At 57.0% G+C, this 55,779-nt stretch carries 55 protein-coding genes and 4 pseudogenes (1 of these 59 cut by a window edge); 25 read left to right on the forward strand and 34 right to left on the reverse strand.

Going from position 1 to position 55,779, the window contains the following annotated elements; all coding sequences use genetic code 11:
- Positions 1 to 321: 321 nt before the first annotated feature.
- Positions 322 to 903: a DUF1003 domain-containing protein gene (locus FHW77_RS23620; protein WP_142187246.1), complete on the forward strand. Its 582-nt coding sequence runs from the start codon at positions 322 to 324 to the stop codon at positions 901 to 903.
- Positions 904 to 1,112: 209 nt separating this feature from the next.
- Here FHW77_RS23620 and FHW77_RS26800 read toward each other — a convergent pair whose 3' ends face one another.
- The 7 genes from FHW77_RS26800 to FHW77_RS23650 all read right to left on the reverse strand — a co-directional run bounded on the left by FHW77_RS26800 (position 1,113) and on the right by FHW77_RS23650 (position 5,853).
- Complete coding sequence (locus FHW77_RS26800; RefSeq protein WP_286086128.1) at positions 1,113 to 1,247, reverse strand: hypothetical protein; 135 nt, start codon at positions 1,245 to 1,247, stop codon at positions 1,113 to 1,115.
- 445 nt (positions 1,248 to 1,692) lie between these two features.
- Positions 1,693 to 2,082, reverse strand: coding sequence for a hypothetical protein (locus FHW77_RS23625; protein ID WP_182590788.1), 390 nt, complete (start codon positions 2,080 to 2,082; stop codon positions 1,693 to 1,695).
- A gap of 49 nt (positions 2,083 to 2,131) precedes the next feature.
- Complete coding sequence (groL, locus tag FHW77_RS23630) at positions 2,132 to 3,757, reverse strand: chaperonin GroEL (protein WP_182590789.1); 1,626 nt, start codon at positions 3,755 to 3,757, stop codon at positions 2,132 to 2,134.
- 66 nt (positions 3,758 to 3,823) lie between these two features.
- Positions 3,824 to 4,114, reverse strand: a complete 291-nt coding sequence (locus FHW77_RS23635; RefSeq protein WP_100911704.1) for a co-chaperone GroES — start codon at positions 4,112 to 4,114, stop codon at positions 3,824 to 3,826.
- Between the two features lie 485 nt (positions 4,115 to 4,599).
- Entirely contained in the window at positions 4,600 to 4,827 is a 228-nt protein-coding gene (locus FHW77_RS23640) for a hypothetical protein (protein ID WP_182590790.1), read from the reverse strand.
- Between the two features lie 499 nt (positions 4,828 to 5,326).
- Positions 5,327 to 5,593 (reverse strand): DUF1488 family protein, encoded by a 267-nt coding sequence (locus tag FHW77_RS23645; protein WP_142188065.1) that lies wholly within the window; start codon positions 5,591 to 5,593, stop codon positions 5,327 to 5,329.
- A complete protein-coding gene (locus tag FHW77_RS23650) occupies positions 5,593 to 5,853 on the reverse strand; it encodes a hypothetical protein (protein WP_142188064.1) in 261 nt (86 codons plus the stop codon). Before FHW77_RS23650 ends, FHW77_RS23645 begins: the two co-directional genes overlap by 1 nt.
- Before the next feature lie 343 nt (positions 5,854 to 6,196).
- Between FHW77_RS23650 and FHW77_RS27070 the strand changes: the two are divergent.
- A pseudogene (locus FHW77_RS27070) lies at positions 6,197 to 7,403 on the forward strand (ATP-binding protein).
- Between the two features lie 288 nt (positions 7,404 to 7,691).
- Here FHW77_RS27070 and FHW77_RS23660 read toward each other — a convergent pair.
- Complete coding sequence (locus FHW77_RS23660; protein ID WP_182590791.1) at positions 7,692 to 8,792, reverse strand: citrate synthase/methylcitrate synthase; 1,101 nt, start codon at positions 8,790 to 8,792, stop codon at positions 7,692 to 7,694.
- 94 nt (positions 8,793 to 8,886) lie between these two features.
- Between FHW77_RS23660 and FHW77_RS23665 the strand changes: the two genes are divergently transcribed.
- A complete protein-coding gene (locus tag FHW77_RS23665; RefSeq protein WP_286086131.1) occupies positions 8,887 to 10,068 on the forward strand; it encodes a citrate synthase family protein in 1,182 nt (393 codons plus the stop codon).
- Between the two features lie 481 nt (positions 10,069 to 10,549).
- Here the strand turns inward: FHW77_RS23665 and FHW77_RS23670 are convergent, their stop codons facing one another.
- Positions 10,550 to 11,269 carry a helix-turn-helix transcriptional regulator gene (locus FHW77_RS23670; RefSeq protein WP_182590793.1) on the reverse strand — a complete coding sequence of 240 codons (720 nt, stop codon included), beginning with the start codon at positions 11,267 to 11,269 and terminating at the stop codon, positions 10,550 to 10,552.
- Between the two features lie 94 nt (positions 11,270 to 11,363).
- Between FHW77_RS23670 and FHW77_RS23675 the strand changes: the two are divergent.
- Positions 11,364 to 11,974 (forward strand): annotated as a pseudogene (locus tag FHW77_RS23675) (glutathione S-transferase family protein).
- Between the two features lie 598 nt (positions 11,975 to 12,572).
- Here FHW77_RS23675 and FHW77_RS23680 read toward each other — a convergent pair.
- From FHW77_RS23680 to FHW77_RS23690, 3 genes are all read right to left on the reverse strand, one after another.
- Positions 12,573 to 12,959: a hypothetical protein gene (locus tag FHW77_RS23680; RefSeq protein ID WP_210277059.1), complete on the reverse strand. Its 387-nt coding sequence runs from the start codon at positions 12,957 to 12,959 to the stop codon at positions 12,573 to 12,575.
- A gap of 149 nt (positions 12,960 to 13,108) precedes the next feature.
- Positions 13,109 to 13,369, reverse strand: a complete 261-nt coding sequence (locus FHW77_RS23685) for a hypothetical protein (RefSeq protein WP_182590794.1) — start codon at positions 13,367 to 13,369, stop codon at positions 13,109 to 13,111.
- Between the two features lie 113 nt (positions 13,370 to 13,482).
- Positions 13,483 to 13,854 (reverse strand): hypothetical protein, encoded by a 372-nt coding sequence (locus FHW77_RS23690; protein ID WP_182590795.1) that lies wholly within the window; start codon positions 13,852 to 13,854, stop codon positions 13,483 to 13,485.
- A 601-nt stretch (positions 13,855 to 14,455) separates the two neighbouring features.
- On the opposite strand from FHW77_RS23690, the gene FHW77_RS23695 reads away from it, so the two are divergent.
- Positions 14,456 to 14,758, forward strand: coding sequence for a hypothetical protein (locus FHW77_RS23695; RefSeq protein WP_142188055.1), 303 nt, complete (start codon positions 14,456 to 14,458; stop codon positions 14,756 to 14,758).
- A 307-nt stretch (positions 14,759 to 15,065) separates the two neighbouring features.
- Here FHW77_RS23695 and FHW77_RS23700 read toward each other — a convergent pair whose 3' ends face one another.
- Positions 15,066 to 16,040, reverse strand: coding sequence for a GlxA family transcriptional regulator (locus FHW77_RS23700; protein ID WP_182590796.1), 975 nt, complete (start codon positions 16,038 to 16,040; stop codon positions 15,066 to 15,068).
- Positions 16,041 to 16,140: 100 nt separating this feature from the next.
- On the opposite strand from FHW77_RS23700, the gene FHW77_RS23705 reads away from it, so the two are divergent.
- Together FHW77_RS23705 and FHW77_RS23710 are read left to right on the forward strand one after the other, a co-directional pair.
- The gene (locus tag FHW77_RS23705; protein WP_142188053.1) at positions 16,141 to 17,382 is read left to right on the forward strand and encodes an MFS transporter; all 1,242 of its coding nucleotides are present in this window, start codon (positions 16,141 to 16,143) and stop codon (positions 17,380 to 17,382) included.
- 298 nt (positions 17,383 to 17,680) lie between these two features.
- The gene (locus tag FHW77_RS23710; RefSeq protein WP_142188069.1) at positions 17,681 to 17,917 is read left to right on the forward strand and encodes a DUF6894 family protein; all 237 of its coding nucleotides are present in this window, start codon (positions 17,681 to 17,683) and stop codon (positions 17,915 to 17,917) included.
- Between the two features lie 396 nt (positions 17,918 to 18,313).
- Here FHW77_RS23710 and FHW77_RS23715 read toward each other — a convergent pair whose 3' ends face one another.
- Entirely contained in the window at positions 18,314 to 19,153 is an 840-nt protein-coding gene (locus FHW77_RS23715; protein WP_182590797.1) for a type 1 glutamine amidotransferase domain-containing protein, read from the reverse strand.
- 74 nt (positions 19,154 to 19,227) lie between these two features.
- Positions 19,228 to 19,920, reverse strand: coding sequence for a type 1 glutamine amidotransferase domain-containing protein (locus tag FHW77_RS23720; RefSeq protein WP_142188052.1), 693 nt, complete (start codon positions 19,918 to 19,920; stop codon positions 19,228 to 19,230).
- A gap of 491 nt (positions 19,921 to 20,411) precedes the next feature.
- Between FHW77_RS23720 and FHW77_RS23725 the strand changes: the two genes are divergently transcribed.
- The 5 genes from FHW77_RS23725 (at position 20,412) to FHW77_RS23745 (ending at position 23,261) form a co-directional block, all read left to right on the forward strand.
- On the forward strand, positions 20,412 to 21,422 hold the full coding sequence (locus FHW77_RS23725) for a LysR family transcriptional regulator (protein WP_286086132.1): 1,011 nt from the start codon (positions 20,412 to 20,414) through the stop codon (positions 21,420 to 21,422).
- A 582-nt stretch (positions 21,423 to 22,004) separates the two neighbouring features.
- The gene (locus tag FHW77_RS23730) at positions 22,005 to 22,214 is read left to right on the forward strand and encodes a cold-shock protein (RefSeq protein WP_034806062.1); all 210 of its coding nucleotides are present in this window, start codon (positions 22,005 to 22,007) and stop codon (positions 22,212 to 22,214) included.
- Between the two features lie 119 nt (positions 22,215 to 22,333).
- Positions 22,334 to 22,579 carry a hypothetical protein gene (locus tag FHW77_RS23735; RefSeq protein WP_135856536.1) on the forward strand — a complete coding sequence of 82 codons (246 nt, stop codon included), beginning with the start codon at positions 22,334 to 22,336 and terminating at the stop codon, positions 22,577 to 22,579.
- A 96-nt stretch (positions 22,580 to 22,675) separates the two neighbouring features.
- Complete coding sequence (locus FHW77_RS23740) at positions 22,676 to 22,951, forward strand: hypothetical protein (RefSeq protein ID WP_077987681.1); 276 nt, start codon at positions 22,676 to 22,678, stop codon at positions 22,949 to 22,951.
- Positions 22,952 to 23,036: 85 nt separating this feature from the next.
- Complete coding sequence (locus FHW77_RS23745; RefSeq protein WP_182590798.1) at positions 23,037 to 23,261, forward strand: hypothetical protein; 225 nt, start codon at positions 23,037 to 23,039, stop codon at positions 23,259 to 23,261.
- 323 nt (positions 23,262 to 23,584) lie between these two features.
- Here the strand turns inward: FHW77_RS23745 and FHW77_RS23750 are convergent, their stop codons facing one another.
- Complete coding sequence (locus FHW77_RS23750; protein ID WP_168247159.1) at positions 23,585 to 23,749, reverse strand: hypothetical protein; 165 nt, start codon at positions 23,747 to 23,749, stop codon at positions 23,585 to 23,587.
- A 477-nt stretch (positions 23,750 to 24,226) separates the two neighbouring features.
- Here FHW77_RS23750 and FHW77_RS23755 point away from each other — a divergent pair, with 477 nt between their 5' ends.
- The 3 genes from FHW77_RS23755 to FHW77_RS23765 all read left to right on the forward strand — a co-directional run bounded on the left by FHW77_RS23755 (position 24,227) and on the right by FHW77_RS23765 (position 27,614).
- A complete protein-coding gene (locus tag FHW77_RS23755; RefSeq protein ID WP_182590799.1) occupies positions 24,227 to 25,669 on the forward strand; it encodes a DUF7125 family protein in 1,443 nt (480 codons plus the stop codon).
- Complete coding sequence (locus tag FHW77_RS23760) at positions 25,666 to 26,718, forward strand: sensor histidine kinase (protein ID WP_182590800.1); 1,053 nt, start codon at positions 25,666 to 25,668, stop codon at positions 26,716 to 26,718. The genes FHW77_RS23755 and FHW77_RS23760 overlap by 4 nt, the downstream gene beginning before the upstream one ends.
- A gap of 590 nt (positions 26,719 to 27,308) precedes the next feature.
- A complete protein-coding gene (locus FHW77_RS23765) occupies positions 27,309 to 27,614 on the forward strand; it encodes a hypothetical protein (protein ID WP_182590801.1) in 306 nt (101 codons plus the stop codon).
- Here FHW77_RS23765 and FHW77_RS23770 read toward each other — a convergent pair.
- Positions 27,608 to 28,051, reverse strand: a complete 444-nt coding sequence (locus FHW77_RS23770; RefSeq protein WP_286086133.1) for a response regulator — start codon at positions 28,049 to 28,051, stop codon at positions 27,608 to 27,610. The genes FHW77_RS23765 and FHW77_RS23770 overlap by 7 nt on opposite strands.
- 339 nt (positions 28,052 to 28,390) lie before the next feature.
- A complete protein-coding gene (rnk, locus tag FHW77_RS23775) occupies positions 28,391 to 28,804 on the reverse strand; it encodes a nucleoside diphosphate kinase regulator (protein WP_077987676.1) in 414 nt (137 codons plus the stop codon).
- Positions 28,805 to 29,423: 619 nt separating this feature from the next.
- On the opposite strand from rnk, the gene FHW77_RS23780 reads away from it, so the two are divergent.
- On the forward strand, positions 29,424 to 30,380 hold the full coding sequence (locus FHW77_RS23780) for a DMT family transporter (RefSeq protein WP_182590802.1): 957 nt from the start codon (positions 29,424 to 29,426) through the stop codon (positions 30,378 to 30,380).
- A 379-nt stretch (positions 30,381 to 30,759) separates the two neighbouring features.
- Here FHW77_RS23780 and FHW77_RS23785 read toward each other — a convergent pair whose 3' ends face one another.
- Positions 30,760 to 31,326, reverse strand: a complete 567-nt coding sequence (locus FHW77_RS23785) for a DUF1003 domain-containing protein (protein WP_182590803.1) — start codon at positions 31,324 to 31,326, stop codon at positions 30,760 to 30,762.
- A gap of 359 nt (positions 31,327 to 31,685) precedes the next feature.
- Here FHW77_RS23785 and FHW77_RS23790 point away from each other — a divergent pair, with 359 nt between their 5' ends.
- Positions 31,686 to 31,832: a hypothetical protein gene (locus FHW77_RS23790; RefSeq protein WP_182590804.1), complete on the forward strand. Its 147-nt coding sequence runs from the start codon at positions 31,686 to 31,688 to the stop codon at positions 31,830 to 31,832.
- A gap of 321 nt (positions 31,833 to 32,153) precedes the next feature.
- Here FHW77_RS23790 and FHW77_RS23795 read toward each other — a convergent pair whose 3' ends face one another.
- On the reverse strand, positions 32,154 to 32,444 hold the full coding sequence (locus tag FHW77_RS23795; RefSeq protein WP_077987673.1) for a hypothetical protein: 291 nt from the start codon (positions 32,442 to 32,444) through the stop codon (positions 32,154 to 32,156).
- Positions 32,445 to 33,492: 1,048 nt separating this feature from the next.
- Here FHW77_RS23795 and FHW77_RS26825 point away from each other — a divergent pair.
- A complete protein-coding gene (locus FHW77_RS26825; protein WP_286086145.1) occupies positions 33,493 to 34,059 on the forward strand; it encodes a VOC family protein in 567 nt (188 codons plus the stop codon).
- 379 nt (positions 34,060 to 34,438) lie between these two features.
- On the opposite strand, the gene FHW77_RS26830 is transcribed toward FHW77_RS26825, so the two are convergent.
- Together FHW77_RS26830 and FHW77_RS23810 are read right to left on the reverse strand one after the other, a co-directional pair.
- On the reverse strand, positions 34,439 to 34,564 hold the full coding sequence (locus tag FHW77_RS26830; protein ID WP_286086134.1) for a hypothetical protein: 126 nt from the start codon (positions 34,562 to 34,564) through the stop codon (positions 34,439 to 34,441).
- A 263-nt stretch (positions 34,565 to 34,827) separates the two neighbouring features.
- On the reverse strand, positions 34,828 to 35,337 hold the full coding sequence (locus FHW77_RS23810) for a ferritin-like domain-containing protein (RefSeq protein ID WP_182590805.1): 510 nt from the start codon (positions 35,335 to 35,337) through the stop codon (positions 34,828 to 34,830).
- Between the two features lie 169 nt (positions 35,338 to 35,506).
- Here FHW77_RS23810 and FHW77_RS23815 point away from each other — a divergent pair, with 169 nt between their 5' ends.
- Together FHW77_RS23815 and FHW77_RS23820 are read left to right on the forward strand one after the other, a co-directional pair.
- On the forward strand, positions 35,507 to 36,331 hold the full coding sequence (locus FHW77_RS23815) for a manganese catalase family protein (protein ID WP_182590806.1): 825 nt from the start codon (positions 35,507 to 35,509) through the stop codon (positions 36,329 to 36,331).
- Positions 36,328 to 36,612: a hypothetical protein gene (locus FHW77_RS23820; protein WP_286086135.1), complete on the forward strand. Its 285-nt coding sequence runs from the start codon at positions 36,328 to 36,330 to the stop codon at positions 36,610 to 36,612. Before FHW77_RS23815 ends, FHW77_RS23820 begins: the two co-directional genes overlap by 4 nt.
- A 562-nt stretch (positions 36,613 to 37,174) precedes the next feature.
- On the opposite strand, the gene FHW77_RS23825 is transcribed toward FHW77_RS23820, so the two are convergent.
- The 5 genes from FHW77_RS23825 to FHW77_RS23845 all read right to left on the reverse strand — a co-directional run bounded on the left by FHW77_RS23825 (position 37,175) and on the right by FHW77_RS23845 (position 41,894).
- Entirely contained in the window at positions 37,175 to 37,441 is a 267-nt protein-coding gene (locus FHW77_RS23825; RefSeq protein ID WP_182590807.1) for a SemiSWEET family sugar transporter, read from the reverse strand.
- A gap of 56 nt (positions 37,442 to 37,497) precedes the next feature.
- Positions 37,498 to 38,472 (reverse strand): TIGR03885 family FMN-dependent LLM class oxidoreductase, encoded by a 975-nt coding sequence (locus tag FHW77_RS23830; RefSeq protein ID WP_182590808.1) that lies wholly within the window; start codon positions 38,470 to 38,472, stop codon positions 37,498 to 37,500.
- 17 nt (positions 38,473 to 38,489) lie between these two features.
- Positions 38,490 to 38,786, reverse strand: coding sequence for a hypothetical protein (locus FHW77_RS23835; protein ID WP_182590809.1), 297 nt, complete (start codon positions 38,784 to 38,786; stop codon positions 38,490 to 38,492).
- A 187-nt stretch (positions 38,787 to 38,973) separates the two neighbouring features.
- Positions 38,974 to 39,336, reverse strand: coding sequence for a response regulator (locus tag FHW77_RS23840; RefSeq protein WP_182590810.1), 363 nt, complete (start codon positions 39,334 to 39,336; stop codon positions 38,974 to 38,976).
- Positions 39,336 to 41,894, reverse strand: a complete 2,559-nt coding sequence (locus FHW77_RS23845) for a PAS domain S-box protein (protein ID WP_182590811.1) — start codon at positions 41,892 to 41,894, stop codon at positions 39,336 to 39,338. Before FHW77_RS23845 ends, FHW77_RS23840 begins: the two co-directional genes overlap by 1 nt.
- A gap of 717 nt (positions 41,895 to 42,611) precedes the next feature.
- On the opposite strand from FHW77_RS23845, the gene FHW77_RS23850 reads away from it, so the two are divergent.
- The 3 genes and pseudogenes from FHW77_RS23850 (at position 42,612) to istB (ending at position 45,718) form a co-directional block, all read left to right on the forward strand.
- Positions 42,612 to 43,235, forward strand: coding sequence for a hypothetical protein (locus tag FHW77_RS23850; RefSeq protein WP_182590812.1), 624 nt, complete (start codon positions 42,612 to 42,614; stop codon positions 43,233 to 43,235).
- 185 nt (positions 43,236 to 43,420) lie between these two features.
- A pseudogene (istA, locus tag FHW77_RS23855) lies at positions 43,421 to 44,934 on the forward strand (IS21 family transposase).
- The gene (istB, locus tag FHW77_RS23860) at positions 44,924 to 45,718 is read left to right on the forward strand and encodes an IS21-like element helper ATPase IstB (RefSeq protein WP_182590867.1); all 795 of its coding nucleotides are present in this window, start codon (positions 44,924 to 44,926) and stop codon (positions 45,716 to 45,718) included. The pseudogene istA and the gene istB overlap by 11 nt, the downstream one beginning before the upstream one ends.
- Positions 45,719 to 45,788: 70 nt before the next feature.
- Here istB and FHW77_RS23865 read toward each other — a convergent pair.
- The 5 genes and pseudogenes from FHW77_RS23865 to FHW77_RS23885 all read right to left on the reverse strand — a co-directional run.
- A pseudogene (locus tag FHW77_RS23865) lies at positions 45,789 to 46,049 on the reverse strand (helix-turn-helix domain-containing protein); the annotation flags it as partial.
- A 188-nt stretch (positions 46,050 to 46,237) separates the two neighbouring features.
- Entirely contained in the window at positions 46,238 to 47,239 is a 1,002-nt protein-coding gene (locus FHW77_RS23870; RefSeq protein ID WP_182590813.1) for an IS30 family transposase, read from the reverse strand.
- A gap of 388 nt (positions 47,240 to 47,627) precedes the next feature.
- A complete protein-coding gene (locus FHW77_RS23875) occupies positions 47,628 to 48,083 on the reverse strand; it encodes a Rid family hydrolase (protein WP_112540347.1) in 456 nt (151 codons plus the stop codon).
- 262 nt (positions 48,084 to 48,345) lie between these two features.
- Positions 48,346 to 49,719, reverse strand: a complete 1,374-nt coding sequence (locus tag FHW77_RS23880) for an ISNCY family transposase (RefSeq protein ID WP_182590814.1) — start codon at positions 49,717 to 49,719, stop codon at positions 48,346 to 48,348.
- Between the two features lie 128 nt (positions 49,720 to 49,847).
- Positions 49,848 to 50,849 carry an IS30 family transposase gene (locus FHW77_RS23885; protein WP_182590813.1) on the reverse strand — a complete coding sequence of 334 codons (1,002 nt, stop codon included), beginning with the start codon at positions 50,847 to 50,849 and terminating at the stop codon, positions 49,848 to 49,850.
- A 707-nt stretch (positions 50,850 to 51,556) separates the two neighbouring features.
- Here FHW77_RS23885 and FHW77_RS23890 point away from each other — a divergent pair.
- A complete protein-coding gene (locus FHW77_RS23890) occupies positions 51,557 to 53,074 on the forward strand; it encodes an MFS transporter (protein WP_286084904.1) in 1,518 nt (505 codons plus the stop codon).
- Positions 53,075 to 53,168: 94 nt separating this feature from the next.
- On the forward strand, positions 53,169 to 53,732 hold the full coding sequence (locus FHW77_RS23895) for a response regulator transcription factor (RefSeq protein ID WP_034495485.1): 564 nt from the start codon (positions 53,169 to 53,171) through the stop codon (positions 53,730 to 53,732).
- Positions 53,733 to 53,981: 249 nt separating this feature from the next.
- On the opposite strand, the gene FHW77_RS23900 is transcribed toward FHW77_RS23895, so the two are convergent.
- Entirely contained in the window at positions 53,982 to 54,776 is a 795-nt protein-coding gene (locus FHW77_RS23900) for a hypothetical protein (protein ID WP_182590815.1), read from the reverse strand.
- 117 nt (positions 54,777 to 54,893) lie between these two features.
- Positions 54,894 to 55,779 carry the 3' portion of an SDR family oxidoreductase gene (locus FHW77_RS23905; protein WP_286086136.1) on the reverse strand. The gene runs 53 nt beyond the window's last position, so only the last 886 of its 939 coding nucleotides appear in the window; the start codon falls outside the window, past its right edge; the stop codon is at positions 54,894 to 54,896.

Raw genomic sequence — 55,779 nt, forward strand, 5'->3', positions numbered from 1 at the left:
CCTTTTGGTGGCTGAAATGAAAATGAGGCACTAATGAAGCGCGGGAAAATTGCGAGACTCTTTCTCCACTCTGCTTCATGCTACCCTGCGCAAACTTAGTTTGAGAAAGCATTGCGTTCTGCTGACGCCGTCCAGCAGATATCCTCATGAAACGGTCTCTAAATTGTCGCCGTTCCCGACAGGCTGCTCCTTGGCTCGTAAAGCGCCCGAAGGTCATTGAACGCAAAGCATGATAGCGTGACACACCCGAACATCCGACTATGCGTATGCTTCGGGTATTGATGTGGTCGCGATTTTGCGTCAGCCGAGGAGGAAATAACAATGGCGATCTATGTTGAAGACGACAGCGACAGTCTTATCTCGCAGGATCTTGCGGAGGTAGCGGGCCGCTATTTGGGAAAGCCTCTTGAAATGCTGTCTGAGAGGGAAAGGGCAATATTCCGTCGCCTTGCAGCGAGGCGCACCATCTCGAAAGACGCTAACGCGGTTTTCGATGAGAGACTGACGCCTGGCCAGCGCCTTGCTGATGCGGTCGCTAAATTTGGCGGCTCCTGGACCTTCATCCTAATCTTCGCTGCTTTACTTGCAGCATGGTTGGGCGCAAACATCGTAGCATCCTCGAACGCTTTCGATCCTTACCCGTTCATTTTCCTCAATCTCATCTTATCCATGCTTGCAGCTGTTCAGGCGCCGGTGATCATGATGAGCCAGAACCGACATGCGGCCAAGGATCGGATAGATGCCGCACATGACTACGAGGTTAACCTGAAAGCGGAGATCGAAATCATGGCGCTGCATGACAAATTCGATCAGATACGCTCGATCGAGCTGAAGGCGCTCGTCGATAAACAGCAACAACAGATCGATCTTTTGACAAAACTCGTGCTGAGACAAGCGGGCTAGAACATTCCTGGTAAAATTAGGAAAACCTGGGAATGCACGATGGCGGTATGTGAGAACGACGCGCTGTGCGTGCCAGCTGTGCATTGGCGGCTGGGGCATATCATGATGATTTTCCAGAAAACCCAGGCGCTTGTGCATCCCTCTTATTGAGCGCACAGTGGATCGATGAGGGCTTTTTTGAATCGGGCGCTGGGTGCATCTGCCTTTCCTCAACCAAAGGACGACTGCCTGATCGAAACGAACTGATCGAGGATACGCGATTTTTCCTCCCGCTTTCCCCTTGCATAGCGCTTTGCCAGAGCCGCAACCAATCCCTTCTTCGTCGTCACGTTGATCAGCCTCATCTGATTTGCTCCGCACCCACAAATGATGGGAGCAAAGCAGATGAGGCAACGGCCAACAATCAGGGAACATTTCTTGTGAGGCAATGCGGCGTCTCATCCTGATTGGCGCGCTATAGAAATCGACAATCGTTGTTATCGCGTGGCCAAAAAGCGGGGCGCCAGTTCTGATCCCTTCAAGAGCTGAGCGCAGGTCCAACTTAGACAGCCGAACTGTAAGGCGTAAAATCCGCCCTTCCTTCGACCCGCATTTTGGAAACGCCAGATAAATATGCCGGTGATGATGCCAGAAGATGTTGCGTCTTTACTCTGCCTATCGTCTATGGCGTGAGATTTTGGGTGCCATCCCGTAATGATCAGTTTTCATCGTTCTGGAATCGACAAGCGAGGCAGCCAAATGAGGCGCTCCCGCAGAAGCGCCTGAGCTTGCATAGCATCAAACACGACCCTAAACGGAGAGCGCCGCGCTGCAACTTTCGGCGATATTGCTGTCGACCGATGTCTGCCCCGGCATGGATGCCCATCCGCCAGCTTCGATGAACTGACGCTTTGCAAACCTATCTGAGAGAGCCTTAAACTCGATCATTTTTCCGGTCGCGTCAGGTGCAGCCTTGAAGCGTTCGACGCATATGGCTGATGCGAGCTCTCCACGGGCTATCTTGCCCGCAGCTGTCGCTGCCTGCACTGAAGATCCGCCGGTCACCCAGCCACCCCAGTTAAATCCGACAATGATGGTCGCGACCGCCGTCGCCACACATGCCCACCCAAGAATGGTCTTGGAGGGCTGATAGGTATCAAATCGCTGGAATATTGATGTTTTGCTGTTCTGCACGGCCATGACATTCTCCTCGTTGATCGGTTCACTGATCCAAGTTCCAGAGTAAGCGCTACATCATTCCGCCCATGTCAGGCATGCCGCCGCCGGCAGCAACCTTCCTGGGAAGGTCGGCAATCATGGCTTCTGTTGTCACCAAAAGACCTGCCACCGAAGCAGCATTCTGTAGGGCGGTGCGAACCACTTTGACCGGATCAACGATACCCATGGCGATCATGTCGCCGTACTCGGATGTCTGAGCATTGTAACCGAAATTGTCGGTGTCACTTTCCAGAATCCGGCCGACCACGATCGAGCCTTCGTCACCGGCATTTTCGGCAATCTGGCGAACCAGAGACTGCAGGGCCTTGCGGATGATGGCGATGCCGGCATTCTGATCGTCGTTCTCGCCCTTGATATCGAGGACGATCGAGGCGCGGAGCAGAGCCGTGCCACCGCCGGGAACGATACCTTCTTCGACAGCAGCGCGGGTTGCGTTGAGCGCGTCGTCGATGCGATCCTTCTTCTCCTTAACCTCGATTTCCGTCGAGCCGCCGACGCGAATTACGGCGACACCGCCGGAAAGCTTGGCGAGTCGCTCCTGCAGCTTTTCCTTATCGTAGTCCGACGAAGTTTCGTCGATTTGGGCCTTGATCTGGGCAACGCGACCGTCGATATCCGCCTTCGTGCCAGCGCCATCGACGACGGTGGTCGCTTCCTTGGTGATCGAGATCTTCTTGGCGCGGCCGAGCATTTCAAGAGTGACGGTTTCCAACTTGATGCCGAGGTCTTCGGAGATGACCGTGCCGCCGGTCAGGATGGCGAGATCTTCGAGCATCGCTTTGCGACGATCACCGAAACCCGGAGCCTTAACGGCAGCGATCTTCAGGCCGCCACGCAGTTTGTTGACAACAAGCGTTGCGAGAGCCTCGCCCTCGACATCCTCGGAGATAATCAGGAGCGGTTTGCCGCTCTGCACGACGGCTTCGAGGATCGGCAGCATCGCCTGGAGATTGGAAAGCTTCTTCTCGTGCAGCAGCACATAGGCATCTTCCAGTTCAGCGACCATCTTTTCGGCATTGGTGACGAAATAGGGTGACAGATAGCCGCGGTCGAACTGCATGCCTTCGACGACCTCGAGTTCGGTTTCAGCGGTTTTGGCTTCTTCGACGGTGATCACACCTTCATTGCCGACCTTTTGCATGGCATCGGCGATATATTGACCGATTTCCTTTTCTCCATTCGCCGAGATAGTGCCAACCTGAGCGACCTCCTCCGACGTATTGATCTTCTTGGCCTTGGCCAGCAGGTCCTTGACGACGGCTGCGACGGCAAGGTCGATACCACGCTTTAGGTCCATCGGGTTCATGCCGGCCGCAACTGCCTTGCCACCTTCGCGAACGATGGCTTGGGCAAGAACGGTTGCAGTGGTCGTACCGTCGCCTGCGACATCGTTGGTCTTTGATGCAACTTCGCGCACCATCTGGGCGCCCATATTCTCGAGCTTGTCGTCGAGTTCGATTTCCTTGGCGACGGTAACGCCGTCTTTTGTAATGCGCGGCGCACCGTAGGACTTATCGATCACCACGTTACGGCCCTTGGGTCCCAGTGTGACTTTCACAGCGTCGGCGAGAATGTCGACCCCGCGCAGCAGCTTTTCGCGCGCATCACGGCCGAATATGATTTGTTTGGCAGACATGGAAAAACTCCCGGCCCATTGGCCCCTAGGTCTTCATGGAAATGGAAATAACGACCAGGCCGAAAATCAGGCGATCACGCCCATGACATCGGCTTCCTTCACGATCAACAGGTCCTCGCCATTGAATTTGATCTCAGTGCCGGACCATTTGCCGAACAAGATGCGGTCGCCGACTTTCACGTCGGGCGGGTTGAGCTTGCCGCTTTCGTCGCGATCACCAGGGCCAACGGCAACGATTTCGCCTTCAGCTGGCTTTTCCTTGGCGGTGTCCGGAATGATGATCCCACTCTTGGTTTCGGCCTCAATACGACGCACGACAACACGGTCGTGCAACGGCCGGAAAACAGTAGTCAGCATTTTGGGGTTCCTCGACGGCAACGAAACCCAATGGCCGCTCCCGATAATGCATGTTAGCAGTCCAACGGTAAGAGTGCTAGAGAATTCGTAATGGCTGCCAACCGAAATGAATTAGTCGACCGGTGCGCGCAAATTCAACACGTATAGTGCGCCAATATTGCGCATAATATTTTGGAAAGAGATGCTGTCACTCTGGTGCGGCATAGAGCGCTACTGGCCTGCAGCTAATTTTTGAATTGCCGCGATAAAATTTGCACATCGTGACCGAAGTATTGCCGAACTTAAACTTTTCGAATTCGCTTAGGCGTTAAGATGCCTGCGGCTGGCTTGAATCCGTCTTTATCGGCGTGCGACCCGGCGGATGTCTATGATGCCGATGGTAGATGGTGTGCCAGGGTCAGTGACCAAATCTGGAAATGTCGTTAATCCGGTTTTCTCACAAGACCATAAAAATCTTGACGCCGTTCAAAAACCCCGAGCTGCGATCAAGCGGGCATCAGCGTTCTTTCAAGTTCTTCTTCAGTTATAGGCCAAGCCTCGATCAGGCCATTTGATGTCAAGATCAGCGTCATCGTCTTATGGTAGGCCTCCCACATGACATCAAGCGGCTCTTCATCGATCCAAAGTTCAAATGTGCCCGGCGGATGAGGTCTAGTCATTCCGGCAAGCTGGAAAGGCCGAACAATGGTGACACTTTTCTTGGTGGTTTTCATGCCTGTGATCCCTTCGTTTGGGGTGGAGCCGTCTCATCGAAGTTCAATCCCGAGGTGGACATAGAGTAGAAATAGCCACCTGTTGCTCGTGGCAGGTTCAGTCTGATGCGCTGACCGTGTGCCCAGGCGATGGCGTAGCTTTCGATCGGAAATTCGCGTTCTGTCATCACGCCGCTTTCGACGACGCGAACAGTCCATTGGCATGGCAATAGGATGATCGTCACAAAGTCTCGGCAGGCCATGGCGCGGGTTATCCTGAAGAGGGATACTTGAAGTCGGCGGGGTTCGATTTACTCCTTTGGGTTATCTGCCTGCGTTTCTGAGAAGGTCTATTTCCTTGGCGACGGGACCGCGAAGCTTTCGCAATCTGTTCTCCTCGACCCGATCGAGCCGAAATCTTTTTGCAAACTCGCTAACCAAAACGGTTTTCGGAGTGGCAGATAATCTGGGTTGATTGCGGGGATCATGCACGGTCGTATCCTTTCAAAGGGCGGTCTGCTCAACGAAAATTTCCGAGATCCAGGGAGATGGCACTGCCCTTCTCTTTCAAATAGGCAGAAGCAGCCGCCTTGAGGATCCTGAGCCGCAACGCATCAAACGATGATAGATAGTCGCTCTTGCTGGCGTTTCGGCGAGATTCTTCGCAGGCAAGGACCTCGGTTGCTAGGTAGAATTTTACCTCGAACATCCCGTCGTATCCGCTGAATCGAACACAGTTAGTCTTGCTGTCGAAACTGCGCGCCTCGTTTGGAAACGAAATTCCCATCAGTGGCCGCCGTCATCCCGCCAGCGATCGATGGCATCTTCCTTGGAATTAAGGTCGCGGCGATTGAGCGATTCTGTCAGCCCTTTGAGCGTCCTGACGCCGCCACGGAATTCGGCAGTGAGGAAAATCGAGGCGTCACGTTTCACGTCGGAACTGGCCGCGGAGTCGACGCCGCGTAGGCCTGCAGTCCTCAGGACGTCCCTGACTAGCTTGAAACCGGTCTCATCGAATTGGCCTGCCGTTGATGAAGTGGAAGACATGTCGTCCTCCTTTGTTGGGGGAGGGTTCGTACCCTCGGTGACAGCGCCCTGAAGACAAGCCGTCGCTACAGACTTATGTCGTGTTAAAAAGTCGGATTACAAGGTGTGGCCGCATTTGCCCCCGCTTTGGGAAAGGGAGAACCATAGCCCAAATACACGACCACGACTCTCCGACACGACATCTTACGCTTCACCCTCAATTGTGCGGTCAAAGGTTCGAATCGTTTCAAGGCGAATACCGCCGCAAATTGTTTCCATTTTCAAGTTGCGGACGTAGCTTGCCGGGAAGTCTCTCGGTCACCGATTTCGGAAAATGAATAGGAAACCTCAGTCTTGAGTTTGAATTAGACGAACGGATCATTTAAATCAGACGGAAACTCTCTTTAAATTGGACGGTTCGCGACAAGCAGGTAAAACAACGCTTGCGCGGCAATTCTCAGACGTAGATCGCCCCTGCCTGACGTTAGATGATGCATGCACATTAAGCGCTGCGCTAGCCGATCCAACAGGGTTCATTCGAGGCATCGACAAGGCTGTCATCGACGAGATACAGCGCGCACCTGAGCTGATGCTCGCCATCAAGGAAAGTGTGGATCGGGATGAACGGCCTGGCCGATTCCCTTTGATTGGGTCCGCGAATCTAGCGACGGTTCCAGCTGTAGCTGACTCACTTGCCGGCCGGATGGCGGTCGTACCACTATTGCCATTTGCTCAAGCCGAAATCCAATCAACCTCCGGGCAGTTACTCGGTAAAATCTTCAATGGCGACGGACCCGCGATCGGAGAGAGAGCCGTGTTCGGCGACGATCTTATGGAGATTGTTCTGAAGGGAGGAATCGCGAGGCATTGCGTCGTCCGACGGCTGTCCGCCGGGCAGCATGGCTTGAAGACTATGTCGCTCTCATTCTTGATCGAGACGTCCGCGATATCGCAAATATCGACCAACTCGATCGGTTGCCAAAGTTGCCGAATGTGCTTGGTGAGTATGCAGGCCGACTCGTGAACCATAGCAGCTATGGATCAGCATTGGAATTGTCGCGCGTCACCGCACGCAAATACGTAGCTACACTGGAGCGCCTTTTCTTGGTGCGCACACTTCCGCCTTGGTCGAACAATTGACTAAGCCGGCTCGTAAAAACCCCAAAGCTGCATTTTGTCGACACCGGTCTTCTCGCGAGCTTGCGAGAGGACGGCCTGGATAGTCTTCGACGCAACAAGACCCGGTTCGGCGCGCTACTGGAGAGTTTCGTTGTATCTGAACTGTTGAAGCTTGCCTCCTGGTCAGAGCGCCGTCTAACGTTTTCACATTATCGAACAAAAGATCAGGATGAGGTCGATATCGTGATCGAAGACCACCGTGGTCGCGTGCTTGGGATTGAAGTCAAAGCATCCGCTACGGTCAAATCAGATGATTTTAGAGGTCTTCGCCAACTCGAGCAGGCGGTGGGTGATCTTTTGTGCGGGGACTGGTTTTACATGACCATGATCGTGTAACGCCGTTTGGGGAGACGCTGCGCGCTGCGCCGCTTTCTGTCCTTTGGACAATGTAGCTGCACTACAGAATCACCGTTAAGTCATTATTCGAACCGCTAACTGCGATGGGTCTCCTGATGGAGCCAATTTTCATAAACCGTTGATGCCAGGTCTTTGAGTTCGGGGATAATGGTGCGAATCTTTTTAACTGCAAAGGTGGTCTTTAGCCCGGCAGTTGGGCCAAGTAGCCGCCGACCACCCCAACAATTTGGATTGCTTGTTATTTGGCGCTTGAGAGATGTACTGTCTTTCCAGTTCGAGAGGAGGCAGGTGGGATTTCGTGCACTCCACTGCTGCGCAAAATCTCACCTTGGATGCGGACCGATATAGCGGGATTGTGGGCGAATGAGGCGTCCTGTGCGGTCCTGTTCCAATACATGGGCGGTCCAGCCCGCCATACGCCCGGCCGCAAAGACGTTGGTGAAGCTATCGCGCGGAAAACCCACCGCTTCCAGCACGAGTGCGGTATAGAATTCGACATTGGTCTGCAGAGGGCGCAGAGGCTTCTTTTCCTTGAGAAGTGCTAGTGCCGCTCGCTCCACTTTACCCGCAAAGGCAATGCGGTCGGAGCCCTCCTTCAGGGTGGAAACGGCGTGTTTCAGCACGTCGGCGCGTGGGTCACGCACGCGGTAGATCCGGTGGCCGAATCCCATAAGACGTTCTCCACGCCCCAGCGCATCCAGCAGCCAGGGTTCGACTTCCGTCTCGGTGCCAATGGCGTCCAGCATATCCAGTACCGGGCCCGGTGCGCCACCGTGAAGTGGTCCCTTCAAGGCGCAAAGCGCACCGACGACCGATGAAAACAGCCCGGCCCCGGTCGAGGCGATTACCCGGGCAGTGAAGGTGGAAGCATTCAGCCCGTGATCGGCAACGGTGGTCAGATATGTATCAAGGGCGCGCACTTTCTCCGTAGAAGGCAATGTGCCGGACATCATTCTCAGGAAATCCGCAGAATGGGTAAGTGACGCATCGGGTGCTATCGGTGCAAGCCCCTGCCTGTTGCGGATGATGGCCGTGGCAAAGACCGGCACGGCTGCGACAGCCACTAAATGATGCGGGGTGGTTTCATCATCCGGCAACGATGACAGCAGAAGGCGCAAGGCCTCGACGGAGGTGAGGGCGGACAGGCCCGGAAGTAGAAGCTGCATGTGTTCGAATGTGCGCAGTCGCGCCTTACCCAGTTGCGAACGAATGTCTTCGGCTGTGATTTTCATCGCCGTCTGCCCGGACCAAAGAAGTTCCAGCACCTGTTCGAAAGTCCAATCGGCCAGCTCCGCCAGATGATGGCCGCGAACGACAAGCTCGCCCGCTTGGCCGTCTACATGACTGAGGATAGTTTCGGCGGCAACGACATCATCTAGGCCGGGAGCGGGGTTTTTGGCGGCAACAGTGGGGGTGGCAGACATGGTCGATCTCCTCATTTAACGTAAAACACGTTTGAGGATGCTGCGATGCACATATATGGTCAATCTTGATTCATATAATCAATACGAGATCATCATGGGGCATTCCGACAAGTTCATGACCGCCGATCGCGCTGCGGCCGAATTGGGCATCAGCCGCGCAACGCTCTACGCCTATGTAAGCCGTGGACTGATCCACACGAGCGACGCAGCCGACGATCCGCGCCGTAGGCTCTACAGCGCACACGACATCGAAGCGCTGAAGAAGAGAAAAAACGTTGGGAGGCGTCCCCGGCAGGTGGCTGCGGCTGCGCTTGACTGGGGGTTGCCCGTGCTCGAGTCCGGCATTACCGAAATTGCGGAGGGCCAGTTACGTTATCGCGGTCGGGACGCTCTTGCTCTTTCGCAGACGGCGAGCCTTGAGGATGTTGCCCGGCTGCTATGGGACTGCGGCGAAGCTGATCCATTCGATGATATAAAGGCTGTCCCAACACCGTGGCCACAACCGATACTAGGCTTTGCCAGATTTCTGCCACTGACAGAGCGATGCCAGGCGCTTCTTCCGCTTGTGGAAGCCGGCCGCGTGACCGCCTGGCGGCGTGACAACCGGCGACTTTGGCCTGGGGCCGCAGCCATGTTGCGGGGTATCGCCGGTGCCTGCATCTCAAGCCAGCCGAAGACGCAGCCGGTTCACCTGTTCTTAGCGGACGCATGGCAGACGGACGCGGCAGGTGCTGATCTCATTCGTCGGGCCCTGGTGCTGCAGGCCGATCACGAACTCAATGCCTCGGCATTTGCGGTTCGCGTCGTCGCTTCGACGGGGGCATCGCTGGGCGCCTGCCTGAATGCGGGGCTTTCTGCGCTGAGCGGCCCCCTGCATGGCGGCATGACAAGCCTTGTCGAACTTTTATTCGACGAGCTGGAGCGATATGGGGATGTCGAGCGGGTCATCGACGAGCGCCTGCGCCGGGGTGAAGCCATTCCCGGCTTTCATCATCCCCTCTATCCGGACGGTGACCCACGAGCGACTGGCCTGCTGCCCTATCTCCCGCCGGATGCGCAACGCGACGAGCTACTGCAGATGATGAACGACACTGCCGGGCAACTGCCGACCTGCGATGTGGCGCTCGTCAGCCTTCGGCGAAGCCTGAAGCTGCCGCGCGGTGCGGCACTCGCACTTTTTGCCGTCGCACGAACTGTCGGCTGGGTCGCCCATGCGCTGGAGCAGAAGCTGGATGACAAGCTGATCCGACCCCGGGCCCGTTATGTCAGACGATAGGCGCTCACTACAACACCGCTCGAGCGAGTTCAAAACTTGGAAAGGCCAGCATCGGCGGCCGTATGAACCGTGAGGTCGTGACCGTGATGGTTGACATGCACACCCACCACGGCAGTTCATGCCGGCGACCGGCTCGTCGAACCGCGCCAAACCTAATGAAATTCGCAAAGCTGATGAAGTAGCTGCAGAGGGCGATGATCGACCCGTCACGGACAAAGTAGACCCGATAACCAAGGTCCATAATTACTGCGGAGTTCGCTCACGCCTTCGCCGACCGGCTTTACATCTCCAGGATTTCCTGCGGCGAGACGGTCAATGCGGTCGGCAATTCGAGCCCGGGCACGAAAGTCCTTCAGCGTTTTGATCCAATCCACACAATCACGGGTGCGCCTAATCGTGAAAATGAAGTTAGGAAACCCATGGGGGACAAAATATCAAGTCGATGGTTTTCCCGGAGGTGAGAAGCTGTATCGTCGTTTGGTTACTGGCCGGACAAGATCATCTTTGATGTTTCGGGCGCACCGGCGTTCAGAATGGCAACAAAGTCCCTGAGCAACTGAACCCGGCGCGGTCGGAAGCTCTCCTCCGTCATCTCGATGTCGGCGATGCGGTCGACGCGGAACTTACGGAAATCCTGGCGCAGGCAGCACCGGGCAAGCAACACCAGCGTTCTCTCCAGATAGACGATCGCCAGCGGCAGCACTTGCCGGTCGGTCCGTTGCAGTTCCGCGTCCACATAGCTTATCACCACGGCGCGTTCTTGCCAGCAAGCCTCGCGCAGAAGGCCGACGTTGGCGAGCGGCGGGTCGCGGCGCTCGAACCGATAAACTTGGGAGGCGGCATGCAGTGTCTGGCGTTGTAGTCGATCGGGCAGCGTTGCTGTGACCTTCGAAAGCACGGCGCCGGCGGCCGCCGCGAGAGCCGGTTCACCCATATGCCGCACCTCGGCAAGGCCCAGCACCAGGGCTTCGATTTCGAGCCGTGTGAACGTCTGCGGCGGCAAGGCGATGTCTTCCGTCAGCCTGTAGCCGAAACCGCGCTCGCCATCGATGACGGCACCTGCGGCGCGCAGGCTCTCGATGTCCCTATAGAGCGAACGCAACGACACGTCAGTCTCCTCGGCGAGGCGCGCCGCCGTCACCGGGGAGGGGAGAGTGCGAAGCGCCTGGAGCAGGCGGAACAGACGATCACTACGAGCCATGACTTTAGAGGATAGATGAAGCCTACTGACGGAAACTGGCAGTTGGCGGACTGTACAAGATCCGCATCGCAAAACGCAACCGAGGATCCAGACCATGCTAACGCTCTTTCACGCCCCCCGCTCGCGCTCGACACGTATCGTCACCCTGCTTCGTGAACTAGATGCCATCGACAAGGTCGCGATCAAGATCGTCGATATCACCCGCGGCGACGGCAGCGGTCGCAAAGATCCAAAGAACCCGCATCCGGAAGGCAAGGTGCCGCTGCTCGACCACAATGGCGTCGTCACTTGGGAGAGCATAGCGATCATTCAGTACCTGACGGATCTTTTTCCGGAAAAGAAGATGGCGCCCGTTGCCGGCGATCCCCAGCGCGGTAGGTATCTCAGCTGGCTTGCCTGGTACGCCGGCGTGGTCGAACCTGTGCTGATCATGCAGGCAGCCGGGATTTCGCATCCTTTTGTGGATTTCACCTTCCGCAGCCCGGCGGAGCTTGCGGCACGCCTCGAAACCGCGCTCAAGGATAACCCTTACCTGATGGGAGAGGATACACAGCTGTCGATCTGTTGCTGCATTCACCCTTTGCCTGGTACCCTGCAGCGACGCCGGAGAGCGACGTGGTCAAGGCCTGGATTGAGCGCTGCGGCGAGCGACCATCGCTGCAATGGGCCGCCGACTATGATGCCCGCGCCGTGGTTGCGGCCTGATTATTGGCACTGGTCCCTCGACCGTGCGGCCACTTCCGTGGGAGATTGCTCGCGCTCGTTACTCCCGTAGGCTCAGCGGCTCCTGAAACATCGCGAGCACCACGGCTGCTGCTGTCGGGTTCGACCGCTATGCAGCGATGACTTTTCAGATGAGCTAACGCGGCCAAAACAAATGACACCAATTGGGGTGGACATAGGGACCTCACTTGAAGCAGGTGTTACCGCTTGATTTTGTCCCGTATAGTGTCGACTGATTGCTTGATTGCTTATCCTCTTGGCATTGCGACCAGCCGAGTTCATGGGCGGTGGCACCTGGGGGTCGCTACATGCTCCCGCCTATTTTGTCTGGAGTTGATGATTGTCTGCGTTGACGCGCTCTTCCCCGCTGGGCGGCCAGGTTCACGCCTGATGAGCAGTTTGGTGATCACCCCGTGGAAGTGACGATTGTCGAACATCCTCTGAGAATTTCCGGAAGCTGGCGACAATCGAATGATGGACGTCCAGCTTCTTGCAACGGTGGGGTAGGTGCTCCGGGTGTTTTGTATTAAAACCAGCCGCTTAAAGAAGGCCGCCCGAACAGTCGCGTTCCGATTGATTATCAATGAAGAGTGGATGATGTTCCAGGCAGGCCAAAAAGCGCGTCCGCAATCTTGCGGAGATGCTTCCTGTCACCGCTAAGAGCGTAGCCATCAGGGTTCACTTTCGTGAAAGATGCAAAAACGAACGGCGTCGCCATTGATTCCAGAAGCAAGCCCAGGTGTAACATCATCTCCACGTCAACCTCGACGTCAATAATTGCCCCGTCGGCAGCGCCGGCTTCCAACAGGTTCAAGACTTGTTCTAGAGAAGTTGCCGGGCCGGCAATGATGGCACCGGCGGCAACAAGCTGCGCGTGGCACGCCGCCGTCAACGACGGACGCCGCTCTACTACTATCAACTTTTTGCCTCTGAAGGCGCGCAACACAGGAATATCCTTCTTACTCATTCTGCGCCGCCCGCGCTACATCGAAGATAGATTTCTCCTACAGAAAACCAGGCAACGTGCAAGCAGGGTTAAATTACCGCTTGGGCCCACCGACCAGCGCACTCGCCGGCCACCTTGTGAAACGGTGATCATTGTTCGGACCGGGCGCATTACTGTTCGGTATCTCTTTGCAGGGCCTCCTCTATTTCATCCGCGGACACCTGCAAGAACTGGCGCGTCACTAATTGGGCGGAGATAGCAGGTATCTCAAGGTGTGTTGCTACGGGTTGATACGAAGGAAAACTGAGACCTTCAATAAGCTGTTCATCAACGACCAGACGATATGTTCCTGCTTCCAAAGGTGCTACTAAACCATCCAATACGAAGGGATTCGCGAAGGTGATTTCTTTGTATATCGTTCGTTCTTTCATAGTGTTTCACTCTTCCTGACACTACGTCCCACTGAGCCGCAACGGTCATCCTTATCTGTTATTGTACCCCACTACGTGGATTTCGGCCCCTGAGAAGGATTAACATAGGGAGCCTATAGCTCGCCGCTTTCGTTCTTCCAGGACTTTTCATCTATCTCAATCGATTGATGACGCGCCTTCCTGAAAAAGTTCAGGACGTAGATCGTATTGCGCGGAACACTTCTGATAGCCTCAAGGACAGGCCGTGATTGGTGTAATTGTTTGGGAGAGTCCGCATTTCCAAAACGGCATTTCAATTGTGCCGCGAGTGCGTCTGCAGATGTTTCTCCCGCGAGAAAAAGTCTCATCACAAGAAACGCGGCCGCGTTGAATTGTCGCTGGTCATTGCCCAGCAACGTGGCGTTATAACCTGCCCTCTGCAACACTGACTGGATCATCTCCATCTCCTCTGGAGAGATGGCTGCAAGGCTCGGGTGGGAAGACATATTGTCCTCCTCTCGTTGGGGCTAGGGTAACCGACCCTCAACCAGTAGTGCCCTTGACACCGCTACTGACACTTTACAGTGCGCCTGAATTGCTCCAGACGCAAGCGATTACAGTTTCGAACCTCAAGCGAAGCTCACAACCCAGTCACTCGCCATCATTGAGCGGCGGCTGCATTCCAGCTCACTGGAATTCCCTTGCTAATGAACCTCAATTGGCGCAGGCTACTTTCTTCGGTAGCTTTTTAAAGGGCGTTACCGCTTCAAGGTGAAATCCCTTGGCCCCAACGAAAGGAGGACGCGATGTCTTCCGCGCAAAAATACGGCCCGATTTCGCCTCACGATCTGAATATGTTGCGGTCCCTGTTGGTAGACGCCGGCTTTGAAATCGATACGTACTCGGGTGACGACCGGTCATTCAACAAGGCCACTTGTAAGATAATTGATCTTTTTCAGGGTGGAATGACCGACCCTTTCAAACTCAAAGGGGAAATGCTGTTCCTGTTCGGGGTACAGAAACGGGAACGTGTGCCTTCTCGTGGACCCCTCCCGAGATATGCGATTCAAGGTCTTCCGGGGTTTGGCAGATAGCGGGGAAACACCTGTGCGCGCATATGTTCTTGGAAGCATAACGCTTTGGTCCTCTTTCTTTCTGATCTGGTATTTGTTGACGCTTTATACCGCCCGCAATGACGTTGAAGAAACGCGACCCGGCCCAGCTATGTCTGTTTCCCGATGCGCTGTCGAAGTGGCGGCTCTTGTAGCGATGGGCGACAAGCTCCTGAAAGCCGGTGGACCAGAAATGCCAGCAGAGTTACGCACAAATATTGAGCATTGCATCTCTTTTGATGCGGCGAGTCGACAGGCACTTAAGAAGACCCAGCTCATAAGATTTTTCCCGGAATAAAGATAACCGGCGGACGACGCCCTTGCGTGGATGCTTTTGCATGCCGCTTCGAGCAATCCGGAACGGGTTTGATAGAGGCAAACTAATCATCTCATTGAGATAAGTCTAATTTACGTCAACGGTTACCGATATTGGTAATTGTTCGTTCGTTGTTCTCAGTCAAGCAGACTTCCGCACAACGCCCATCTTTGCAGCGCCTCGATGTGACCAATTGAAATTGCCGAACACCTTCAAACGAACCAGAAAAGAACTTAATTGCTGATGACCTGCCACTGAATTTTCATCCGCTGCGATAGAGCCTCGGCTATCAGGGCAGTTGAGTCCGCTCCGTCCCCTCCAGGTAAGAGGGGCGGGTTAACCGCCTCACAGCTTGCGGTGGCTGACCGAAGGCGCGTAGGAACGCGCGGCGCATCCGGTCACGGTCCCCAAATCCGCTCTGTTGCGCCACAACGTCGATCGTCTGTCCGGTGTCCTCCATCAGGCTGCGGGCCGCTTCAAGTCGGAGGCTCCCAATCGCCTTGGCCGGCGATTGACCGGTTTCCTGAACGAAAACGCGCGTGAACTGCCGCGGGCCGATGCCGGCCACGGCCGCAAGCTCCTCCACATCCAGTCGGTTGGCAAGGTTTCGGCGCGCATAGGTGAGGACTTTCTGGATACGGTCGGACTTCGGTTCGAGTTCGAGAAGGGTTGAGAATTGCGACTGTCCGCCTGTGCGTCGGTGATACATGACCAGTGCGCGCGAGACAGACCGGGCCACCTCCGTTCCGAGATCGCGTTCGATGAACGCGAGTGCCAGATCAAGCCCGGCAGTCATGCCTGCTGAAGTCCAGATCGGCCCGTCCTCCACGAAGATGCGATCCTCCTCTATTTTCGCCAGGGGATAGCGGAGCTGGAGTTCGCGCGCCCGCGCCCAATGTGTCGTCGCCCGTCGTCCGTCGAGCAACCCTGCTTCAGCGAGCACGAACGCCGCTGTACAGGTGGCCGCGATCCGGCTGACGCGACCCACAGCATTCCGGAGAAACGCGATCGTCGCCGGGGTCGCCGCTTCAACGCCGCCACCGATGATGATGAGATCCAGATGCCGATCGGACAACGGTTCGGACTCGACGGCGATCCCCATTGCCCCGCGGACAAGGCCGCCGGCGTCCGAGAGCATGACGAGGTTGTAGACTCTGGAGCCTACACGACCCGACCGCTGCTGGTTGGCGAGGTCGAACGCCGCCGCAATGGCAAGCCCCATTGGAGAAAATCCGGGATGAAGCAGGAATCCGACTGTGGGCATGGGATCCGTCCTGAATGTCTTGAAATGACGTGACTATGACATTTGAGACATTCGTCTTCAAGGCTAGGTTTCACCATCCGTCAAACTAAGAGGACATTCGATGAAGACTGAGCCGCAGAGCCAAACCACTGCAGTTACGCGAAACAAGACCCCGCCCGAAAGGATTGGCTTGCTGCCCATCTACAGCATGTCGGTCGGAGCCTTCGCCATCGGCACCGAAGGATTCATGATCGCTCCGCTCCTGCCGCAGATCGCTGACGATCTCGCCTTGCCGGTTTCATATGCAGCGCTGCTCATCACAATCTTTACGCTGACGCTGGCGATCAGCTCTCCCATTCTGGCAATTGCGACCGCCGGGATTAACCGCCGTGCGCTTCTGATCGGGGCGATGGTCGCCTTCGCGGCGGCCAATATCGCGGCGTGGCGCTCTAGCGGGTTTGGCGGGATCATCGCCGCGCGAGTCCTGCTGGCGCTGTCGGCGGGTCTCTACTTGCCGAACGCCAGCGCGTTCGTCGGGACGCTTGTGGCGCCGGAACGGCGCGGGCGGGCGCTCGCCATCGTAACCGGCGGCGCGACCATCGCCATTGCCTTGGGCCTGCCGCTAGGTTCGGTGATCGGTCATGCCCTCGGTTGGCGAGCGACTTTTCTCTGCGTCGGGTTCTTCGCCGCCATCGCTGCCATTGGCCTGTTTCTCGGAGTATCAAAGGAAGCGGGAGACGGTATTCGCGTCGCGGGCGTTTCCGACCGTCTGCGGGTCGCCGGCCAACCAGCCGTCATCAAGGCACTATCGCTGACGTTCTTCTGGGCGACGGGCGCTTTCACGGTATACCCTTTCATTGCACCCATCCTCCACGCGACTGTCGGCTTCGGCGATGACGGTGTATCCGTCGCCATATCCGTCTGGGGCGTGTCGGCCGTGCTGGGTATGACACTCGGCGGCTCGATCAACGACCGTTTCGGTTCACGCTACACGATCGGAGCAACCTTGGGTCTTCTGACGCTGGCGTTCCTCACCTTAGCGGCATGCGCAGCCTTTCTGTCGCCGGGCCAGGCGGTTGTCCCGGTAATGGGGGCGATTGTCTTGTGGGGCATCGCTGTCTGGGGCTTTTACCCTGCGCAGATGGCCCATCTCGTCAGTGCTGGAGGCCCGCCAGTTGCGCCCGTTACGCTCTCCCTCAACACGTCGGTTATGTATGCTGGCTTCGGCGTGGGCAGTGCACTCGGCTCCGCGATCCTTGCAAGTCGTTCCGTCCAGGCGATCGGTCTTGCTGCCGCCGGATTAGAGGCCATCGCCGTGATCCTGTTCCTCATCTACAGGCTGACTGGCCGGTTCGATCGGTGAACGTCGGGATGCCGCCGATGATCCGGCGCTAAGCGCCCATGGTTGAACGTCTTCAAACGAGCGAAGAGCCGGCATTCTTGCTGGTCGCATTTCCCATTGGGACGGCGCGACGCAATCGAAGCGAAATCCGAACGTTCGCGCTGGATTTCGCCGGCGCGCCTGATTTGTTCCTCTGTCCCCGCCGGTTCGCGAGCTCCAGCCAAGTCATTGGTTCTGCGCTATTCTCCATCGCGGAATCGGCGAACGGAACCAATACGATGAGAGGCAGTTGGTTACCGGAGGAAAACAGGATTATACGATGCCAAGGTATTTTTTTCACGTCCGGGACGCTGACGGTCTCTCTTTGGATACGGAAGGCGCAGTACTGTCCAGCGACGAGGGCGCCCGTGTTGAAGCCGTACAGGCTGCGAGGGAAATGCTGGCAGAGAAAATCCTGAAGAATGAGGTTGTGGACGGCGCAGAGTTTGAAGTCGTCAGGAGCGATGGCGTCCTGGTGGCTAAAATTCCGCTGAAATCCGTTGTACGATTTGAATAACGGGTGCCGGTGGTGACGTGTGCTTCCACGGGATTTTGTTGGAGAGCGTTGAAGCGGGCCGTCCAGCAGGAGTTTCCGATCTCAAGAGGGATATCTTGAATGTTGAGACCGGCCTTTGGAAGATATGCGCATGCGGGGCCGCCATCATGGCTTGTAACTTCAATTGTGGCTCTGACATCATGGCATCCCCGACCAATGCCCCTAATGTGACATCGATCAGCCTCTTGGGAAGTCGGGAAAAAGCGTCGCGGTGTGACGTCCACCGGCCGACCTCATTCAATGTCTGCTCTCACCGACCAAGGTCGCTCGACCGGAAATCCGGCAGGGCCTCCAACACCAAGGAAGCCACAAGCGCCGTTCCGCACAGGAGGCGGCGCTGGCGACCTCTCCAGATGGTCATCTCAGACGCTGAAGCAATTCAGCCGCTACAGCGCTGGCCGAGCCGGGATTCTGCCCTGTGATCAGTTCCCGATCGGTCACGACGTTGGGTGACCACGGCGTCTCATTACTCACATAGACGCCTCCGGCGGCTTCCAACGCCGTCTGTGGATAAAACTTCATCTCCCCTCCATTGAGCAGACCTTTAGCGATTTCCTCTTCCTGATTGCTGATGACGGTCTTCTTATAGCCCGCATAGATCCAGTTCCCGGCCTTCGCCGAAACGCCTTTCTCCAGTTGCGCAGTGAAGGTCGTCGCATCCGGCAGCGCCGAGAGGAGTGCGATCGGACCGTGGCAGGCAAGCGCCGTGGGCTTGCCTTTGCTGTGGAAGTTGGTGAACAGCTTGCCGAGGTCTCGGCTGACCAGAAGATCATGCATCGGGGCATGGCCGCCCGGCACATAGACGGCGTCGAAGTGGTCGTAACCGATCTGTTCGACGCGGGCGAGACTTATGACCGGAGAAGCGCTGTCGGAGGTCAGTTTGAGTTGGTCGAGCATGGCGATGCTTTTTTGCATCGCGGCCTCGTCGCCGCCGAAATACATCTTGTCCACGGACGACTTGTCGAGCGTCGGCGCCTTGCCTGTCGGGGTCGAGAAGGTGATGTCGTGGCCGGCCTCGATCAAGGCCTCTACAGGCTGCATCAGCTCGTTGAGATAAAAGCCAGTCTTGAAATCCTTGCCATTCTTCAGATCAAGATGACCGGAATCGGAAAGGACGATGAGGACGTTGCCGGCATGGGCGCTGATGGCACTTGTGCCAAGAGCGAGCGCGACGGCGATTATGCGGATGGTTTTCATGTTTTTCTCCATGCGAAAGCCGTCCCTGCCCGTCGGGCAGGGAATGCTCGTTACGAGTAATGAAGTGTGTTCGGTTATGCGGTAAGCAGGTCGCGAATTGCTTCGCCGACGCCGGTTGCCGATTGCGGGTTCTGGCCGGTGACTAGCCTTCCATCAACGACGACCTTCGCGGTCCAGTCGGCGGCCGGATGATGATGCGCGCCGCGGGCTGTCAGCGTGCTGGCAAGCAGGAAGGGCACCACCTCGTCGAGCTTTACGGCCCGCTCCTCGTCATTGGTGAAGGCCGCTACATTCTTGCCAGCGACAAGCCAGGCGCCGTTGTTTAGCGTGACGTTGACCAGGGCGGCGGGACCGTGACACACAGCTGCGACAACGCCGCCCGCCTCGTAAATCTCGCGGGCGACGTCATTCACGGCCGGGTTTGTGGGGAAGTCCCACATTGCGCCATGACCGCCAGCAAAGAAGACTGCCGAGTAATTTTGCGGGGCGACATCGGCGAGGCGGATCGTGTTGCGGATGGCTTGGCGGAAGCCGTCGCTGTTCCAGTAACGACCGTTAAACTTGTCATTGAGGTCGAGGCCGTCGACGGGCGGCTCCCCCCCATCGATCGAGGCGAACTCGACCGGAATGCCAGCGGCATCCAGAACGGCGAGCGGATGAGTGACTTCTCCGAGGTAGAATCCCGTGGGTTCGCCGGTGTTCCCTTTGAGGCCATGGCTGGTGAGGACGAAGAGAACCGGTTTGACGGCCTGGGTTGTGCTTTTCATGATTTGCTCCTGAAATCGGGGGGACCTGAGCGCGTTCGATGATGTAAATGTATTAAGCTTCGACGGCAGATAAACTGACCTCCGGGGAAATCATTTGTTCTTGAGGGGACAGAATGGGGCTGTCGGCCATGCTGCCGCAGCGACGGGTTCGTGTCCCGTGTCCAGCCAGCCGATGCAACGCTTTGGCGACTGCTAGGTCGTCGACACACTGGCAATTGAAGAAACCACCTTCGCCTGCAGCAGGAACCGGAATGCAGCAGCAACTTCGTCCGGCCTGCGGAAGCGATGCCTGGACACGTCGCGTGATTTTTCTCGCTGCTCGGGAGCTCGCTGGCGCGACGAAGCCGGTTGCTGTCCGTCGGACGATCCCATGGGCTGCGAGCCGGCGAGCAAGAGCTCCAGTGGCCCTTGCTAGCAGGCTGCCTTTGTGGCCGGCGAGGCGATTGTCCCGGGCGCATCAACGACCGCTGACGCAAGAATGTTGGCGACAGTTGAAGGCTACGTCTCCGCTCGGCAAAGAAGCGCTAAAGCACTTCATTGATGCCCAAATCGGGAGTAAAGCTCCCCTGAAGAAGCATACTTATTCACAAGAGGTCAAAATGGCGCGAAGGTTTGATCATCTCGGTGACGTGGAAGCGTTCGTCACCGTTGCCGAAAAGGGATCGATGACCGAGGGGGCGGTCGTGCTCTCGACGACGCCGTCGGTCCTTAGCAGGGCGATCACCCGCCTGGAAAGCAGGCTTGGGGCGCAATTGATGCGCCGTACCACGAGGCGCCTCAGTTTGACAGATGAAGGCCGTGCCTATTTGGAGCAGGCGCGCGCGGCGTTCTCCATGATTGATGATGCGGAACGCGGACTACAGGGCCGAACGGGAGCTGCGCTAAGGGGGCATATTCGCCTCAGCGTGCCGACCACCTACGGCCATTACAGGCTGCCGGCGATGCTGGACCGCTTCATGCAATCCTACCCGAAGGTACAGATTGAATTGAGTATTACGAACCGCAACGTCGATCTGGTGGCGGAGGGGTACGATCTCGCGATCCGTCTGGGCCCGTTGCCCGACAGTGGGATGGCAGCGCGCAAGCTCGAGGATGCGCCGCTGCGGCTGGTCGCCTCTCCTCGGTATCTTGAGCGGGCGGGCGTTCCGCTGCAACTTGAAGACCTCGCGAAACACCGGTGCCTGCCTTTCATCATGCCGAGCACGGGGCGCTGCGCGCCATGGCTATTTCGGGTCGACGGACGCGACCTCGACTGGACGCCAGCCAGCCAGGTCCAGGTATTCGATGACGTCCTCGGCGTCGTGTCGCTGGCGGAAAGCGGACTTGGTATTTGCCAAAGTTACGATTTCATCGTGCAGGACCGTATTGAACAGGGTCGGCTTGTGGAGGTGCTGCAGCACGCCCGGGGCCGATCCCGGCCATTCTCACTCGTCTTTGCACCGCACCGGCGCCTCTCGACCGCGACGCGGACACTCATAGATTTCCTCGCGAGAAACGGTTAGCGCCCTGGAGTCTCGGTGGTGGATTACACATTTGGTCTTCGTCTGGGTGGCCGTTTGCGCGGCACATGTGGACGCGCTCTAGGCAGAAGCGTTGGCTGCGCCGGATTTCGCTTTCGATGCGGCATTGGCCAGATCGGGGGCTTGGGTGTCGGAAGGAAGCAGCTGGGATCGTGCCGGCCACTTGTGCGAAGAGCTCGGCCCTGAACTTTAAGGATCGCGGACGCCACAATTACGGACCGTCCACACGAGCGACTGTGCTCAAATCCCGCTGGCTCACTATTTGAAATCTTCCCGAGTCAACCACGGCTGTCGGTCGGGGACGTTCCTCATCCCGGGCGGCCTCGACGACGCGCAGCAGTAATACACAACCTCTAGGTGAAGAGACGCTTCGCCAAAAAACTAATCGTTGACTTGCCTTCGCACGTGCCTTATATATCCACCATCGATCTTTTGCTTGCCAAGCTTGTCTACCGTGCGATTGGCACCGCGCCCTAAGCGAACTTCTCTTTCAAAAATAGTCGGTTTATGCCCGCGTTTCATCCGTTGCGCGGTATGTCACTCTATGCTTGGAAAGGGTCCATCATGACCACTGGCACAGTAAAATGGTTTAACTCCACAAAAGGCTTCGGCTTCATTCAGCCTGACAATGGCGGCGCAGACGCGTTCGTTCACATTTCGGCTGTCGAGCGCGCAGGAATGCGTGAACTCGTAGAGGGCCAGAAGATTGGTTTCGAACTTGAGCGGGACAACAAGTCTGGCAAGATGTCTGCGACCAATCTGCAGTCTGCGTAAGTGAGATCCGCTCCCCTTTGACCACGGATGTACTGGCACTGCCGGGAGCAATTTCATCGAGGCCAGGCGTTTCGCCTGGCCTTTTTCGTTCGGCCACAGGCCGGAGAGGCAGGGACTTCATGACACAACAACAAAGCAAACTGCGTCAGCAGGCAGAAATCGCGTTTCGCAAGCTTCAGGCTCCCGCCCTTGCGAAGGATCGTCCCGAGGAAAAGGGGCACGCTGCCGTTGAGGCACATAATGAAAAAACGGCAAGGCTCAGGACTGCACGCCTCGCAAAAGAACTCGCGGATCGGAAATCTGCAACATCCGCATTGATCGCCAAGCGTGCCGCCAAGGTGTCGACCACCCGTTCGGCGGGTTAAGCGGTTCCACAATCGCGCTTTCCCCGTGCTCTTGCGAACCATACGGGCGCATTGCCAGTGATGACTTGAGAACATCAACTCAAAAAGGCGAATTTCATGTCAGCGACAACAAATGAGCTGAACGCGATAAACACCGCATGGCAGATCGCTATCCAGGAGATTTTGCGGATGGTGATCCGCGATCTTTACCGTGGGGAGGGCGAGGCGCAGTTTAAAGAGCATATCAAACGCATCGAGGCCGCCGCCGTTGACAGCATCCACACGGATCTGAGGTTTCGGGGAACCGACGAGTGGACGGAGCTTGTGGTCAAGGAGAAGGCCAGCAATTTCGTAACGACCTTGTTGACCTCCTTTACCTTCGACCGGGCATAATCACGCTGCTCCGGTGCGGTCTCGATCCATAGCCTGCACTCGGCCGCGCACGCGTCTTTCAGAAAATGATGAGAGGGCAACGATCATGACGGAATTCAAACAATTTGCTGAAAGTTCGAATGGTGATAACTGGTCCCTGGGGACGCGAGAGGATGGGACATCTGTCGTACGTCACAAAGGCAATCCAGCGTCAGGCGGATACGAGACGGAGTTACGTGTCGAGGAGTTTCTGCTTCTGAGGCCGTATGGTCCCGAGCAGGCGGCGCTAATTGAGCTTCTTGATGCAGGCGCTGATCAGCAAAACCAATGATGTCTCGACAGGTCTTCTTGTGCACCTTCGCATGCTCGAATTCCCCCGTCCGTGGCCCTGGTGCAGGCCCGACGCGCCACCTCTGAATATTTGGCGAGCAGATCGCATTGGGGCCGCTTATTCCTGTTAGGGATTTCGAGGCGTTCCGCTCAGGCTACCACACGTCAACCGCCATTTCGGTGTCATTAAGCCGGCCAGGACCGCGAACGATCCTCGGCCGGGGGAACGAAACGGACTGCTCAGGGCTCGATGTGGCGCTTATCAATGAAGGATGTGGATTCCGAAAAAACAATGAAGCGGGGTCTAAGACCATTTCCGCGGGTCTATTCGCGCTCGGCGTTTTCGAGAAATTTATCGATCAGCACTTTTGCAGCCACGTCCCTGGCCGTTTGTTGTTCTTGATCGTCAAAACTGCGCATTCCCGCGCTCTCAAGCATAGCATTGAGCCGGTTGAACTCACGAATATACTGGGTAGAAATGGAAGACATTGCGTCGGCCTTGCTGACTGGGGCTAGGCTATACTGACTGCCTAACGACAGCGCCCATTCCATTGACTGCCGGTAATGACTCATAGGGGTCAATTGCGCCCGCATGAAGGCCGGCGACCGACCCCGACCTGGCTTTTGGCCTCTACGGGGTCCTACTGCTGCCAACATTGCGGTTGGGAGAGGGACGCCGCGTGCTCGATTGTAACTGATATTCTACCGTCGGGTGATGTTCGGAGGCCGTTTACGGCGTCTTCCACAAAGTCATCGCTCCGGGGCGGCGCGCCTTATTGACCCCGCGACCGCGGATTCCCGAACGCTCTGCGGCTTTGCGGTCTCGATCGAAACATAACTCCTCCCTTGATCTTCACAGGCAAGGAACGATTTGATGTTTCCAGAAAGACGAATATAGATATGAGTGTAATCTGACTGCAGTGACGTTCCCTCGATGCCAATGCGCGTGGCCAGCGGAAGGTAAAAATGCCGAGACCGAAAATGCCCTCTGTCGTCAGCACCGGAATCGCGGGACTTGACGAAATTCTTCGCGGCGGTCTTCCCGCATCCAATCTCTACATTTTGCAGGGCGCTCCAGGATCGGGCAAAACCACCGCCGCCCTTCAGTTCCTGCGAGCCGGAGTTGCTGCCGGCGAAAGCTGCATTTACGTGACACTCTCGCAGACAGCTGCCGAGCTTAAGGCTATTGCGGTGTCGCACGGCTGGACACTCGACGGTATCCGTGTCGAGGAACTCGCGACATCCGGCTCCGTAAACGAAGCCGATGATCAAAGCATATTCATGACGTCCGACCTGCGGCTTGACGAGACACGCAAGGCGGTTGAGGCAGCGATCGAGGAACATAAACCGCGCCGGCTTGTCTATGATTCCCTTCTCGAAATCCGGTTGATCACCGGCGATTCTCCCCGGTTTCGCCGGGAGCTGATCGCGTTCAAGGCCTTTTTGGCAAAACAGGATGTCGTCGCGTTGCTGCTTGACACCCAGTCTCCAGGATTTGACCGAAGCGGCGAGGAGGTGGAGGGACTGGCCCACGGGGTAATCCGGTTTGACAAGTCGCTGGAGGAGTACGGCGGTGTGCGCCGCCGTGTCGAGATATCCAAGATGCGCAGCGTGCCGATCGCCGATGGCTATCACGACATGGCGATCCGGGAGGGCGAGGGCGTGGTGATATTCCCCCGGATAATGCCAAGCACCGCATCAGATACCGGTAAGCCACAACTGATCAAATCCGGCGTTGCCGAACTCGACGAGATGTTCGGCGGAGGCCAGGAAGCCGGAACCACAACCCTGGTCATTGGTCAGGCCGGGACCGGAAAATCGACGATGTCATCCCTCTATGCAACCGCGGCGCTTGAGCGTGGAGAAAATGTAGCCCTCTTCCTGTTTGAGGAGCGACTGGAAACTTTCTTTCGCCGGTCAGAAGGCCTGGGCATGCAACTCAGGCAGTTTCATAAGGACGGCAGGCTGATCCTTCGCGACTTCAATCCTAACGAGATCTCACCGGGTGAATTCGGCCGGATCGTTCAGGATGCTGTGACGCAGAACAAGTCGAAAGTCGTCGTCATTGACAGCCTGACGGGTTACCTCAACTCATTGCCACACCGCGACAAAGCGGTGCGCGACATCCAGTCCCTGCTAAAGTACCTGGCGCGTTCCGGGGTGTTGACGATGCTCATTGTGGCTCAGCATGGGCTCCTCGGGCAGAATGTCGGGATCGACGTCGATGTGAGTTTTCTTGGCGACACGGTCCTGCTGTTGCGGATCATCGAGCATGAAGGGCGCCTGCGACGCAATATTACGGTGGTCAAGAAGCGCCACGGCCCGCATGATCTCGATGTCCGGGAATTGATCATCGAAAGCGGCAGCGTTACCGTCGTGGCCTACAACCCCCTTCCCGATTCCAAATGAACGAGTTGCGAACGGAAAACGAGCTGGACTGGGTGCTCGTTCTTGCTCCGTTTCGCAAGGACGCAGATTATATTGCGGCTCTTTTGCAAGACCAACAGGTGGCTGCGGTCTCGGCCAGAATGGATGATGGCCTTGAAGATCTTCTTTGTTCGTCACCCGGCATTATTATCATCACGCACGAAGCGCTCACCCCTTCTGTCCTGACGAAGGTTTCCGATCACTTGAAATCCCAACCCGATTGGTCAGAAATACCGATGATCGTCCTCCTTGAGAAGGCGGCACCGGTGCAAGGCATCCGGGATCGATTGCAGGCAGCATGGCCGAAATCCCGTCTTCTGTTCCATGTGCGTCCGATCGCGCCGCTCGAGCTGGTCAACGCTGTTCGGTTGAACCTCCTGGTGCGGTTACGGCAGCGGCAAGTTCGGAATTCAATCGAACGGGAGACAGAGCTGCGTTTGGAACTGAACCATCGCGTGAAGAACATCCTTGCCACTGTCACCTCCATTTTCCAGATGACGCGAAAACGCGCTACGACCGTGGACGAACTGGCGGGTGATTTTGGCGCGCGGCTTCAGGCCCTTTCGGGCGTTCATTCGGCAGTCTTCGAGGCGGGCGGGGAGGAGGTTGCCCTCTCCTTGGTCGTGACAACGACCATAGCTCCCTATAACGGTGATGGCTGGACGCGAATCGCGGTTTCCGGTCCAGATATTGTTGTCGGTCGGGATGCGGGGACGACCATCGCGCTTTGTATTCATGAACTGACGACCAATGCCATTAAATACGGCGCGCTTTCTGTTCCTGAGGGTAGCGTGGAAATGGTTTGGGAAATAACCGAGGGAAATGACCCAATGTTCAGCATGAATTGGGTTGAACGAGGCGGCCCGCCCGCGGTCGCCCCCAGTCGTCAAGGATACGGGACGCGCTATATTCGTTCAGCTTTAGGCTCATTATTCGGTACAGCGCCTGAACTGCAGTTTGGCACGGAGGGATTTCGCTGTCGCATTGCCGGACCAGTTTCACAGTTAAAACCTGCAAAACTGCCGGACTAGACGCGGCCTTTTTTTCCCACGAGGCGGACCTATTGCGCCGGTCAAGACGCCATGGGCCGGTCCTCCTCCGGCGCCCCGGTTCAACATGTTCGAAATGTTGAGCCCGAAGATTGATGCGAGGGTCTAGGGCCCCGTCCTGGCGCTTGGGCTGGATCAGGATTGTGAACCCCGCTGGTCTGGTACGCACCTAAGGACGCCGAGCGTCCGAACGGCCCCGCCATTTTCACTGACCCCGGAGGGTTCTTCAACTGTCGCGTCGTCGCGTTGACCGGCAGCCGGCCGTAACGGATAGCTCCAGAGTGAATGTGCCAAGACGACACCATTCAACGAGGGGGCGAAACTTAGCGGACGCGGAAAGGCCTGTCACCACCGGGGAATGGGGTTCAGCCGTCATCGTTAACATCAAGCCGTCCGACATGCCTTGGCCGGGCGGTTTTCCACAGACACCGGCCTGCGAGTATTGAGATGAGACTGGCAAGGGGCAGGGGTGTTCAATTGACAAATATTGGTCGACTCCTCGATCGGATGGGTTATTATGTCTGCATTGCCACCAACCGAATTCATAGGCGGTGGCACCTGAGGGTTACTACGTGCTCCCGCCTATTCGTGTGGAGGACGGCCGCGTTCCCCATCCATCAGATCACAATGATTCCCTGCTGCGCCGTGTGCTTTCGCGCTGGGCTGCGCGTTTCACTTCAGATGAGCGGATTCAGGCTTATCTCGTAGAGAAGACCATCAGCGAAATCCTCCTGGAGTTTCCAACTGCGGACGACGCTTCGCCGATCGATGTCGTGCTTCTTGCGACGATGCGGCGGGTGCTGCTGCGAGATTTTCAGCTGCGGCCTGCGACGGAAAGTCCGTCTGACGAACTGCCCACTCGGATCGACGATCAATGAAGAGTCGATGAGGTTCCCGGTGGGCCGAAGAGTGCGTCGGCAATTTTTCGAAGTTCTACGATATCGCCGCTCACGTCGTAGCCGCCAGAATTTCCTTTTGCGCGGGAAGCGAAAAGAAACGGCACGTTTGCGCTCTCCAGAATGATGGATACGGACAGCAGCGTGTCATCATCAACCCCGATGTCAATGATTGCCGCGTCTACGTCTCCCTCCATCATCGCATCAAGAACATCTCTTGCAGATCGAAGAGGAAGGCCGACCGTGGCCCCGGCCGCAGTCATCCGCTCACGGCATGCCTCCGTCAGCATTGGTCGTTGCTCAACAATAATGAGCTTTTTGCCTCTAAGGACACGCAGCACGGGGACTTCCTTCCGGTCGTACCGCCCCGAACAATCCGGGCGATTGACGGTTCCGTCTTGCAGGCCGTTCTCGAACATCGCCGATTGCGAACATTTCCCGGTGTTCGCCTGGAACGAACCCGGAAAAAGAACAGAAGGTTATCTGGTTGCAGCAGCAAGTACTACGCTCCGCAAGACGGCGCACGCGGTCGTCGTCTATTCGATCCGCGATCATGCCGCAAGCTCGTCCAATCGATGACGAACAACCTGAACGTCAACATTCGGCCTATGCCTAATTTGGCTAGGCAGCCTGACCTGCCCGCGTCGCGTCTCACTTTGGTGTCGTTACTTTTATCTGTTTGCGTTCACACGGCCAGGCACGCCAGAAATCCTCGCCGATAAATGGCGAGGTTCTCGTATTCTCTGAAATTGAGCCCTTCAGGCCGCCGTGGAAGGGACCCCGGCGGTCACGTCAAGGACGGTCAACATGTGTGACTGCCCGTCGCGGCCGCTCCACTCGATCTGCTGCCCCGGAGAAAGACCCAGAAGCGCAGCGCCAATCGGCGTCAGCACGCTGACCATTGAGCGTTCGATGTCGGCGAGACCGGGATAACAAAGAGTGACCGACCTTCTGGCGCCGCCCTCCGTCCTGTAGGACACGGTCGATCCGAGCGCTACGGCATCCGGCGGGAACTGGTCATCCTCTACGACATCAGCTCGATCAAGTTCGATAAGCAATTCCTCGGCAACATCGAGGTCGCGTCCCGGTGCTGCCAGTGCAAGAGAGGTCAGACGAGCGTGGTCAGTCTGCCTGACGACGATGGACGGCTTTCCGCAATTGGTGGTATTCATGTCATATGCCTCTGTTGCAGGCCAAGGGCTGCGCAATAAAAAGACTGCTTGTGGATTAGGTCGCGCAATCCCACAGGATCAAAGCCCGGGCACAGACGCGCGACAGCAGTCTACGTCCCGGGTTAATACCCTTCGACGGGATACTCTCGGCTGAGGCAAAATCTATGGAAATTGCTGTTCTTCAACATGGTAGCGCAATCATCGCATTCTTGAGGAGGAAGTCAAGAAGCGCTCCCTAACGCACTGCCCTGCGCTTATGATCGCGTTCTTCATCGTCAAATGCAGGCGTACGGGTGCCCGCCGTCCTTTATGGCGCCTGTTGGGGCGGCGGCCCTGGGCCTCACAACGGGCAGAAAGGCGAGGAATATCGCGATGGATCCAATGCTGGTGACCGTTCTCTCGGTGAAAGACAGGACCTACGAAAGCTTCAGCAGCCCCAGGATCAGGATGATATCGACTGGGGGACGGGATGCAGGATCTATGTCCGCGTTTACGTTGGCAGACTCTGCGGCCCGTGAAACCACCAAAATCTGCTTCGCAAGATGCGATATCTGGCCGATAAAAGCAGACCGAAGCGCCCTCTTATAGCGGCTACACAATTTATCTGTCCGGAGCACTGATGGAAAAAGACAAACGTTTCGATAGAAAGCGAGGGCGGGCAGACTTTATGCGGGGACTGGGCTGGATGGCTCTGAGCATGGTGTCCTTCATAAGTATGGCGGTAGGATCTCGCGAGTTGGCATCGACCTTGTCAATCAGGCAGGTGCTGTTTTTCCGCGCTCTGGTCGGTCTCATCGTAATTTTGCTGGTGGGACGATCACTCCTGCCGCAGATCCGCCAGATGAAACTGTTTCCCAGACATCTGGCACGGAACGTCGTTCACTTCACCGCCCAGTATTTTTGGACAATAGGCGTGGTCTCTCTGCCGCTGGCGTCCGTCTTTGCCCTTGAGTTTACCATGCCCATCTGGGTCGCGCTGTTCGCCTGGTTATTGCTCAAGGAGAAGCTGACCGGGCCGCGGCTTCTCGCAACCCTTGGCGGGTTCATTGGTGTTCTGGTTGTCGTGCGCCCTGGGCACGGCGTCATTGATCCCGCCGCCGGATTTGTACTGCTGGCGGCCGCAGGCTACGGGCTTTCCTTGATCCTCGTCAAGCAGCTTACCAGGGAATGCTCACCTGCGGTCATCGTGCTCTGGATGATCCTCATTCAGTTGCCTCTGGGGCTGGTCGCCGCTTTGACAGACTGGAGGGACGTCGGCCTGTCCAATGTTCCATGGATGATGGTTGCCGGCGTTGGTGCGTTGAGTGCACACTACTGCCAGGCACAGGCGTTGAAGCGCCTCGATGCCTCTGTCATCATGCCCGTCGACTTTCTGCGGGTGCCCATGGCTGCACTCGTCGGGTTCTACGCTTACGGAGAAGGTATAGACGTCTGGGTTGTTATCGGCGGATGCATAATTCTGATGTCAAATTTCCAGGCAATGATGTCCGAACGCATGAGGTCACAGACACCAAATGCACGACGGGCCACGACATCCGGCATTGCCTGCGGCGAGCCGGCTGGCGGCCTGTGGTGAGAGGGATGCAGATGTGAATCGGTGGCGTCGGAGGAGGACGTGTTTCTGGCGGATCGTGGTTGTCAAAGGCCGGCTGCGCCCAATCTGACAGGGGGCAAGTCAAATGGCACAGCCGGTCAAAAATCACTCGCAATACGGGCGCGACATCCCGTTGCGGCGACGAACGGGTGCACGACTGCCGCGCTTAAACCAGATCTGCTGTTCCGCCAGTAACTGTTTGCAATTTTGCACCGTGAGGCGGCTCGGTTTGACGGTCGTATCCGCCATGTCGCGGTGAACCGCCGGGTAATGGTTATCGGCCAGAGGCCTGAGTCAGCGGACGATCAATGCGCATCAACATGTGGACCCAACCATCAGCAGCAAAATGCGATCGGTACGTCTAAACATTGCCGAGCGGTCCTCTTCCCTCAGACTGGCCGTCCTCTCCACCCGAGATCTTTTCAATGGTGTCCAGAACGCCCTCCGGCGTGACGTCCTCTTGCAGTTCTGCAATTTCCTGCTTCTGAGCAAGGTCGAGATCGAGTTTTTCCGCTATCGCGGTCACGATCGATAGAAGTTGCGTGGTCTCGTGCTCTGCAAGAAGCGATATCTGGAGATTGAGGTCCGCGCGCTTGTCGTCGGCCTCCGCCATCCTGTTCTGACTGATCATAACGAATGTCGAGATGAAAATAGCTTCTACGGAAGCGACCATGGCCAGGACAACCATCGATGGATCAAACGCCGGAAGGATGGGAAGCAGACCAACATTAATCACGATCCACCCTCCAAACACCAAGGCATGAATGTAGACAAATATCATGGAGCCAGCGAAACGGGTGATGGCTGCCGCCGCCTTCTCCTGAAGTGAAGCCGTCGCTGCCTCCTGCCGCCGCCGCTCGAGCAGGGCTGCGATGTTACGGTCAAGCCGGCTGGAAACGGTCTGCTGCTTTATGACGGGCTTTGACATTTCACCCTCCGCTCGACCAAACCAACTTGATGGAATCCGGTTCCGGCTCGGCTCCCTTCCGCGGTACCGGACGTGCGAGCCCAATTGCCCACCTGGGCCGCCCGGGGCGCGGGCACCATCGTCATCGTTGTCGCGAGGGTCCGAACGCAGTTAGGAAATCAGGCACCTCTGATTTCGATCCCCACAGCACTGGGGAATCCGGGGGTTCCCATCTTGAGTGCTCCGCGGCGTGGTCCGGGATTTCTTGACGAATTTGTACTGCTTGATAATCATATGACGGCCTTGGCTGGCCAGTAGTCGCGCCACACGGATCCTGGCGGCTACCCAACCCGCTGTCAGCGAACATGAGCATAAGACATTTGGCACTATTGTATCTCGGTCTGGCGTTCCTCCTCGTCGGCTGCGCCACCTTTCTGGGTGGGTTAGGCTATCTGCTCTGGCTGGTTGTCAGTGAGCCAGCCATCATCAAAAACGACTTCGGTCACCGCATCGCAACGCGCCAGTAGCCTGCATCTTGCAGGATACATACTGCTGCCCGGCCATTTGCGATAAAGCAACCCCCGAAAGATTCGGGGAGCTAAATGGGTTGAGCGGCAGAGCTAAAGGTGACGGAGCGCCCTCGATCCTTACCGTGTCGCGCGCACATGGGTGCTGTCGGTGTGCCGATGATCGGCGCTGTTCCACACTGGAGAGGGGCCGCAGGCACGCGAGGCGGTTGGTCTCGATGGTGCAAACATATTTGCCCGGCGGGGGGGCAGGGCGGCTGGTCCTTGCGTGGTGGCAGGAAGCTTGAGACCCCAGGCACTCATTGACGCCCCTGTCCATCATCAACGCTTGGCTGAGATGTTTTCGTCAGGAGGAAAACTGTTGCGCAGTGGATAGTTTTCCGGCCGCGCATAAGCCGAGCCAAAAGCGCGTAACGCCAGACGCCGCATCGTCAAAAAAAGTTCTGTATCAATTGCAGCCTCGTCACCTCGTGAAGACAGTGTTTTCAACGTCTCGGTGATTGTGTCTTCTACGAGCTTCACTTGCAAGGCGTGGTGGGGCGTGAAACACGCAGCCCATTTTCCGAGAGTTCGCTGCAGCAAGCAGCCTTCGATTTGTGCAGGTCGTTTCATGCTATCCTCCTGGCGCTGGACGTATACGAGCTTCGGAACGAGACGCGACCGCGCGGATGCATTGGCCAGACACTAGTGCAATCTTTGAGGGAGTCCACTCTGAGATTTGAGGAGTAGAAATTATACGGCCTGCGCACGCAGACTCACCGCCAGACGCTGCGGTCCGGCCACGCGACATATACGACCGGTGTCAGTCGGCGCAGAAAGCCTTGTGCTCGGCTACTGATCCTGTTTTTTGCGGGTTGGTTCTCACCCCCTCCAGCGCGCGTTTGTTCATCTGGCGTTCATTCATCCCGAGCCACCCTGTGTACGGTCGCGTCAGGCGGCCTGACAGCGGCCCGCGGTTTACCCCAGCCCACTGCGGGCCTCTTTTTATCCGAGAAGCAACTTCCATCACGACATGTTCGCGGTGGCAGATTGCGTCCATCGCCCGGAGGCAATAGACGCCGACGCAAAATGCCAGCCACTCGATGTAGCTCCGATTGGCGTCAGCAACGATTGGATAAACCATCCAGCAAGGGCTCACTGCCGGAAACTAACCTCGCCGCGGTCAATTGAGTCTAGGCGCTTGCGGCAAAAAATTTTCGGAGAGCGATTGCGAGCATGGGAACTGCCGTACCATCCAACATTCTGGCCGGAACGTCCATTCGAGCTTCAGGGTTAGGACTGAACAGCGAAGACTTGACGGTCTAAGTACTTCTCAACGCAGGTGTCGCGGGCGTAGTTCGTGGCGCTGAACCGCCAGATGCGAGGGAAACGCAGCCGCAATCTCTGATGGATCGCGCATTGACGCGGCACTTGCGGAGGTCAAGGAGCGCGATTTCGGCCTGGAAGCGTAATCGACCGGTGCAATAGACGCGCGGCGCGTCGCATTTAATAGCGGAACCTTATCATTCGATGCGCGGCGCTTGGCGCGACGATCGATACCAGAGGAATGAACATAGGTAGCGCATACGATGTCTTGCGCGGGAAGGGCAGGCGTGATGTTGGTCAGCGAGGAGAAAGAATGTTCAGTCATATTATGCTAGGCGCGAGGGACCTCGAAAAAATGGTCGACTTCTACGACTGCGTCCTGACACCCCTGGCATTGCAACGTGATTTCCGGACCGAAACCGGAGTGGACGCAGGCGTCATCTGGAAAAGCGGTGACAGGAGGTGGCCGCAGTTTGCCCTTCGCAAACCGATCAATGGACTTCCGGCAACATGGGGTAACGGAGTCCAGATCAGCTTCGCTGCGCCTTCGCGATCTGCTGTCAACGACGCCTGGGAGGCAGCAATCCGTATGGGTGGTATCAGTGAAGGCTCTCCCGGCGTACGGCCACGCTACGCCGCGGACTTCTACGCCGCCTATTGCCGCGATCCGGAAGGCACAAGCTATGCTTTGTCCACACCGACAATCTCGCACTCTAGGCCGTACAGCGTCCCGTCCAGGGTTCGGCGATCACCTGCCCCGCGGATGAAGCACAGCCGCACAGTTCGACACGGTGCCCTTTTAGCATCAGATCACCGGCTGGGGCCGCCTGCGCAGCATCACCAATACGGATCGGCCTCACGAATACCTCTATGGCGGAGCAACGGTGCGACAAGCCGGCCCGTCACCGCCCTTTCTCCCTGAATGCTCGACGGTTCGAAAATTGCAGTGCCGCGACCGGGTAGCGGGAGTTTACGCTTCTGCGCTCTCGTTCATGCCTTTGGCGACGCCGGCGATTGCCGTGATAGTGACGACGACGCAGTCGCAAGTGCAGGGAGCCAAGTTATATCGCCTCTCCGGTATCCGCACTCACCCATAGATGCGCGCAGGATTCTATGGGGCGTAATATAGATCCTGGAGACGAAAACCTCACCGCCTGCCCCCGAAACACGGGTCCAGCGTGACACGACCGGCGCGCGATGCCGCCTCTGACGAGGTGCCGCCCATGTGTGTCTCTCTGCGAAGAAGGGTCGCAAGGCGAGCACGACAACATCGCCGCTTTATCAACACGTGTTACCCAAGGTTACCCAGGTCTTACATCCATCAGGAGAACCATGGCTTCGATTTGCTGCGTGGCCTCGCGCAGGAGCTCATCCATATCGGCTTCCGACTTGCCGACTGAGTCCGGCGAGGTGCGGAACTTGCGCACGGCTTGCCTTTGCCTGACGGCGAGGCCCCTTGCTGTCTGAAGGCCGGTTCGAGCAGATCAAGATAAGCCACCGCTTTTTCGGCAAGCCGGCGTTTTGTTTCGATCCGCCCGGAATGATGAGCCACGCGGCGTACCTCGTTTACAAAAGGAAGAAAAACACAGCACAAGATGTCGCCTTTGTCGAAGTTGTCAGAATGCAACGTGCCCCTCCGCCGGATATCATGAAATTCCGCGTGACTCATCGATTGGTCCGAAGCGAAAGGTCAGACCTTGGCGGTCTGTCCCTGTTCACTGAGTGCCACAAATTCCAGGGTCACTTTTTCCAGATTGTCTTCCAGCCACCGCGCCATGTTTTCCTCCTCTTCGAGGTTGCTTCGGAGTGCAGAATAAGCTGCCTGATAGCCTCCATGGTCGCTGAGGGTCAGCAGAGACTTGTAGGCAGCGATTTCGTAATTTTCGAAGGCAAAATTCGCGAGGCTGTTCTTTATGATCTCATCTCCGGCAACTGCATGCCCGAGGCTTGCGAGAGAGCCTGTCATGGAAAGCGCTGTGTCCTTTATTGTCGAGGCCGATTCCGACAGTCCATTGAGGATTTCCTCAAGGCGGGCGATCTGTCCCTCCGTCTCCCGATAGTGAAGTTCCAGTCGGGCCTTCACCTCCGGATAATTCTCGATCCTTGAAATCTGCGGCTTCATGATCGACAGAGCCTGGTTTTCCATGGCGTGGGCATTACGCAGTCCGGTCACAAAAATTCCGCGCACGTCGGTTGTCATTCTTCATCCTCCTTGTTGAGCGCCCCCAACCTTTGTTCGCCACGGAAGTTCCCGCCGGTCTCCGGGCACGCGAACTCGTTGCGTGTTGTGGTGTGCTCGTTGCGCGTGATGGGCCGGAACAATCTCCGCGGCGCCCGGTTGGGCGGCCGATGAAACGAGGAGACATCAAATGTTTTATACCGACAACAAGCTGCAGTACCCAGTGAGAGTGGAGACACCAGACCCGCTGTTTGCGAGAGCGCTTCAGCAGGCAATTGGCGGCGTGGAAGGAGAAATCCGGGTCGCCATGCAATATTTTTTCCAGGCGTGCGGCGCACGCGGGAATCCGAAATTTCGTGACCTTCTCATGAACACGGCCACGGAAGAACTCGGTCATATCGAAATGCTTGCCACCGCCGTTGCCCTCAATCTTGAAGGTGCGCCCCTTAAGCTGCGGGAGGAAATCTCTGGCGATGCGGTGGGAGGAGCCGTGCTGAACGGAGTCAATCTGAAGAACATACTATCGTCCGGGCTCGCCGCTATGCCCGTCGATTCAGACGGCGTGCCTTTTGACATGTCGCATATTTATGCCAGCGGAAACATTGCTGCCGACATGACCGCCAATGTTGCCGCGGAATCGACAGGCCGGGTGCTTGCTGTGCGGCTGTACAACATGACCAACGACCCGGGCATGAAGGACATGCTGTCCTTCCTCATTGCCAGAGACACGATGCATCAAAACCAGTGGCTTGCCGCGCTGGAGGAGTTGGGCGGGGCAAAAAATGTCTTTCCCATTCCCAACAGCTTTCCGCAAGAGCTGGAACAGCAGGAGTTCAGCTACGCCTATCTGGGCTTCCAGTATGATGGGAGCGAGCCGGCGCAAGGTCGCTGGAGCACAGGACCCTCCATCGATGGGAAAGGGGAGCTTTCGACAAAGATCTCCGAGCCTTTAGGGCAGAAACCGGAGCTCGGTCCTGCCAAGCCGGGCGGCGGGGCGCAGAAGGAACAGATGTGAGCATTTTGCCACCCAAAAAACCCGCCTCCCAGGAGGCGGGTTTCGCGCAGAGGAAAAAGGTGATGGCAGTGGAAGCTTTATCGGGAACATGGGTGCTGGTAGGCGTCGCCGGCTTGGTAATCTGGCTCTTCGGCGGTGTGTTGAACGCCGTCAGCTACAGTAGCCCGCCAAGGCCAAGCGGTGGTTATGCTACGGTTGTGATGTCTGCTCTATTTGTGGCTGGTGGCGTACTCGAGCTCGTTATGATTGTAGGCATCCTGACGGAGTCCCTGTCGAACTAACGGTCCCCGAAGCGTCGAAGTAAGGGAGCGGTTCGTTCCGCTTTCCAGAGTTTGACCAGTACAGCGCGAAGCAGATCGGGGATATCGCCTTCAGCCACCGCTTGAGAAGTCTGCGCGTTCCCAAACGCACTGCGGTTGGACGCCGGAGCTTGACATGGATCAGAAACGACTACCGGCGCGTAGTCACCCCCTTTCTGGTTGGCGACTAGACATCGCGCACCGGACGCAGCGCGAAGCAGGCTGGCCAGCCCGTTCAGCGAGCGTTGGCGGTCGTGTCAAATCCTTGACGGATCCGCTGGGCCAGCCGGGGACAAATGATCGGCATACTCTGACACGTACATCCCTACTCATAGATGCACGCCGGTCGCCTCGCGTGGTAATCCAGCATGGACTAGTCGCGCAGGTGCAACAGCCTGCAGCAGCCGGCGCTGCTGGGACGACAGCTGTATCCCAGGCAACGAGTATCAACGACACCGGAACTGAGCCGGACCTCTGCGGCAACCCGAGGCTCCATTGGGCTTGCCTCGACAGGCGCCATTGCCACCCCGTAAATCCGGCGCTCTCATTCAGACAAGCTGCGCGTCCGGAGTTTTTGGACAAGGACTATACCGGACAGGCAAAAACAGAGGGAGTTGGTGACAATGATCGGCCATTCGCCTCGAAGAAGACCGAACGTCGTCCAAAGCGCAAATCCGGTTACAGTCAACATATACATCCGCACTGAAATCGCTTCCGTGTCGCCTGACCGCATAACCTTCCAGACTTGAGGGATGAAGCTCGACACGGAGCATATTGATGCGAGATAACCAACGAGCAGGCCGCTGTCCATGAGCAACAGGTTTCCTTTTCCCAGTCCGTTCCAGGTCCCTTGAATACAGGATGACGTTAACGGCGTTGCGGTAATTTCGGGCGCACCTCGCGCGCCATGAATCGAATGAAGGCAGGCTGATCGCGAGAGACGTTGTGAATGTAAACTTCGCCGACGCCGCAGGAACGGCACTCATCGAGGAGCCGAAGGACGTCGCCCGCAGTGCTGACAAGGGGGACGCACTCGTCCATCTCCTCCGGCGGGACCTCGCGGGTCACGTTGTCAAAATCTGCCGGACCAGCAAGGTCCGCGAGGATATCTGCCGGTGCGGCTGCCGTTCGCCACTGGTCCCAGGCGGCGATACGAGCTTCGAGCCTTGTGCTTCCCCAACTGAGCTGCAACTGGAGCGCGAGCGGTTTGTCACCGCCGCCCCTCGCTCTATACCGGTCAAAAATGTCCGCCAGCTCCCGAGCCGGCTTGCGTACCGTCAGGAGACCATCTGTCCAGCCCCCCATCCATGCAGCAGTCTCCGCTGACAGTGCAGCGCCGAACACGGCCGGAGGCCGCCTGGGAAGCGACCAGAGCTTCGCATTGTCGACGGAAAACCATGGCAATGCACGGGACACTGTCTCACCCTTCAGAAGACCTCGCATGATGTCAGCCCCCGCCTGCAGACGTTGGTCGCGTTCGTGCTTGTCCGGCCAGCCCTTGCCAACGACATGTTCGTTTACAGCTTCGCCGCTTCCGACTGCGATCCAGCGAAGCCGGTCGGGAAACATTTCCGAGAGAGTAGCAATCAGGTGCGCAAGCGTAACCGGGTGATAGCGCAAGCCGACGGGAATGGCGAGGCTGCCAAAGGGGAGCGTCGTGACCGCCATGGCAGCTCCCAGCCAGGTCCAGTTGTTGCCTGAGTTGCCTTGGCGCTCACTCCACGGGGTAATATGGTCAGAGGTCATGACAGCATCGAAACCCGCTCGCTCGGCTTGTTTGACGAATGACAGCAACTCGGCGGGTGCGAATTGCTCGTGAGACGCATGGTATCCAATGATCATGTCCTGGCTCCTGTCTGCTACAGTCTTTCAATGGGCAATGCGCGTACGATGATTTCATCTTGGGAAAACAGCGTCTCCAGACTTTGGCGATACTGCGCCCACCAGTGGCGATCGAGTTCGTCGGTCATGACCTCGAGCAGAAGGATACGGTCCTTTTCAACCTTCCTGCCATCCTTCCATAAGCCGTCGGCCGGGACGGGATCATGAACCGTCACACCGCCGAACCGGTTGGTCAGTTCGAAACGGACCGTTTCAAGCGCGCGGTCAGACACAGCGGGAGTGACAGGAAGCAGGATCTCAACAAGATAAGGCATCTGGACGCTCCGGTTGAATGGGCCAGCGTCGCCGTCATTGACTGGTCCCTCGCCGAAACGCGGGAACTATCGGTTTGTTTCCACGCGCAGGGCACTACCGACCGGCATTGCGGCGACCGCACTGTGCCACTTGCATTGGAATTGTAGGGAGCCGGTGGCGCCACAACTGCTTGTGTCTTTCAGATTGCTAACGAACTAGCCCAGCGATCAGGCGCTCCACGTCCTCTGTCACGTACGGCTTTGAAAGTGTCGGCACGTCGGCATATGAACGATCCAGTCCCTTGGCACCATAGCCCGACGCGAACGCGAACGGGATGCGTTGTTCCCGCAAAATTTCCGCTATCGGATAGCTTGTTTGTCCATCGAGATTGACATCTAGAATAGCGACATCAAAGTCTCCGCCACGTGCTATTTCACAACCCTGCTGCACGCGCGACGCTATAGTGCTCACCTCGTGGCCAAGATCCGTTACGATATCTTCCATCAACATCGCCACAAGTGCTTCATCCTCAACGATGAAAATGCGGAGCTTCCTTCCAGGGACAGTCATCAGTGTTTGTTCCGTTCGTCAGGATGTGAGGCGGGCAGGGGCGCGGTCAAACTGAAGATTACGCCAGACTCGGAAAACGACAGGAGGACCTGCGCATTCAGTTCACGAGCCAGGGCCTGTTCAAGAAGACGGCTGCCAAATCCTCTTTTTTCGGGAGCCGTGACGCTTGGTCCATGTAGCTCTCTCCATGTGAGATGAAGCCATTCGTCGTCCCCGTCTCCCTCAATATTCCAGTCAACGGCGACTTTGCCTGCATCCACCGACAGAGCCCCATATTTCGTTGCGTTGGTGGCAAGTTCGTGAAAGGCCATCGACAGGGAGAGCGCGAGTTTGGGATTCAACCGGCAGGGCGGTCCCGATACCTCAAGCTGGCGCTCCCGATCGGGGCATACGGCCTGAAGCGCCCTGTTCAGAATCTCTAGCAGATCGGCACCCTGCCAGCTTTCTTGCGTGAGAAGGTCATGTGCTCGGGCAAGCGCAACAAGGCGGTTCTCAAATTGCCGGAAGGCGTGACTGTCCCGTTCGCTGCGGAACGTCTGGGAAGCGAGGGACTGCACCGTTGCTAAGGTGTTTTTCACCCTGTGATTCAGCTCGTTAATGAGCAACAGATGTCGCCGCTCCTCCTGGCGCTTCTCCGTTATGTCGCGGGCGATTTTCGACGCTCCGATGATCTGCCCTCTGCCATCTTTCAAGGGAGAAACCGTGAGCGAAACGTCGATCAGGCTTCCGTCTTTTTTCATGCGCACGGTTTCGTAATGCTCGATATGTTCGCCCCTGCAGATGCGTGCAAGGATTTCCGGCTCCTCGTCCTGTCGTTCGGAGGGGATGAGGATCGTTATTGGTTTTCCGACCACGTCCTCGGCCGCATACCCGAAAAGTCGTTCGGCACCCTTGTTCCACGTCTGGATTATGCCTTTGGTGTCCTTGCTGACGATCGCGTCGTCCGAGAAGGTGACGATCGCGGCCAACCGCTCAGCAAACTCTTCGGCTTTCTTGCGGTCCGAAATGTCAACCAGCATGTTTATGGCGCCCGTCAGCCTACCCTCGCTGTCATGCAACGGGGTAGGGTAGGGGATGAACGGAACGCGCGTCCCATCCGGCCTTTCAGCAACCGCCTCTTCTCCGCGAATTGGCCGGTCCTCTTTAATGGCGACCGCCATCGGACACTGGTCGTGCGGCAGAAAGGTCCCGTCCGTCCGGAAGAGCCGCCAGGTGGCGCACCACTCATCGCCCAACGTCGGAACGCGGCCGGCCATTTCTACCGCCGCACGGTTGAAGAACGTGATGCGACCGTCAGCATCAGTAGTGTACACCGCGGCCGGTAATGCCTCGAGAAGGTCACGCAGGTTCCTCTCGTTCTCTCGTATTTGGTCTTCCATCCGTTTGGCTTTGGTGACGTCGATGAGGACGCGCACGCCATAACGAAACTCTCCTTTGGCGTCCCGTACCGACGAGCTATGAACGTCGAGATACACGGACGTGCCATCCGGTTTGATCGCCTGCTTGCGCAATACGTAGCTGTCGATTTTGCCCTCGACTTGCTGCGCATAGCGCTCTGCGTCTTGCTTTTTGTCTTCGGCATGCGTGTAATCAAGAAATGTCATCGCGAGGAGTTCCTCCTCAGAGCGTCCGAGCATCCGACAAAGCGCGTCGTTTACCCGCAGAAGGCGTCCAGCTGAATCTGCCTCTGCGATACCGATCGTCGCAGCCTGATAGGTTGCCGCAAGACGTTCTTCGCTTTCGAGACGTGCGAGTTCTGCCTGATGCACATCAGTGACATCAGTGGTAAAGCAGCGCGTATTTATAAAACGTCCGTCCTCGAAGCGACTGTTCGAAGTGATCAACACATGCTTGATCTGCCCGTTCTTAGCGCGAAGTCTGGCTGGGTATCTATCGAGGTCTCTGCCGCAGCTCAGCTTGTCCAGTATATCGGCGATTGCCCGGGCGTCCGCATGAAAGGAGGCGATATGTTTGCCGACATATTCCTCCGCAGTGTAACCCAGCAACTCAAGCTCGGCCTTGTTTGCCCGCAGAATGATTCCTTCGTTGCTGACGATATGGAGACCGACGGCAGCGTTTTCAAAAAAGTCCTCAAGGTCGGCGGCGTGTCGATTTGCTTGCCGTTCAAGAGCCTTCTGTGAAGAGATGTCCTGAAAGCAGTTTATTGCACCTTCGATGCGTCCATCCCGGTCCCGCAGTGCGCGTACATTTACCAATGCTTCAAAACGCGAGCCGTCGGGCCGCTCCATGACGACTTCGCCGCTACGCGTTTCCTTGCCTGAACGGACAGCTTCGGCAGCCGGGCAGCTGTCATGGGGAAGGCTTGACCCGTCAAGCAGATAAAGGTGGAGCGATCCGCAGAAGCGGTCTCGTGGATCTCGTATTCGAGGAGATCTACCCCAAAGGCGTGCGGCTTCAGCGTTGTATGAGATTAGGAGCCCGTTCCTGTCGCACACGTACACCGCCGCGGGAACTGCATCCAGAAGAGCTCCGCCACCGGCGATAATAGCCTCGTATTCACTCAGCTGTAGATCTGAATCATTTGCGGCATTCGACATTGAAATTCCCATTCGCCGTTTCCCGTCTGTGCATCCCCCCGGACGAAAAGGCTGTCCGCTAACGCGCGACGCGTCGCATTGTTCCAGCGTCGCCCAAATTTTTCGTTAGCCGTATCGGTGGCCACTGTGCCTTTTTTGGTGGTGCCAAGATATGGTGCAGTGTCGTTGTCCTTGTGCGGAAGACATCGTGTCCTCCTTTCGTTGGGGCCGAGGAATTTCACCTGGCAGCGGTAACGCCCGTTAGAAAGCTACCGAAGAGATTAGCCTGCGCGTTTTGAGATGCATCAGCAAGGGAATTCCATGCCCTGGAATGCAGCCACTGCTCAATGACGGCGAGTGACTGGGGGTGAGCTTCGCTTGGGGCTCTTCCAGAACTGTAATCGCTTGCGTCTGGACCTATTCGGCGCACTGTAAAGTGTCAGTGGCGGTGTCAAGGGTACTGCTCGGTGAGGGTCGGGTACTCTAGTCCAACGAGAGGACGACAATATGTCTTCCATCCAAGCCTTGCAGCCATCTCTCCAGAGTAGGTGGAGATGACCCAGTCAGTCTTGAATCGCGCGGGTACATCGGCAATCTTGCTATTTGGTCATCGCCGGCTCATAACCGTTCTGACGATCAAAGAAATCTAGAACGCACGAGAGCTCTGAATTGCAGGCGAACGAACCTCCTTCCTACAGCTTTACCACGCAAGTCGTGATGCCTCGCGTGGGATCCACAATGATCACAACCGCTTGCGTCATCGACGCAAAAGGCCTTTTGGTGACGCGGGCAGGATCCTCCCGTCTCATCCCGTGGACCTCTATTCGGTTCATACACGTTCACGTAACGAGTGGGGTCGGCTCCACCGGTTTTCCCGTCTACAGCGCCCGTTTGCGGATGCTCTTCTCATCGAGGGAGATATCCTCGCTGCATTGGCAGGGAGAGGCACGCACCGATCAATCAGCCGGCTACGTTCGCTTCATGGAAGAACTTATTCGATTTGCAGTCGCCCGTAATCCGCGTCTTCGCCTCCGTTACGGCGGCGACCCTATGCTGGAGGCAGTGCTTCCGAGGGTGCTTACTCTGTTCGTTGCTCCGGTCTTGATAATCCCCTTTTTGGTCTTCAAGCCGCTCGGAGCTCTTGTTTCGGGATTGAAATTTGGTGGTTTGATAAAGAAGTCGATTATGAAACCCTTGCTTGCGGCAGTAGCTGGGTTTTTTGGCATCGTACTGAACATGCTTCCTTGGTCCAGCGGTAAGCAGTTCACGGCCGACAACCTGCCAACCGCAGAATTTCCGCCGAAATATCGGCACGCTGGCGTCCCGTCTCTTGTGGAGATCAAACAACAATTAGTTCCATAAATATGTTATGCGATTATTGTATGTAGCGCGGTGGGTTCTAGAATGAAGTGCGACTTGCTAATGATCCCAAAGGTGTTGGTTTTCACGCGGAACTGAGCCGGTTAGGCGCATAATTTCCATTGAGAATTGAGCCATGTGAACCTTCCCCCAACGCGGTGAGCGACAGGGGCAACGGAGTGATCCACATGGGACTTTTAAACATCATCCGTCGGATGGCACTACGCGAGAAGTTGTCGGTGCGCGAGATCAGCCGACGAACCGGATTGTCGCGCAATACGATCGCGAAGTATTTGAGCGCCGGCACGATCGAGCCGAAGTTTGCGGTACCGGAACGACCGAGCAAGCTCGATCCTTTTGCCGCCAAACTGGCGGGCTGGCTGAAGACCGAGGCCGGGAAGTCGCGCAAGCAGCGCCGAACGCTGAAGCAGCTTCATGCTGATCTGGCGGCTCTCGGCTTTACCGGCTCCTATGGTCGGGTCGCCGCGTTCGCCCGTGACTGGCGGACTGAGCAGCAGACGGCGGGCCGCGGCATATTCGTTCCTCTGTCTTTCCGCCCAGGCGAAGCATTCCAATTCGATTGGAGTGAAGATTATGCTGTGATCGGCGGCGAACGCACGAAGCTGCAGGTCGCCCGCTGTCGCACAGCCGTGCGTTTCTGATCAGGGCCTACCTGCTGCAAACGCACGAGATGCTCTTCGACGCCCACTGGCACGGGTTCCGGGTGTTCGGCGGTGTGCCTGGTCGTGGCATCTACGATAACATGAAGACGGCGGTCGATCGCGTCGGTCGCGGTAAGGAGCGGCAGGTCAATATCCGTTTCCTGGCGATGACGAACCATTACGTCTTTGCGCCTGAGTTTTGCAATCCCGCCGCGGGTTGGGAAAAGGGCCAGGTTGAGAAGAACGTCCAGGATGCCCGACCTCGTCTGTGGCAGCAGATGCCTGACTTTCCGGATTTGGCGACTTTAAATGTCTGGCTGGAACACCATTGCCAGAACCTTTGGCGAGAGACGCCGCATGGCACCTTGCCAGGTACGATCGCGGACGTCTGGTCGGCGGAACGCCCGGTACTGATGGCGCTGCCTGCCGCGTTTGACGGCTTCGTCGAGCAGAGCAAGCGCGTCTCGCCGACATGCCTGATCACCTTCGAACGGAACCGCTACAGCGTGCCTGCGTCTTTTGCGAACCGGCCTGTCAGCCTGCGGATTTATCCGGAGCGGCTGGTCGTGGCAGCCGAAGGCAATATCCTCTGCGAACATCCGCGGATCATAGAACGCAGCCACGACAAACCGCCACGAACGATTTACGACTGGCGACACTATCTTGCCGTCATCCAGCGCAAGCCCGGTGCCCTGCGCAACGGTGCACCCTTTCTGGAATTGCCGTTGGCCTTCCGGCAATTGCAGGACCAGATACTTCGCCGCCCCGGCGGTGACCGAGAAATGGCCGACATCCTCGCTCTTGTCCTTCATCACGATGAGCAGGTCGTTGTCAGAGCCGTCGAATTGGCCCTGGATGCGGGCGTGGCCACCAAGACGCATGTGCTGAATCTGCTGCACCGGCTGATCGACGGCAAAACGGCAGACGGCCCCGACATCGACACGCCGCAGGCGCTGACCTTGGTGCGTGAACCCAAGGCCAACGTCGAACGTTACGATGGCCTTCGTGTCCGGATCGTGGGAGGTCGCCATGCGTCATGATCCCGCCAGCGCCGCCGTCGTCATCATGCTGCGTAGCCTGAAGATGTATGGCATGTCTCAAGCGGTCACGGACCTGATCGAACAAGGTGCTCCTGCCTTCGATGCAGCCGTGCCGATCCTGTCCCAGTTGCTGAAAGCCGAGATGGCTGAGCGTGAGGTCCGGTCCATCGCCTATCACATGAAAGCTGCCCGCTTCCCTGCCTACAAGGACATCTCCGGATACGACTTCGCCGCCAGCGAGATCAATGAAGCGACGGTGCGCCAGTTGCACCGATGCGAGTTCATCGACGGAGCCCAGAATATCGTGCTTGTCGGTGGACCGGGAACAGGAAAAACACATGTGGCGACCGCCCTCGGCGTCCAGGCGATCGAGCATCATCGCCGCAAGGCCCGCTTCTTCTCGACCATCGAACTGGTCAACGCGCTCGAGCAGGAGAAAGCCAAAGGCAAGGCGGGCCAGATCGCTGAGACCCTCGTTCGCCTCGATCTGCTCATCCTGGACGAGTTGGGATACCTCCCGTTCAGCGCCTCCGGCGGAGCGCTGCTCTTCCACCTATTGAGCAAGCTCTATGAGCGCACCAGCGTCATCATCACCACCAATCTCAGCTTCAGCGAATGGGCGACCGTCTTCGGTGACGCCAAGATGACCACGGCTCTGCTCGATCGCCTGACCCACCGTTGTCATATCCTGGAAACCGGAAACGACAGCTTCCGCTTCAAAGCCAGCTCGGCCGCAGCAGCCCAAAAGAGAGGAGAAAAAACCAATCCCTTGACCAAAGCCTGATCAGAAAACCATATTCAAAGGTGGCTCACTTCTCGGTGGAAAAACCGGCTCAGTTCCGCGTGAAAACCAACACATACCGTTCTCTGACCAGATCGAGAACGGCGTTGCGAAGATCCTCGCTGTGACGCCGGTTGCTTGGTTGTTGGCGTTTCTTCGATACCAGCCCAGGTGTGCCATCGGTCTCATACGCTTTTAACAGCCGGTGCATCTGGCTTCGGCTGATGCCGAGGACGCCGGCGCCCTGGACGACATTCAGGCGCCGATCGTGAATCTTCTGGATGACCTCGAGGCGATGCAATTCTTTCTGCGACATGGTGATCAAAAAGGACATAGCAACTCCGAACGTTCCTGACTGAAGTCAGGCTGAGCATCGTCGCATCCTTGCTCCCAACGTTGACATTGACCAGCGTCGTCGTGCGAGGAGAGTGTCGCATTTCTATCCGGCCCAACTGTCGCATTACTAAATGGGCGTGGAGAAGCTAACCCAAGTGCACCATGCCTGCGCTGTAGGGTAGGGGATCACCCTCCTTCGTGCAAATGCGCCATAAACACCTCGGCCGGCGTCCTGTATCCAAGGCATTTGCGCGGTTGATCGTTGATATGACGCGTGAGGTGGAGAAGGTCGCGCTGTGACACGACTGCGAGGTCTGTGCTGCCTGGCAGGAAGCGTCGAATTCGCTTGTTGGTATTCTCGACGGTCCCTTTTTGCCAAGGCGCGCTTGGGTCGCAAAACCAGCTGCACGCACCGATCCCATCTTCCAAAGCCCTGAATCCGGCAAACTCGGTACCGCGATCAAAGGTGAAGCTTTGACGCGCGAAGGCCGGCAATGGAGAAAACGCTCTGATGATCTTATCCATGATCGGCCCCGAGTGCCGGCTCGGGTTCTTGATAAGAACGGTGTAGCGGCTCTTGCGCTCCACGAGCGTGGTGACATTGGCATGGCCGAGGGGACGTTCAAAGATGAGGAGGTCTCCCTCCCAATGTCCAAACTTCGATCTATCTCCAATGAAATCAGGCCTTTGGGATATTCGGTGGGTAGAGGGAAACGCACCGTCGCGCGGCTTCCTCGAACGCAGTGGGCGACGTTTGCGGCGAGCCTCAGGCAGATACTGATAGAGACTAAGCGCGTAATCTTCCTTGCTGTAGATGAAGCGGTAGATTGTCTCCTTGCATACGCGAATACGACCGAAGCCGTCCGACTGCAGACGTCCGGCAATCTGTTCCGGAGACCAGCGAGCCTCCAACTGGTTGATGATCTCGGTGCGCAACGCCGGATGGCGCCGCAGCTTTCTCAATCGGCGTCGACGGTCTCTGGAGATGTCGTGAGCAACCGTGCTGTAGTAGCCGTCATAGTCTGGCAGTTCACGGTCATGAAACGTGTTGCGCTTGATCTCGCGGTAAATCGTCGAACGATGGCGACCAAGCTGACGGGCCATTTCGTTGATGGGAACTTTTGCCGCCACCAGCTGATGTAGGCGTCGTCGGTCGGCGAGAGCAAGCTGCGTGTAGCATCGGGACATGCCAAAATCTCCAAAGTGAAGCCATTGAAATCATTGGCATGTCGCACTTGAAAATAGAATGTACCGCGCTACATACAATGTGGCAGCAGAGTTGAATTGTCGCGGATTGCGCAAAGTTAAAATGTCATCTGTCGCTCTACCGGCCGGTTAGAAATGCGACACTGACCGCCTCCTTGCTCTGACGGTCAGCCCCCGACCGGACCGGCTGGGCCGGGTTGCAAGGGTAGGGAGGGGGCGGGTGATAACGCTCCCTTTTGGCTTTAGCTTCCTTCGATCGTCACCCCAGAGGGAGACAATAGAGGAAGTAACCACGCTGCCGTATAAGGCATAGACTTGCGCGATCTTTTTGACAAACCGTGCTTTTCTATCTGAGAACTCGCACCGCCATTTAACGGTCCACGACCGCTCGGAACGTGATCTCAACGAGCTGTTGGGGAAAGGCGAGGCGCGTCACACCAATGATGTTGCTAGCCAGCTGAGGGAGTTCGGAACCGTAGACTTTTTTCCGGATTTCAGAGGCGGGGCCGAAGGCTGCATCGACGTCCAGTACGTAAAGTGTCTCTTCAACGACGTCATCGAAAGTTGCGCCGAATTGTTGTAGGAGGACGCGGGCATTCTCATAAGTTTGGCGAATCTGAGCTTCCATGGTGTCGAACGAAACTGGCTTTCCAGTGGCATCGATTTCGGCAGGTGCGACCAAATTCCCTTGGCTATCGTGGCTCAGCTGACCGGAAACATAGATCGTATCCTTAACCTTGACCGCTTGTGCGTAGCCAAATGCTTTTTCCCAGGCAACACCGTGGTTTGCAGATTCAACGCGTGGTGTGTTTGCTTTGTTCGTCATCGTTGGCTCCTTCGAGAAATGTTTAGAACCCGAAACTGAACGAGTTTGACCGTCTCGTAAATTGCAATAAATCTGACGAGTGTATTGCGTTTGACGCAATGAACGGAGCCGTCTTTGTTGACCACACGATATGGTGGGCGATGCGCTATTCCTGCGGATTGCTCGTCCGGCCACATATGATGGTCTCTCCAACAATCTTGATTACGACGTCTTATGACAGCAATGGGCCAGCTGCAGTCGTCCGCTTTTGGCCGGAAGTGGATCATTCAGCCGCATCTATTTGAGCAAGAGCCTTTTGCCGTCTCGCAATGACGTCCGGATCATTCATGAAATCCGTGCGCGGACCGGGTTTGCGGCCTCTCGGCTTGTAGCCGATCTTCTCACTGTTGGTCTTTGGCGCAGGTGCGTGGTCTCGATCTTGCTGCTCTTTGATATAGGCCAGCACTTCGCCGAGACGCTTGTTCTCGACCACAGCCGCATGGGTCACGCGCTGGTCCTTATCGAATATCTTGTAAGGCAACGAGTGACCTTTCCATCGAATATCCAGTCGACCATCAGCGTAAGCGTATGTCTCGACATACTTTCCAACTAGGCCGCGCGTGACGTCGTTCTCCTCAAGCATGATGCGTTTGCGCTCATAGGAGAATGAAAGCTGTGCGCCGACGTGTCTTTGCTCGCGTTTGCAAAGCACGTCATTCAGCCTGCTTGGCGCCAGATTGACAGGCCGATGGAGGTTGTCGGGGCGGGTAGGGGTCACCGCAAAGCGGTCATTGTATCGCTCGATGAAGGCTGGCAGAAACGCATTGCCGGTCTCCATGTCACTGATATTGGCAAGCCTCAATTCCTTGACCAGCCGATCCTGCAATGTCCTGTTCATACGCTCGACGCGTCCCTTGGCCTGGCTGGAATTGGCACAAAGGATCTCGATGTGCAGCTCCGATAGCGCGCGACCAAACTGCGTCATGCCTTGCCCGCCCTTGGCGTCTTTCTTTGCCACCCGAAAGACCGAATGCTTGTCGGAATAGAAGGCAATCGGTGCGCCATGCTCTTTGAGGTAAAGCGCCAATGCCTCGAAGTAGGTAAAGGCGCTCTCAGATCGAACAAACCGAAGCTGCATCAGCTTACCGGTAGCGTCGTCAACGAATACCAGTAGAGAGCAGGCCGGACCACGATCCTCGAACCAGCGATGCTCCGACCCGTCGATCTGCACCAACTCGCCATAGGCCTCACGCCGCAACCGCGGCTGATGAAACGTTCGCCGCTGCTTTCTCGAAAGCCATATGCCGGCATCCTGCATCCATTTGCGCAGCGTCTCACGCGAGACTGTGACGCCATGCTCTTCCTGAAGCTTCTCGGCCGCGAACGTAGGTCCGAAATCAAGGTAGCGTTCACGCACCAGCATCAAAACGTAATCACGGACGCCGCTGGCAATTTTATTGTTGGACGGTCGACCGATCGCTTTATGTCTGATCGAGCCAGCGCCGGTATGCTCAATTCGATCGACCAACCTTTGGACGTGGCGCGTGCTGATCGCCAGTACATGGGCTGCTGCAACAATGCTCATGCGGCCATCCACGACTTTGGACAGCACCTCGATTCTTTGCAGGTCGCGCTCGCTCATCGTAATCAATCCCATCCGCAATCTCCCAGATGCCAATCAGACCTGGGGAGTGTGACATTCCAACTTTGCAGAAACAGGACACTTTAACTTTGCGGTGGAGAAGCTAACCCAAGTGCACCATGCCTGCGCTGTAGGGTAGGGGATCACCCTCCTTCGTGCAAATGCGCCATAAACACCTCGGCCGGCGTCCTGTATCCAAGGCATTTGCGCGGTTGATCGTTGATATGACGCGTGAGGTGGAGAAGGTCGCGCTGTGACACGACTGCGAGGTCTGTGCTGCCTGGCAGGAAGCGTCGAATTCGCTTGTTGGTATTCTCGACGGTCCCTTTTTGCCAAGGCGCGCTTGGGTCGCAAAACCAGCTGCACGCACCGATCCCATCTTCCAAAGCCCTGAATCCGGCAAACTCGGTACCGCGATCAAAGGTGAAGCTTTGACGCGCGAAGGCCGGCAATGGAGAAAACGCTCTGATGATCTTATCCATGATCGGCCCCGAGTGCCGGCTCGGGTTCTTGATAAGAACGGTGTAGCGGCTCTTGCGCTCCACGAGCGTGGTGACATTGGCATGGCCGAGGGGACGTTCAAAGATGAGGAGGTCTCCCTCCCAATGTCCAAACTTCGATCTATCTCCAATGAAATCAGGCCTTTGGGATATTCGGTGGGTAGAGGGAAACGCACCGTCGCGCGGCTTCCTCGAACGCAGTGGGCGACGTTTGCGGCGAGCCTCAGGCAGATACTGATAGAGACTAAGCGCGTAATCTTCCTTGCTGTAGATGAAGCGGTAGATTGTCTCCTTGCATACGCGAATACGACCGAAGCCGTCCGACTGCAGACGTCCGGCAATCTGTTCCGGAGACCAGCGAGCCTCCAACTGGTTGATGATCTCGGTGCGCAACGCCGGATGGCGCCGCAGCTTTCTCAATCGGCGTCGACGGTCTCTGGAGATGTCGTGAGCAACCGTGCTGTAGTAGCCGTCATAGTCTGGCAGTTCACGGTCATGAAACGTGTTGCGCTTGATCTCGCGGTAAATCGTCGAACGATGGCGACCAAGCTGACGGGCCATTTCGTTGATGGGAACTTTTGCCGCCACCAGCTGATGTAGGCGTCGTCGGTCGGCGAGAGCAAGCTGCGTGTAGCATCGGGACATGCCAAAATCTCCAAAGTGAAGCCATTGAAATCATTGGCATGTCGCACTTGAAAATAGAATGTACCCGGCTACATACAATAATCGCATAACATATATTATGGAACACCTCCACCAGCCTGGGTCGCTTGCAGATAGGAACGAACCAGTCACTCGCTTGCCCGCTCGTCTTGAAAAGAACTGGCCGCGCCGCTTACAAACCAAGGTATATCTGCATCGCCCCGCTGTAATCGACTAACTTTTACTCGTCGCCGAGATCCTTCCCGCCCTTGACCGCGGCGACTTGCTCGGGTTGTTCCCCTCCAAGCCCGAAGCGCGGACATGGGTCCGCCTTGCCGCCCCTTAACCGGGGCGGCTTTTTTCGTGAGGTCATCGGATGCTCTTGAAATTCTCCGGCCGGCCATTACCGAGACAGCAAGCCCGATATCCCGCCGAGTATACCAAAGCCCATCTATCTCCTGGCATCGCAACGGGATCACATCGGCAAACGCGCGATCAGTTTACACCCACGCTTGAGGGTCCATTCAGCAAAGAGGTGATTATCGCGCGCGCAACGGCAGGGCATTGTCGGCTCCCTGATGTGCACTGAATTCTCGATCCAAACTGGTGCCGACCACGGAGCGACCGCAATGGCAGACCTATGTTATACTCAAACGGGATTACCCGGGAAGGCTTCGACTGCTGGCGCCGGTTTCCTGCTTGTCGGAGCGATGACGATCGTGCTGACCGACGCCGTCGCAGGCACGGTCTTGTCGATGGCACGGCTCGACATCATGGGCGGAACCCATGCGTCGGCCGACGAGTTCGCCAAGCTCGACTACGGATATACCGCCGCAAAGCTCTGCGCATTCGTCCTTACTCCCTGGTTTGCTGGCGCGTTCGGTCTCTATCGCTCCGTGATGATCGCCGGAGCGTTGATGACCGCGGCCTGCTACGGTGCGGCCTTCACGAGCGACCTCAACCTCATGTTCGGCTTTAGGCTTCTACAAGGCGCCAGCGGTGGCGTGCTTCTGGTCGGCGCGCAGTCGCTGCTCTTCCGCGTGTTCCCGATGCGGCAGCAGCCGTTCGTTCAAAGCGTGTACGCGATCGGATCGGTCGTCGCTCCGGCGACACTTGCCCCCTACATGCAGGGATGGCTCCTCGACCAGATCGATTGGTCGGTCATCTTTCTATGCTCTGTGCCCTTCGGTGTCGCTGGCATCGTGCTGCTCGCTCTCGCGCCACAGGTGGAAGAAGTGGAAAGCCCGAGGATCACGTTCGACGCAGTAGGCTTGATCCTCTTTGCCGTCGCCGCCTTCACGCTGACATTCGTTCTAAACCAGGGAAATCGCTGGGATTGGTTCGGCGACAGGACGGTGGTGTGGGCCACCATTATCGGCTTGACTGTACTTGGCGTGCAAATCGTCCGTCAGTTCCTCGAGCCGGACATGGCGACCATGTTCAATTTTGCGCTCTTCCGCAACCCCAATTTTGCGTTCGGGATCGCAGCGAGCCTCGCTGCCGGATTTGCACTTCTCGGTAGCAGTTTCGTTATCCCTTCCTTTGCCGTTTCCGTCCTCAGGATGACGCCCACCGCAGCCGGGAGCTTGCTTCTGCCAAGCACGCTGATGTTCGTCGGCTCGCTATTCCTGACGGCCTTCATGATCCAGAAACTCAAGCTGCCGGGTGTCATCACCATACCGCTTGGAATCCTCGGCTTGATGCTGGCGATGTGGTTGCTGTCGGGCTCCAGTAGCGGCAGCGGGATGCCTGACATGACTCCAGCAATCCTGATACGAGGCCTTGCACTCGGATTCCTGTTCCTTTCGATCACGCTGGTCACGCTTTCAAGCCTCGACAAGACACTACTCATCTATGGGGTTGCCTTGTTCAGCATAGGCCGTCAGATGGGCGGGCTCGCGGGCATCTCGTTCCTTCAGACCTTCATCGAAGACCAGACGGCACAAAACAGAGTGGTGTTGGCGGCCCATATCCTCCCCGGACGCGAGGAAGTGATCGCGCGCATCGGAAACCTTGGTCGTCTTCTCGCTAGCCACGGGACGGAGGCGGGATTGGCTAGCAAGGAAGCGGTGGCTTTGATCGGCAAGGCTGTCGCCCTTCAATCCACGACAATAGCGTTCGATACCGCCTTCTTTGCGATCACGCTGTTTTTTTTCGGGGCGGCCCCGACTCTGATCATCTGGAAAATCGTGCTCGGTCGTGTTCTCGCACCGAAGTCAGCGAAGTAAGCCCGGCGTGTTATCGTGGTATCCACTCGTATAGTAGTTGTACCTCAAGGGCCTCGGTAGATTGGTGTCAGCAACCGAGGATGAGGCAAGCCAAATGGAAGATAACGAGGAATTCGAGAAAGCCCCGGCGATGTCACGCGTGACGATGGTGATAGCCGATCCATTTGTCGAGAAGACGGAATCGCTCGTTTCGAGCCTGATAGAAAGAGGCTTTCTTGTGGTGAGGAGTTCGACGCTCTCCGAGGCCAGGGCAGCATGCCTAGCGGTACAGCCTACCATCGTATTGACGGAACTGCGGTTCCCCGATGGTACCGGACTTGAGCTCGTGAAATGGATTTCGCAATGGCTGCCTTCTACGAGGATAGTCATTCATAGCTGGTTTGCCGATATTCCGATAGCCGTTGTCGCGGTAAAGGCCGGCGCTGACGATTTCGTGCCCAAACCTACTGACGACGAGTTCTTGACGAGCATTCTTTTATACGGATCGGCAAACGTACCGTCCGATTGCAGGATCGAGGAGCCGGATCGCGTGAGGCATGAGCACATCGAGGAGGTCTTAAGATGGACCAGCTCGAACGTGTCACTCGCCGCCCGACACCTAAACCTGCATAGGCGTTCGCTTCAAAGAATGCTCAAGCGTTATCAACCCAGCGCCTGAGCGCAATCTGGCTGAAGGTCCGAGCTGGACGGGTGGTCGCACGACGGGCGCAGGGGCGGTTCCGGGGGGCTTCTATGGACGGCCCCGACATCCAACAAAACTGACAAAAATTCGGGCTCTACCCGTGCGTGAAAGGGGACCATGCACCCGCCCGTCTTCTATACTTCTGGCCAATCGGCGCGCGGAACGGTCCTTTCCCGACCCGGTCCGCCAATGTCATTCACCGCGAGGCACCGCCGGGGCGGACTATCAGTCCACGACGTAAGCCGTGGCGTCCGCAAAATCCGGCATGCTCCGATGCCGATGAACCGCGTTGAGCAATTCAGCTACTATAAAGCAGAGCGGACGCGAAAAACTGTCCGTTTCGTCTAACATCCGACGGTAGTCATCCCCGCAGGATAATTCGGTCCCGATTTCGAGCAGTCGGTGGAACGCGATGTGCGAGAGCTTCCATCCGCCGCGAGACATCGGTACCGCGAACGCCTTGCCTGACAGGGCGAACATCGCGGGGGCGAGATGCTCGTGGATAAACAGAGCCGTGCAGTTCGAGAACACCCCGAGCTCATGGAGCGGAGGCACCGTCCCGAGAGCGATGGCCACCCTTCTGGCATCGAAGTCCGGTTCGGTCTGGTTTTCGTCCGTGCTGGACCAGATGCAGCCGGGTTTGGTGTCACCGAAGCACTCTATCACTTCCACGGGCCTTCGCGTGTGATGATGAAGCAGCGTCTGCACGCCTTCGAGTTCCGAGGAAGAGGAGCTGCTGCCGATCACCGAGATCACATCGCATGACGCGATGGCGTACGCGACTTGTAAGAAGACATCGCCCCAGACCTTTGTTTCGTATCGGTCACTCTGGCCACAGTATCCGACAGGGAAAGGTATCGCACCCATCGATTCCAATCGCTCGGCGGGCCAACGCCGCAACTCCGACACTCTATGCTTTGCGAAAAACATAGGCCCGGCTTCCTCGGGGGGGCGTTCCAGGTCGAAAGGAAGATCGAAGGTTCTTAGGTTGGGTGTTCGGTCGGCGAGCACGGATGACATGTTGAGTTACCCCGGGGTGGATAGATCGCCCAAGTTACCCTCCGCTTCAACAAAAGTGCAGTATACTGTAGTGTGTGTGACGGGAGCCGAATGCAACGCGGCTCCCGTCGGAAGCGGTCAGAGCTTCGGCATCATATGCTCCCGCATGAAGCCCATGTACTCCACCTCGGAGGTTCCACGACGCTTATCGATCAGGGGCTGGATGTCCTGCGTGGCGACATACCGGAGTTGATCGGTACCGTCAGTGGCAGCGTTGTAGATGACCTGCGCTACCTGTCGGCTTGTTCCACGCCCGCTGGACTGACGCAGGCCGTCGAAAATCGCGCCAGCGCCGGCAATGAACGCGTCGTAATCGGAAGGCGTCGATGTGGATGAAAACTCGGACCCGGTTCGTGCCCCGAATTTCGTTTCTAGCACGCCGCCGGGCTCGACCAGTTTCACCCCGATCCCCAGAGCAGCCAGTTCGTAGGACAGCGACTCCGAGAACCCCTCCAAGGCGAACTTCGAGGCGTTGTAGAGCGAGATCATCGGGAGGCCGAAGATACCCGCGCCCGAGCTGACATTGATGTAGAGGCCGTTGCGGTTCGCACGGAAGTGCGGGAGTGTCTCTCGGACGACATCCATAACACCGAAGACATTCACTTCGAACTGGTCCTGGATCTTTTCGCGCGGCGTTCCCTCGAAGACGCCAAACAGGCCATATCCGGCGTTGTTTACGACAACATCTATCCGGCCAAACCTCCCGATGCCCTGAGAAACGGCCGACTTGATGCTTTCGCGATCCTGGACGTCGACCCTTGTAACCAGAACGTTCGGGTATTCGTCGCAGGCTTGCTTAGGATTGCGCATTGTCGCAATCACGTTCCAACCCTTATCCGCGAAGAGGCACGCAGCAGCCTCGCCGAAGCCGGATGAGCAGCCGGTGATGAGAACGGTGTTTGTCACTTTTTTCTCCTTGTCGAGCGTTGATCCTATATTTAGACGCTTGTTTTGATGGTATAAA

Source organism: Agrobacterium sp. RC10-4-1 (assembly GCF_014138475.1).
In the GTDB taxonomy this organism is placed as follows: domain Bacteria; phylum Pseudomonadota; class Alphaproteobacteria; order Rhizobiales; family Rhizobiaceae; genus Agrobacterium; species Agrobacterium pusense.

What these genes read in the sequence shown, in the direction of transcription:
- FHW77_RS23740 (WP_077987681.1), top strand. Translation starts at nt 22,676, where the DNA reads ATGTCAGCGACAACAAATGAGCTGAACGCGATAAACACCGCATGGCAG.
- FHW77_RS23735 (WP_135856536.1), top strand. Translation starts at nt 22,334, where the DNA reads ATGACACAACAACAAAGCAAACTGCGTCAGCAGGCAGAAATCGCGTTT.
- FHW77_RS23645 (WP_142188065.1), bottom strand. Translation starts at nt 5,593, where the DNA reads ATGGGAATTTCGTTTCCAAACGAGGCGCGCAGTTTCGACAGCAAGACT.
- FHW77_RS23840 (WP_182590810.1), bottom strand. Translation starts at nt 39,336, where the DNA reads ATGACTGTCCCTGGAAGGAAGCTCCGCATTTTCATCGTTGAGGATGAA.
- FHW77_RS23885 (WP_182590813.1), bottom strand. Translation starts at nt 50,849, where the DNA reads ATGTCCCGATGCTACACGCAGCTTGCTCTCGCCGACCGACGACGCCTA.
- FHW77_RS23760 (WP_182590800.1), top strand. Translation starts at nt 25,666, where the DNA reads ATGAACGAGTTGCGAACGGAAAACGAGCTGGACTGGGTGCTCGTTCTT.
- FHW77_RS23830 (WP_182590808.1), bottom strand. Translation starts at nt 38,472, where the DNA reads ATGATCATTGGATACCATGCGTCTCACGAGCAATTCGCACCCGCCGAG.
- FHW77_RS23620 (WP_142187246.1), top strand. Translation starts at nt 322, where the DNA reads ATGGCGATCTATGTTGAAGACGACAGCGACAGTCTTATCTCGCAGGAT.
- FHW77_RS23845 (WP_182590811.1), bottom strand. Translation starts at nt 41,894, where the DNA reads ATGTCGAATGCCGCAAATGATTCAGATCTACAGCTGAGTGAATACGAG.
- groL (WP_182590789.1), bottom strand. Translation starts at nt 3,757, where the DNA reads ATGTCTGCCAAACAAATCATATTCGGCCGTGATGCGCGCGAAAAGCTG.
- FHW77_RS23640 (WP_182590790.1), bottom strand. Translation starts at nt 4,827, where the DNA reads ATGAAAACCACCAAGAAAAGTGTCACCATTGTTCGGCCTTTCCAGCTT.
- FHW77_RS23835 (WP_182590809.1), bottom strand. Translation starts at nt 38,786, where the DNA reads ATGCCTTATCTTGTTGAGATCCTGCTTCCTGTCACTCCCGCTGTGTCT.
- FHW77_RS23895 (WP_034495485.1), top strand. Translation starts at nt 53,169, where the DNA reads ATGGAAGATAACGAGGAATTCGAGAAAGCCCCGGCGATGTCACGCGTG.
- FHW77_RS23670 (WP_182590793.1), bottom strand. Translation starts at nt 11,269, where the DNA reads ATGGCTCGTAGTGATCGTCTGTTCCGCCTGCTCCAGGCGCTTCGCACT.
- FHW77_RS23625 (WP_182590788.1), bottom strand. Translation starts at nt 2,082, where the DNA reads ATGGCCGTGCAGAACAGCAAAACATCAATATTCCAGCGATTTGATACC.
- FHW77_RS23815 (WP_182590806.1), top strand. Translation starts at nt 35,507, where the DNA reads ATGTTTTATACCGACAACAAGCTGCAGTACCCAGTGAGAGTGGAGACA.
- FHW77_RS23785 (WP_182590803.1), bottom strand. Translation starts at nt 31,326, where the DNA reads ATGTCAAAGCCCGTCATAAAGCAGCAGACCGTTTCCAGCCGGCTTGAC.
- FHW77_RS23750 (WP_168247159.1), bottom strand. Translation starts at nt 23,749, where the DNA reads ATGTCTTCCATTTCTACCCAGTATATTCGTGAGTTCAACCGGCTCAAT.
- FHW77_RS23890 (WP_286084904.1), top strand. Translation starts at nt 51,557, where the DNA reads ATGACGATCGTGCTGACCGACGCCGTCGCAGGCACGGTCTTGTCGATG.
- FHW77_RS23880 (WP_182590814.1), bottom strand. Translation starts at nt 49,719, where the DNA reads ATGGGATTGATTACGATGAGCGAGCGCGACCTGCAAAGAATCGAGGTG.
- istB (WP_182590867.1), top strand. Translation starts at nt 44,924, where the DNA reads ATGCGTCATGATCCCGCCAGCGCCGCCGTCGTCATCATGCTGCGTAGC.
- FHW77_RS23635 (WP_100911704.1), bottom strand. Translation starts at nt 4,114, where the DNA reads ATGCTGACTACTGTTTTCCGGCCGTTGCACGACCGTGTTGTCGTGCGT.
- FHW77_RS23710 (WP_142188069.1), top strand. Translation starts at nt 17,681, where the DNA reads ATGCCAAGGTATTTTTTTCACGTCCGGGACGCTGACGGTCTCTCTTTG.
- FHW77_RS23700 (WP_182590796.1), bottom strand. Translation starts at nt 16,040, where the DNA reads ATGCCCACAGTCGGATTCCTGCTTCATCCCGGATTTTCTCCAATGGGG.
- FHW77_RS23690 (WP_182590795.1), bottom strand. Translation starts at nt 13,854, where the DNA reads ATGTCTTCCCACCCGAGCCTTGCAGCCATCTCTCCAGAGGAGATGGAG.
- FHW77_RS23720 (WP_142188052.1), bottom strand. Translation starts at nt 19,920, where the DNA reads ATGAAAAGCACAACCCAGGCCGTCAAACCGGTTCTCTTCGTCCTCACC.
- FHW77_RS23900 (WP_182590815.1), bottom strand. Translation starts at nt 54,776, where the DNA reads ATGTCATCCGTGCTCGCCGACCGAACACCCAACCTAAGAACCTTCGAT.
- FHW77_RS23665 (WP_286086131.1), top strand. Translation starts at nt 8,887, where the DNA reads ATGGGGCATTCCGACAAGTTCATGACCGCCGATCGCGCTGCGGCCGAA.
- FHW77_RS23650 (WP_142188064.1), bottom strand. Translation starts at nt 5,853, where the DNA reads ATGTCTTCCACTTCATCAACGGCAGGCCAATTCGATGAGACCGGTTTC.
- FHW77_RS23870 (WP_182590813.1), bottom strand. Translation starts at nt 47,239, where the DNA reads ATGTCCCGATGCTACACGCAGCTTGCTCTCGCCGACCGACGACGCCTA.
- FHW77_RS23770 (WP_286086133.1), bottom strand. Translation starts at nt 28,051, where the DNA reads ATGTTCGAGAACGGCCTGCAAGACGGAACCGTCAATCGCCCGGATTGT.
- FHW77_RS23795 (WP_077987673.1), bottom strand. Translation starts at nt 32,444, where the DNA reads ATGAAACGACCTGCACAAATCGAAGGCTGCTTGCTGCAGCGAACTCTC.
- FHW77_RS23680 (WP_210277059.1), bottom strand. Translation starts at nt 12,959, where the DNA reads ATGAGTAAGAAGGATATTCCTGTGTTGCGCGCCTTCAGAGGCAAAAAG.
- FHW77_RS23730 (WP_034806062.1), top strand. Translation starts at nt 22,005, where the DNA reads ATGACCACTGGCACAGTAAAATGGTTTAACTCCACAAAAGGCTTCGGC.
- FHW77_RS23705 (WP_142188053.1), top strand. Translation starts at nt 16,141, where the DNA reads ATGAAGACTGAGCCGCAGAGCCAAACCACTGCAGTTACGCGAAACAAG.
- FHW77_RS23810 (WP_182590805.1), bottom strand. Translation starts at nt 35,337, where the DNA reads ATGACAACCGACGTGCGCGGAATTTTTGTGACCGGACTGCGTAATGCC.
- FHW77_RS23715 (WP_182590797.1), bottom strand. Translation starts at nt 19,153, where the DNA reads ATGAAAACCATCCGCATAATCGCCGTCGCGCTCGCTCTTGGCACAAGT.
- FHW77_RS23875 (WP_112540347.1), bottom strand. Translation starts at nt 48,083, where the DNA reads ATGACGAACAAAGCAAACACACCACGCGTTGAATCTGCAAACCACGGT.
- FHW77_RS23745 (WP_182590798.1), top strand. Translation starts at nt 23,037, where the DNA reads ATGACGGAATTCAAACAATTTGCTGAAAGTTCGAATGGTGATAACTGG.
- FHW77_RS23685 (WP_182590794.1), bottom strand. Translation starts at nt 13,369, where the DNA reads ATGAAAGAACGAACGATATACAAAGAAATCACCTTCGCGAATCCCTTC.
- FHW77_RS23755 (WP_182590799.1), top strand. Translation starts at nt 24,227, where the DNA reads ATGCCGAGACCGAAAATGCCCTCTGTCGTCAGCACCGGAATCGCGGGA.
- FHW77_RS23660 (WP_182590791.1), bottom strand. Translation starts at nt 8,792, where the DNA reads ATGTCTGCCACCCCCACTGTTGCCGCCAAAAACCCCGCTCCCGGCCTA.
- FHW77_RS23825 (WP_182590807.1), bottom strand. Translation starts at nt 37,441, where the DNA reads ATGGACAGCGGCCTGCTCGTTGGTTATCTCGCATCAATATGCTCCGTG.
- FHW77_RS23850 (WP_182590812.1), top strand. Translation starts at nt 42,612, where the DNA reads ATGATCACAACCGCTTGCGTCATCGACGCAAAAGGCCTTTTGGTGACG.
- rnk (WP_077987676.1), bottom strand. Translation starts at nt 28,804, where the DNA reads ATGAATACCACCAATTGCGGAAAGCCGTCCATCGTCGTCAGGCAGACT.
- FHW77_RS26800 (WP_286086128.1), bottom strand. Translation starts at nt 1,247, where the DNA reads ATGAGGCTGATCAACGTGACGACGAAGAAGGGATTGGTTGCGGCTCTG.
- FHW77_RS26825 (WP_286086145.1), top strand. Translation starts at nt 33,493, where the DNA reads ATGGTCGACTTCTACGACTGCGTCCTGACACCCCTGGCATTGCAACGT.
- FHW77_RS23780 (WP_182590802.1), top strand. Translation starts at nt 29,424, where the DNA reads ATGGAAAAAGACAAACGTTTCGATAGAAAGCGAGGGCGGGCAGACTTT.